Source organism: Aquimarina algicola, assembly GCF_006443095.1.
Taxonomy (GTDB): domain Bacteria; phylum Bacteroidota; class Bacteroidia; order Flavobacteriales; family Flavobacteriaceae; genus Aquimarina; species Aquimarina algicola.
Map to the genome: position 1 here is coordinate 288,358 of NZ_VFWZ01000005.1, position 57,671 is coordinate 346,028.

Annotated in this window: 49 protein-coding genes and 1 other RNA gene (2 of these 50 only partly in view); 26 read left to right on the plus strand and 24 right to left on the minus strand. The window is 31.5% G+C overall.

Annotation, left to right across the window (positions count from 1 at the left end):
• From trpA to FHK87_RS17000, 10 genes are all read right to left on the minus strand, one after another.
• Positions 1 to 558 carry the 5' portion of a tryptophan synthase subunit alpha gene (trpA, locus tag FHK87_RS16955; RefSeq protein WP_140594953.1) on the minus strand. It extends 204 nt beyond the left edge of the window, so the window shows 558 of its 762 coding nt (coding positions 1–558); its start codon is at positions 556 to 558; its stop codon lies beyond the left edge, outside the window.
• Between the two features lie 48 nt (positions 559 to 606).
• Entirely contained in the window at positions 607 to 1,794 is a 1,188-nt protein-coding gene (trpB, locus tag FHK87_RS16960) for a tryptophan synthase subunit beta (protein ID WP_140594954.1), read from the minus strand.
• Positions 1,795 to 1,809: 15 nt separating this feature from the next.
• A complete protein-coding gene (locus FHK87_RS16965) occupies positions 1,810 to 2,481 on the minus strand; it encodes a phosphoribosylanthranilate isomerase (RefSeq protein ID WP_394344931.1) in 672 nt (223 codons plus the stop codon).
• A 4-nt stretch (positions 2,482 to 2,485) separates the two neighbouring features.
• Positions 2,486 to 3,619: an SDR family oxidoreductase gene (locus FHK87_RS16970; RefSeq protein ID WP_140594956.1), complete on the minus strand. Its 1,134-nt coding sequence runs from the start codon at positions 3,617 to 3,619 to the stop codon at positions 2,486 to 2,488.
• A 10-nt stretch (positions 3,620 to 3,629) separates the two neighbouring features.
• Positions 3,630 to 4,412: an indole-3-glycerol phosphate synthase TrpC gene (gene trpC / locus FHK87_RS16975; RefSeq protein ID WP_140594957.1), complete on the minus strand. Its 783-nt coding sequence runs from the start codon at positions 4,410 to 4,412 to the stop codon at positions 3,630 to 3,632.
• A 164-nt stretch (positions 4,413 to 4,576) separates the two neighbouring features.
• A complete protein-coding gene (gene trpD / locus FHK87_RS16980; RefSeq protein ID WP_140594958.1) occupies positions 4,577 to 5,572 on the minus strand; it encodes an anthranilate phosphoribosyltransferase in 996 nt (331 codons plus the stop codon).
• A gap of 4 nt (positions 5,573 to 5,576) precedes the next feature.
• The gene (locus tag FHK87_RS16985; protein ID WP_140594959.1) at positions 5,577 to 6,149 is read right to left on the minus strand and encodes an anthranilate synthase component II; all 573 of its coding nucleotides are present in this window, start codon (positions 6,147 to 6,149) and stop codon (positions 5,577 to 5,579) included.
• An 83-nt stretch (positions 6,150 to 6,232) separates the two neighbouring features.
• On the minus strand, positions 6,233 to 7,630 hold the full coding sequence (locus tag FHK87_RS16990) for an anthranilate synthase component I family protein (RefSeq protein ID WP_140594960.1): 1,398 nt from the start codon (positions 7,628 to 7,630) through the stop codon (positions 6,233 to 6,235).
• 238 nt (positions 7,631 to 7,868) lie between these two features.
• The gene (locus tag FHK87_RS16995) at positions 7,869 to 8,429 is read right to left on the minus strand and encodes a YceI family protein (protein WP_140594961.1); all 561 of its coding nucleotides are present in this window, start codon (positions 8,427 to 8,429) and stop codon (positions 7,869 to 7,871) included.
• 28 nt (positions 8,430 to 8,457) lie between these two features.
• Positions 8,458 to 8,925: a MarR family winged helix-turn-helix transcriptional regulator gene (locus tag FHK87_RS17000; protein WP_140594962.1), complete on the minus strand. Its 468-nt coding sequence runs from the start codon at positions 8,923 to 8,925 to the stop codon at positions 8,458 to 8,460.
• A gap of 235 nt (positions 8,926 to 9,160) precedes the next feature.
• Here FHK87_RS17000 and FHK87_RS17005 point away from each other — a divergent pair, with 235 nt between their 5' ends.
• The 7 genes from FHK87_RS17005 to FHK87_RS17035 all read left to right on the plus strand — a co-directional run bounded on the left by FHK87_RS17005 (position 9,161) and on the right by FHK87_RS17035 (position 15,752).
• Complete coding sequence (locus tag FHK87_RS17005; RefSeq protein WP_140594963.1) at positions 9,161 to 9,682, plus strand: TlpA disulfide reductase family protein; 522 nt, start codon at positions 9,161 to 9,163, stop codon at positions 9,680 to 9,682.
• A 21-nt stretch (positions 9,683 to 9,703) separates the two neighbouring features.
• Entirely contained in the window at positions 9,704 to 10,330 is a 627-nt protein-coding gene (locus FHK87_RS17010) for a thioredoxin family protein (protein WP_140594964.1), read from the plus strand.
• A gap of 122 nt (positions 10,331 to 10,452) precedes the next feature.
• On the plus strand, positions 10,453 to 10,764 hold the full coding sequence (locus FHK87_RS17015; protein ID WP_226294297.1) for a rhodanese-like domain-containing protein: 312 nt from the start codon (positions 10,453 to 10,455) through the stop codon (positions 10,762 to 10,764).
• Positions 10,765 to 10,781: 17 nt separating this feature from the next.
• On the plus strand, positions 10,782 to 11,177 hold the full coding sequence (locus FHK87_RS17020; protein WP_140594966.1) for a rhodanese-like domain-containing protein: 396 nt from the start codon (positions 10,782 to 10,784) through the stop codon (positions 11,175 to 11,177).
• 186 nt (positions 11,178 to 11,363) lie between these two features.
• The gene (locus tag FHK87_RS17025; RefSeq protein ID WP_140594967.1) at positions 11,364 to 12,587 is read left to right on the plus strand and encodes a lanthionine synthetase C family protein; all 1,224 of its coding nucleotides are present in this window, start codon (positions 11,364 to 11,366) and stop codon (positions 12,585 to 12,587) included.
• 8 nt (positions 12,588 to 12,595) lie between these two features.
• Positions 12,596 to 14,839, plus strand: coding sequence for a lantibiotic dehydratase family protein (locus FHK87_RS17030; RefSeq protein WP_140594968.1), 2,244 nt, complete (start codon positions 12,596 to 12,598; stop codon positions 14,837 to 14,839).
• A 10-nt stretch (positions 14,840 to 14,849) separates the two neighbouring features.
• A complete protein-coding gene (locus tag FHK87_RS17035; protein ID WP_140594969.1) occupies positions 14,850 to 15,752 on the plus strand; it encodes a thiopeptide-type bacteriocin biosynthesis protein in 903 nt (300 codons plus the stop codon).
• Between the two features lie 100 nt (positions 15,753 to 15,852).
• On the opposite strand, the gene FHK87_RS17040 is transcribed toward FHK87_RS17035, so the two are convergent.
• Both FHK87_RS17040 and FHK87_RS17045 read right to left on the minus strand, forming a co-directional pair.
• On the minus strand, positions 15,853 to 16,497 hold the full coding sequence (locus FHK87_RS17040; RefSeq protein WP_140594970.1) for an acetyltransferase: 645 nt from the start codon (positions 16,495 to 16,497) through the stop codon (positions 15,853 to 15,855).
• 233 nt (positions 16,498 to 16,730) lie between these two features.
• Entirely contained in the window at positions 16,731 to 18,152 is a 1,422-nt protein-coding gene (locus tag FHK87_RS17045; RefSeq protein ID WP_226294311.1) for a glycosyltransferase, read from the minus strand.
• A 353-nt stretch (positions 18,153 to 18,505) separates the two neighbouring features.
• On the opposite strand from FHK87_RS17045, the gene FHK87_RS17050 reads away from it, so the two are divergent.
• The 7 genes from FHK87_RS17050 to FHK87_RS17080 all read left to right on the plus strand — a co-directional run bounded on the left by FHK87_RS17050 (position 18,506) and on the right by FHK87_RS17080 (position 27,667).
• A complete protein-coding gene (locus FHK87_RS17050) occupies positions 18,506 to 18,889 on the plus strand; it encodes a hypothetical protein (RefSeq protein WP_140594972.1) in 384 nt (127 codons plus the stop codon).
• Positions 18,890 to 19,025: 136 nt separating this feature from the next.
• On the plus strand, positions 19,026 to 20,066 hold the full coding sequence (locus FHK87_RS17055; RefSeq protein WP_140594973.1) for an alpha/beta hydrolase family protein: 1,041 nt from the start codon (positions 19,026 to 19,028) through the stop codon (positions 20,064 to 20,066).
• A 97-nt stretch (positions 20,067 to 20,163) separates the two neighbouring features.
• Positions 20,164 to 21,024, plus strand: a complete 861-nt coding sequence (locus FHK87_RS17060) for a HEAT repeat domain-containing protein (RefSeq protein ID WP_140594974.1) — start codon at positions 20,164 to 20,166, stop codon at positions 21,022 to 21,024.
• Positions 21,017 to 22,147, plus strand: a complete 1,131-nt coding sequence (locus tag FHK87_RS17065) for a YARHG domain-containing protein (RefSeq protein WP_140594975.1) — start codon at positions 21,017 to 21,019, stop codon at positions 22,145 to 22,147. The genes FHK87_RS17060 and FHK87_RS17065 overlap by 8 nt, the downstream gene beginning before the upstream one ends.
• 115 nt (positions 22,148 to 22,262) lie before the next feature.
• Entirely contained in the window at positions 22,263 to 24,158 is a 1,896-nt protein-coding gene (locus tag FHK87_RS17070; protein ID WP_226294298.1) for a carboxypeptidase-like regulatory domain-containing protein, read from the plus strand.
• A 301-nt stretch (positions 24,159 to 24,459) separates the two neighbouring features.
• Complete coding sequence (locus FHK87_RS17075; RefSeq protein ID WP_140594977.1) at positions 24,460 to 26,649, plus strand: tetratricopeptide repeat-containing sensor histidine kinase; 2,190 nt, start codon at positions 24,460 to 24,462, stop codon at positions 26,647 to 26,649.
• A gap of 433 nt (positions 26,650 to 27,082) precedes the next feature.
• A complete protein-coding gene (locus FHK87_RS17080) occupies positions 27,083 to 27,667 on the plus strand; it encodes a hypothetical protein (protein WP_140594978.1) in 585 nt (194 codons plus the stop codon).
• Between the two features lie 231 nt (positions 27,668 to 27,898).
• Here the strand turns inward: FHK87_RS17080 and FHK87_RS17085 are convergent, their stop codons facing one another.
• The 3 genes from FHK87_RS17085 to FHK87_RS17095 all read right to left on the minus strand — a co-directional run bounded on the left by FHK87_RS17085 (position 27,899) and on the right by FHK87_RS17095 (position 32,839).
• Complete coding sequence (locus FHK87_RS17085; protein WP_140594979.1) at positions 27,899 to 30,079, minus strand: T9SS type A sorting domain-containing protein; 2,181 nt, start codon at positions 30,077 to 30,079, stop codon at positions 27,899 to 27,901.
• 164 nt (positions 30,080 to 30,243) lie between these two features.
• The gene (locus FHK87_RS17090; protein ID WP_140594980.1) at positions 30,244 to 30,717 is read right to left on the minus strand and encodes a hypothetical protein; all 474 of its coding nucleotides are present in this window, start codon (positions 30,715 to 30,717) and stop codon (positions 30,244 to 30,246) included.
• A 403-nt stretch (positions 30,718 to 31,120) separates the two neighbouring features.
• Positions 31,121 to 32,839: a DUF4214 domain-containing protein gene (locus FHK87_RS17095; protein WP_140594981.1), complete on the minus strand. Its 1,719-nt coding sequence runs from the start codon at positions 32,837 to 32,839 to the stop codon at positions 31,121 to 31,123.
• A 263-nt stretch (positions 32,840 to 33,102) separates the two neighbouring features.
• Between FHK87_RS17095 and FHK87_RS17100 the strand changes: the two genes are divergently transcribed.
• Together FHK87_RS17100 and FHK87_RS17105 are read left to right on the plus strand one after the other, a co-directional pair.
• Positions 33,103 to 33,831: a LytR/AlgR family response regulator transcription factor gene (locus FHK87_RS17100; protein WP_140594982.1), complete on the plus strand. Its 729-nt coding sequence runs from the start codon at positions 33,103 to 33,105 to the stop codon at positions 33,829 to 33,831.
• A gap of 14 nt (positions 33,832 to 33,845) precedes the next feature.
• Positions 33,846 to 35,261, plus strand: coding sequence for a sensor histidine kinase (locus FHK87_RS17105; RefSeq protein WP_140594983.1), 1,416 nt, complete (start codon positions 33,846 to 33,848; stop codon positions 35,259 to 35,261).
• Between the two features lie 122 nt (positions 35,262 to 35,383).
• Here the strand turns inward: FHK87_RS17105 and FHK87_RS17110 are convergent, their stop codons facing one another.
• Both FHK87_RS17110 and FHK87_RS17115 read right to left on the minus strand, forming a co-directional pair.
• Positions 35,384 to 37,606 (minus strand): sugar-binding protein, encoded by a 2,223-nt coding sequence (locus FHK87_RS17110; protein WP_140594984.1) that lies wholly within the window; start codon positions 37,604 to 37,606, stop codon positions 35,384 to 35,386.
• 1,000 nt (positions 37,607 to 38,606) lie between these two features.
• Positions 38,607 to 39,206 (minus strand): hypothetical protein, encoded by a 600-nt coding sequence (locus tag FHK87_RS17115; RefSeq protein WP_140594985.1) that lies wholly within the window; start codon positions 39,204 to 39,206, stop codon positions 38,607 to 38,609.
• 317 nt (positions 39,207 to 39,523) lie between these two features.
• On the opposite strand from FHK87_RS17115, the gene FHK87_RS26325 reads away from it, so the two are divergent.
• Positions 39,524 to 39,784: a hypothetical protein gene (locus tag FHK87_RS26325; RefSeq protein ID WP_226294299.1), complete on the plus strand. Its 261-nt coding sequence runs from the start codon at positions 39,524 to 39,526 to the stop codon at positions 39,782 to 39,784.
• On the opposite strand, the gene ssrA is transcribed toward FHK87_RS26325, so the two are convergent.
• Positions 39,735 to 40,134, minus strand: a transfer-messenger RNA (tmRNA) gene (gene ssrA / locus FHK87_RS17120). The genes FHK87_RS26325 and ssrA overlap by 50 nt on opposite strands.
• A gap of 146 nt (positions 40,135 to 40,280) precedes the next feature.
• Between ssrA and FHK87_RS17125 the strand changes: the two genes are divergently transcribed.
• The 4 genes from FHK87_RS17125 (at position 40,281) to FHK87_RS17140 (ending at position 44,314) form a co-directional block, all read left to right on the plus strand.
• Positions 40,281 to 41,486 carry an NAD(P)-dependent oxidoreductase gene (locus tag FHK87_RS17125; RefSeq protein WP_140595157.1) on the plus strand — a complete coding sequence of 402 codons (1,206 nt, stop codon included), beginning with the start codon at positions 40,281 to 40,283 and terminating at the stop codon, positions 41,484 to 41,486.
• Between the two features lie 27 nt (positions 41,487 to 41,513).
• Positions 41,514 to 42,335 (plus strand): orotidine-5'-phosphate decarboxylase, encoded by an 822-nt coding sequence (gene pyrF / locus FHK87_RS17130; protein WP_140594986.1) that lies wholly within the window; start codon positions 41,514 to 41,516, stop codon positions 42,333 to 42,335.
• A gap of 310 nt (positions 42,336 to 42,645) precedes the next feature.
• Entirely contained in the window at positions 42,646 to 43,440 is a 795-nt protein-coding gene (locus tag FHK87_RS17135) for an ABC transporter substrate-binding protein (RefSeq protein WP_140594987.1), read from the plus strand.
• A 94-nt stretch (positions 43,441 to 43,534) separates the two neighbouring features.
• Positions 43,535 to 44,314, plus strand: a complete 780-nt coding sequence (locus tag FHK87_RS17140) for an alpha/beta fold hydrolase (RefSeq protein WP_140594988.1) — start codon at positions 43,535 to 43,537, stop codon at positions 44,312 to 44,314.
• Between the two features lie 19 nt (positions 44,315 to 44,333).
• Here FHK87_RS17140 and FHK87_RS26600 read toward each other — a convergent pair whose 3' ends face one another.
• From FHK87_RS26600 to purU, 3 genes are all read right to left on the minus strand, one after another.
• On the minus strand, positions 44,334 to 44,543 hold the full coding sequence (locus FHK87_RS26600) for a Lacal_2735 family protein (RefSeq protein ID WP_140594989.1): 210 nt from the start codon (positions 44,541 to 44,543) through the stop codon (positions 44,334 to 44,336).
• Between the two features lie 155 nt (positions 44,544 to 44,698).
• A complete protein-coding gene (locus tag FHK87_RS17150; protein ID WP_140594990.1) occupies positions 44,699 to 45,412 on the minus strand; it encodes a DUF4197 domain-containing protein in 714 nt (237 codons plus the stop codon).
• 55 nt (positions 45,413 to 45,467) lie between these two features.
• A complete protein-coding gene (gene purU, locus FHK87_RS17155; protein ID WP_140594991.1) occupies positions 45,468 to 46,322 on the minus strand; it encodes a formyltetrahydrofolate deformylase in 855 nt (284 codons plus the stop codon).
• A gap of 408 nt (positions 46,323 to 46,730) precedes the next feature.
• Between purU and FHK87_RS17160 the strand changes: the two genes are divergently transcribed.
• The 3 genes from FHK87_RS17160 to FHK87_RS17170 all read left to right on the plus strand — a co-directional run bounded on the left by FHK87_RS17160 (position 46,731) and on the right by FHK87_RS17170 (position 52,973).
• Positions 46,731 to 50,165 (plus strand): methylmalonyl-CoA mutase family protein, encoded by a 3,435-nt coding sequence (locus FHK87_RS17160; RefSeq protein ID WP_140594992.1) that lies wholly within the window; start codon positions 46,731 to 46,733, stop codon positions 50,163 to 50,165.
• A gap of 97 nt (positions 50,166 to 50,262) precedes the next feature.
• Positions 50,263 to 51,375 carry a sigma factor-like helix-turn-helix DNA-binding protein gene (locus FHK87_RS17165; RefSeq protein WP_140594993.1) on the plus strand — a complete coding sequence of 371 codons (1,113 nt, stop codon included), beginning with the start codon at positions 50,263 to 50,265 and terminating at the stop codon, positions 51,373 to 51,375.
• Positions 51,376 to 51,467: 92 nt separating this feature from the next.
• A complete protein-coding gene (locus tag FHK87_RS17170; protein WP_394344932.1) occupies positions 51,468 to 52,973 on the plus strand; it encodes an alanine/glycine:cation symporter family protein in 1,506 nt (501 codons plus the stop codon).
• A gap of 100 nt (positions 52,974 to 53,073) precedes the next feature.
• Here FHK87_RS17170 and FHK87_RS17175 read toward each other — a convergent pair whose 3' ends face one another.
• On the minus strand, positions 53,074 to 53,457 hold the full coding sequence (locus FHK87_RS17175) for a hypothetical protein (RefSeq protein WP_140594995.1): 384 nt from the start codon (positions 53,455 to 53,457) through the stop codon (positions 53,074 to 53,076).
• 189 nt (positions 53,458 to 53,646) lie between these two features.
• Between FHK87_RS17175 and FHK87_RS17180 the strand changes: the two genes are divergently transcribed.
• Both FHK87_RS17180 and FHK87_RS17185 read left to right on the plus strand, forming a co-directional pair.
• Positions 53,647 to 54,093, plus strand: a complete 447-nt coding sequence (locus FHK87_RS17180) for an Lrp/AsnC family transcriptional regulator (protein WP_140594996.1) — start codon at positions 53,647 to 53,649, stop codon at positions 54,091 to 54,093.
• Between the two features lie 319 nt (positions 54,094 to 54,412).
• Positions 54,413 to 55,756: a hypothetical protein gene (locus tag FHK87_RS17185; RefSeq protein WP_140594997.1), complete on the plus strand. Its 1,344-nt coding sequence runs from the start codon at positions 54,413 to 54,415 to the stop codon at positions 55,754 to 55,756.
• Between the two features lie 353 nt (positions 55,757 to 56,109).
• Here the strand turns inward: FHK87_RS17185 and FHK87_RS17190 are convergent, their stop codons facing one another.
• Positions 56,110 to 56,871 (minus strand): DJ-1/PfpI family protein, encoded by a 762-nt coding sequence (locus FHK87_RS17190; RefSeq protein ID WP_140594998.1) that lies wholly within the window; start codon positions 56,869 to 56,871, stop codon positions 56,110 to 56,112.
• Between the two features lie 19 nt (positions 56,872 to 56,890).
• Positions 56,891 to 57,671 carry the 3' portion of an MDR family MFS transporter gene (locus tag FHK87_RS17195; RefSeq protein WP_140594999.1) on the minus strand. It continues 434 nt past the right edge of the window, so 781 of the gene's 1,215 nt are visible here — the last part of the coding sequence; its start codon lies off the right edge, out of view; the stop codon is at positions 56,891 to 56,893.

Below are 57,671 nucleotides of genomic sequence, written 5' to 3' on the forward strand. Positions count from 1 at the left end.
ACCAAAACCAGAAGTTGCTCCGGTAACACTTGCCGAACTTACCATATAGATAAACCCATTAGATACACTATCAATAAATCGAATCCGTTCTTCTGAGGTTTGTGGAGTGATCAGAAATACATTGATTAAGCCATACTTTTCAAAAGTTTCTTGATAGTGCTCATGATATTCTGCAACGGGCAGATCGGGTATGATGAGTCCGTCGATACCGATTTCCTTACATTTTGCGCAAAAAGCTTCGATACCATATTGCATCATGGGATTAAAGTACCCCATAATGATTAAAGGAATTGTAACAGATTCACGAATATTCTCAAGTTGTTCAAATAATAGTTTTGTAGTCATTCCATTTTTGAGTGCCGCGGTAGAGCTATCTTGTATGGTAGGCCCATCAGCTAGGGGGTCACTAAATGGAAGCCCTATTTCTATCATGTCTACTCCGTTTTTTTCAAGATCTTGAATAACTTTTTCGGTATCATGAAGCGATGGATAACCGGCAGTAAAATATATGGATAATAGTTTTTTATCTTCTTCTAGTTTTTGATGTATTCTGTTCATTTTTCTTTTTGTAACGAATAGTTATTAGAAAATACTTGGTATTATACTTTATAGTTTAAAATAGTCGATATAGGTATTAAGGTCTTTATCTCCACGTCCAGAAAGGCTTATCACGACAACATCGTCTGGGGCAAATTTTTTGTCATTAAAAATAGCTAATGCATGTGAAGTTTCTATGGCAGGAATAATCCCTTCTAACTGTGCTAATTCTAGACCTGCAGTCATGGCATCATCATCGGTTACAGAAAAGAATTCTCCTCTACCGGTTTTATAAAGATGAGAGTGTAGTGGGCCTACTCCCGGATAGTCTAGCCCGGCAGAAATAGAATAGGGTTCTGTAATTTGCCCATCATCAGTTTGCATTAATAATGTTTTGCAACCGTGTATAATTCCTTCTTTACCAAGTTGTGAAGTCGCAGCACTTTCGCCGCTATGTACTCCTTTTCCGGCAGCTTCTACTGCAATAATACCTACATCAGGATTGTCTAAGAAGTGATAATATGTTCCAGCAGCATTGCTACCTCCTCCAATACATGCTACTACATAATCTGGGTTCTCTCTACCTTCCTTTTCTTGAAGTTGCCATTTGATTTCTTCAGAAATAACAGATTGAAAACGTGTTACCATATCTGGGTATGGGTGTGGCCCAATAGCAGAACCAATAATATAATGAGTGTCTACAGGATTATTAATCCAATCACGGATAGCTTCGTTTGTTGCATCTTTCAACGTTTTGCTGCCTGACATAGCAGGGCGCACTTCTGCACCCAACATTTTCATTCGAGCTACATTTGGTGCTTGTCGTTTGATGTCAATCTCGCCCATATAAACGATACATTCTATACCCATTAGCGCACAAACTGTAGCGGTGGCAACACCATGTTGCCCAGCACCAGTCTCTGCAATAATTCTATTTTTACCTAATTTTTTAGCAACCAGAATTTGACCTATCGTATTATTGACCTTATGCGCTCCTGTATGATTAAGATCCTCACGTTTTAAGTATATTTTGGTGTTGTGTTTTTCTGATAAGCGTTTTGCAAAGTATAGTGGTGATGGTCGCCCTACATAGTCTTTTAAGAGTTGTTGGAACTCTTCTTTAAAAGAAGGTTCGTTCATGATCTCCAGATATGTGGTCCTGAGTTCTTCTACATTAGGATATAGCATTTCAGGAATATAGGCTCCGCCGAAATCCCCATAATATCCTTTTTCGTTGGCTTGATACGTATTTTTCATTTTCAATATAGCTTTTTAAAGGTTTTCTATGCCTGATAAAAATTTTTGTAAAGTTTCGGTGTTTTTTAACCCAGGTTGAATCTCAAATTTACTATTAATGTCAATGGCATGTAAATATTTTGATTCAGGGCTATCTAATAAAGATTGGATTGCATTAATTTCGTCTAATCCAATACCTCCACTTAAAATAAATGGAGTAGTAGAAGGGTAATTTTTTAAAACGTTCCAATCAAAAGTATATCCATTGCCTCCTTTTGCAGGGCCTTTGGTATCGAATAAAAAATAATCTACGATATTTTCGTAGGGTTTTACTATCTCAAAGTCAAACTGATCTTTTATTGAAAACACCTTCCAAATATTGACTTGATCTTCTTTTTTGAATATCTTTTGTAGTGTTGATTTAAGTTCTAAGCAATATTCGGCTGTCTCATTGCCATGTAATTGAATGGCTTGTAACTTAAACTGCTCTGCTTTTTTGATAATAAAATCTATAGTGGCATTCACAAAAACCCCGACTTTCTTAATTGCTGTAGGGATGATAGAAGTGTCAATGAACTCTTCTACATTTCTTGGGGAGTTTTCATAAAAAATAAACCCCAAATAATTTGGTTGTAGCATGGCAACCTCCCTGATGTTTTCAGGGGATTTCATTCCACATATTTTTATATTGATTGTTTTATTGCTCAACGTTCTATAACTTTTGTTCTACCTCAATATTTTTGTTGTTGAAATTAATATCATGTGCAAAATCATACACTGCACTAAAGTTGTTAACCATGTCAGGTTCTTCTATATCTTCAAGTAATTCACGTATTAATTTAGATTCAAAATAGTGATTTTTTGAAGTAGAATATTTTACCAATTGACTACCAACAGTTTTATAAAATATTTTTTCTATAGCAGATTTGTCTTTTGGTTCTTCGGAAACAAACTCACTTTTTACTTCACATTTTTTGAGAATACTCTCGACAACTTGCTTTGTAGGTACGTTTTGTGTTAGTGTAATATTGATTTGTTCTTCTTTAATTTTTGACGCTCGCACAATCGCTTTTGCTACATAATCAACAGGAACTATATTAACGCCACCATCAAGATTGATTGCAACGCGAATAGTACCTAAATCCGGGTGTGTTTGTTTAATTTTTTTGAAAAATTCGCCGATAGCATAAAATACGATGTATCGATTACTAACAAACTTGGGAGCATCTAGAAGACGTCCTGAAACCACGCTGGGTCGGGCAATCGTACAGCTAAAGTTATAATCTTTTGCGATTTGCAATACTTGTTTTTCGACTTTCATTTTGTAGGCTTCATAGAAGTTTCTAAAATCAAAATCAGTTTGTGCATGATAATCATCTGTAATCCCACCTTCAATTTCGCCTCTAGAAAATGCAGTACTTACAAAGACTAGCTTTTTTGTTCTTGTTTTTATAATGTCAAAAAAAGCTTTTGTATTCATATAATTGATATGAGTAATTTCTTTTTTTGCTTTTTCTGTGTTTCCTAGATTTACAGAAGCTGCCAGATGATATATTGTAAGTTGATTGCCAGCTTCTTCAGGAATTGTAAAGGAATTGATTTCGCCTTCAATTACTTTTACGTATTTTTCTAAATATGCTTTGTAAAAAGGAGCTATTTTGTCTGGTATGAGTTGTTTTGAGAACACCTCATTTACTAATCGCTGTATTCCTGAAGTAGCATTTTGTTTACGTATGAGTACGTAAATAGTTGCTTCTTCATTTGTTGAATATAAATCAAATAATAGTTCGTATAATACATGCGAACCTATATTTCCTGTTACTCCTGTGATTAGTATTGTATTCATGTATTTGAGCTTACTTTAATTTATTTAAAAATTCTATAGCACTTTGTCCGGGGTTTTCTGTTTTCATAAAATTCTCCCCGATAAGAAACCCTTTGTAACCGTATTGTTGTAAATCTTTGATCGCTTCTACATTGCTGATTCCACTTTCTGAAACCTTTACAAAATCATCTGGGATTTGTGTGCTTAGCGTTTTGCTTATTTCTGTACTTACTTCAAATGTTTTGAGGTTTCTATTGTTTACTCCTAACATATCTAAAGAAGGCATAATTGATTTTTGCAGTTCTTCTTGATTGTGGACTTCTAATAGAACGTCTAGTGATAAACTTTTTGCAAATTGAGATAGTGATTTTATTTCTTCTTTGGTCAAGATAGCAGCAATAAGTAATATAACATCTGCACCATGTGCTTTTGCTTCTAGTAATTGATACTCATCGATAATGAATTCTTTTCTAAGCAAAGGTATGTTTACAGCAGCACGAGCCAATAAGAAATCATCTAATGATCCGCCAAAATATTTACCATCTGTAAGAATAGACATCCCACATGCTCCAGCAGTTTCATACCCTTTTGCTACATCTTGGACACTTACTTTTTGATTGATTACTGCTTTTGAAGGTGATCTTCGTTTGTGTTCTGCAATAATACCGGTGGTACTGTTTTTTAAACTATTTGCCAGAGAAACCGTTTCTTGTTCAAATAAAACAGATTTTTCTAACTGTTGTATAGGGATGAGGTTTTTTTTGAGGGCTACCTCTTTGTGTTTGTCAGCTACTATTTTATCTAAGATATTCATGTTTAGAATTGACCGTAATCGTAATTAGTTAATTGATTATATGTTTTGGCTTCAAAGTTCTGCAATAATTAACAAATCCGTTTAATAATCTTTTACAATTAATATTTTTTTGTTCTGTTTTAATTTATTGTGCTTTATAATTTTGGGGTTAAGCTTATTATACACTAGTTTTTACTTAATTCTTGTACTTTTTTTAATGCTTCTAAACCTTTTCCAGAAAGTAAAGCTTCTTTAGCTCTTTCAAAACCTTGCTTTGGCGTCAAATTATCGACGGTTGCAATTGCCATACCCGCATTTGCACAAACTACATTATTTTGTGCTTCTGTTCCTTTTCCAGTTAGGATATCTACAAAAATAGTTGCAGAAGCTTCGATTGAATCTCCTCCTGCTATTTCGTCTTGTTGTAAAGGCGTAACTCCAAAATCTTGTGGGGTTAGCATGCCTTCTGAGATATTTGAGATTGTTTTTGTATTTCCTGTAAGTGAGATTTCATCATATCCATCAAGAGCATGTACTATAGTGAAATTTTTGTCTGTATTTTGATACAAATATCCGTACATTCTTGCGAGTTCCAGATTAAAAACACCTACCATTTGATTTTTGGGAAAAGCAGGATTAACCATTGGCCCGAGCATGTTGAAGAATGTTTTTACACCAAGTTCTTTGCGTATGGGAGCGACGTTTTTCATTGCCGGGTGAAATAGAGGGGCGTGTAATACACAAATTCCTGCTTCGTCCATACAACGTTTTAAAAAATCTTTATTGTTGCTAAACTTGATCCCCAGATGTTCCATGACATTAGAACTACCACACTTTGAAGATACTCCATAATTACCATGTTTAGTAACTTTTATGCCGGCTCCTGCCGATACAAAAGATGATAATGTTGAGATATTGAATGTGTCTTTACCATCGCCACCAGTACCACAAAGGTCTATTGGGTTGTAATCACTCAGATCAACTGCGATACATAATTCTAATAGCGCATCTCTAAACCCTTCAAGTTCTTCTACGGTTATGCTCCTCATCATATATACGGTAAGAAATGAGGCGATTTGGCTTTGATTATATTCTCCTTTTGAAATATTAACCAAAACGTTTCTGGCTTCTTCTTTGGAGATGGTTTCGTGATTGATTAATCTATTGAGTAAACTTTTCATAGGCTTAATTATTAATCCAGTTTTCTAACATTTTTTTTCCATCTGGTGTGAGCACAGATTCCGGGTGAAATTGTACTCCACGTACATCTAGTTCTTTATGGCGTAGTGACATGATTTGTCCATTTTCATCATATGAAGTCACTTCTAAACACTCGGGTAAATTTTCTTTGGCAACGACCCAGGAATGATACCTGCCTACATTAAAATTTTGCTCTAAGCCATCAAAAATAACTTCATTTTCTACTGATAGTGATACGTTGGTTGCGACACCATGATATACATTATCCAGATTGATGAGGTCACCACCAAATACTTCTCCTATGGCTTGTTGCCCCAGACAAACTCCAAAAATACTTTTGCTATCGGCATAGGTGCTTATAATGTCTTTTAACAAACCTGCTTCTTCTGGAATTCCCGGTCCAGGGGAAAGTAGGATTTTTTGAAATGGTGCTACTTCGTCCAAATGAAGCTGGTCATTACGTTTTACAGTTACTTCACAACCTAAGTCTTCTAGATAGTGCACTAGGTTGTAAACAAATGAATCGTAGTTATCGATTACTAATACTTTTTTACTCATAATATTTTATTTGTGTTAAGGATAGTAGCAAGCTATCGTGTAGCGCAAATAGCCTGACCCTTTTTTTGAAAAAGGGAACACCCTTATATTTCTTCTGCTAGTTTTAATGCTTTGGTTAATGCTCCTAACTTATTATACACTTCCTGAAGTTCACTTTCTTCATTGGACTCATTGACCAATCCGGCTCCTGCTTGCCAATGTAATTCATGGTTTTTACTTAAAAATGTACGGATCATGATGGCGTGATTAAAATTTCCTGAAAAATCCATAAACCCTATCGCACCGCCATAAAAATCTCGGTTTATGGTTTCGTATTTTTCTATCAGTTGCATTGCCATGTGTTTTGGTGCTCCGCTTAGTGTACCGGCGGGAAAAGTATCGGCTACAACCTGCATAGTTGTGGTATTATCATGTTTTTTTCCGGTAACTTTGCTCACCAGATGAATTACATGAGAATAAAACTGAATTTCTCGATAAGTGTCTACTGTTACATCACTGCCATTGCGACTTAAATCATTTCGAGCCAGATCGACCAACATTACATGTTCTGCATTTTCTTTTTCGTCTGCGGCCAGTTTTTTTGCCAATTCTGCATCTTGTTCGTCGTTTCCGGTACGTTTAAAAGTACCTGCAATGGGGTGTATCTCGGCAATATTGTCTTCTACAACCAATTGAGCTTCTGGCGAACTACCAAATATTTTGAAATCTCCATAGTCAAAATAAAATAGGTAAGGAGAGGGGTTGATACTTCTAAGTGCTCTGTAGACATTGAACTCGTCTCCTTTGAATTTTTGTGAGAAACGTTTTGATAATACCAATTGAAATACATCTCCTCGTTGACAATGTTTTTTGGCTAAGGCTACATGTTCTTTGTATTGATCATCATTAAGATTTGAGGTGGTTTCTCCTTGTGTGTTAAAATTATACGAAGCAAAGTTTTTGACTCTAAGCAGTGATTCTATTTGAGGAATATTGTTGTCTGATTCGTAGCAGTGTGCAAAAATGTAAGCTTCGTTGGTAAAGTTACTAATAGCAATAATGTTTTGATATACTGTGTATTGAATATCAGGGATAGCTAGTGCTGCTTCTTTTTTAGAAATTGTAATATCTTCAAAATATCTAACCGCATCATAAGAGATATATCCAAATAGACCATTGTTTATAAATTTGAAGTCACTTTTTGAAGTTTCGAACTGAGCTGCAAATTGTTCGATTACCTGAGGGATGTTTGTGTCTTCTGTAATTGGAGTTTCTAAAGTGGTTTTGTCAGGAAACGATTGATAAATAGTTTCGTTTTCTACTTTGATAGTGGCAATCGGATTGCAACAGATGTAGGAAAAACTATTTTCATTACCTCTATAATCATTATTTTCTAGTAAAAGACTATTAGGAAATCGATCTCGGATTTTTAGATATACACTTACCGGTGTAAAAGTATCTGCCAGAATTTGTTTGAAATGTGTGGTTAATTTATACTTCATAAGTAAACCGTATCTTTTTGATTATTATATTTTTATTTCTGTGAATTCATTCAATAAAAAAAAGGCTTGTCGTGATTTTGACAAGCCTTTTGTATGTTTTTCTTAACACAATGCAGTAGCTATCTCACGACGTTTTCGTTTCGAGAGTTCCACCACCAGTTATTTGTTAAAATAAAATTCATTTTTTTTTATTTACGATTCAAATATATAAATTAATTATAATTTACAATATAAAAATTTACATTTTTAAGTTTACAGCTAATTCGAACTCATCGTTTATTGCTTTGTCTCCTAAATTATCAAAAAAACTTCCTGATCCATATTTGATATCATACTTGGTTCTATCTACCTTCAAAGTGGTAGAAGCTGTATTACCTTTTATATTTAGATCAAATTGAATAGGGTTTGTTTTTCCTTTAATAGTAAGATCTCCTGCTATTTTATAACCATTAGCTGTCTTTTTTGCTTTAGTAACTACTAGTTTTGCAGTTTTATGGTTTGAAGTGCCAAAGAAATCATCAGAATTAAGATGGCCTTCTAGTTTTTCTTTTCCTTTGCCCGCTTCAAGATCTGTAACGACTAGTGTAGTCATATCGACTACAAATTCTCCTGCTGTAATTTTGTCTCCTTCAAAGTTTAAAAATCCTTCAGATAGTTTTAATGTTCCGGTATGTGATCCTGTAACTTTTTTACCAGTCCAGTTGACAATACTCTCTGAGGCTTTAATTTTCTTTTTTTGAGCAAATACTGAGGATGTTGCAACAATGGCAAAAGCTAAAATTAGTGTTTGAAATTTCATGTTCATGATTTTAAAATTAAGTTTGTTTTTATGAATTAAAATTTTGATTTCGTAATTGATCTAAAAATATATTTAACTGATCTAAATCTTCTTCTGTTAGATTAGATGTGATTTTATTTTCAAAATCATCCATTATAGGACTTACTATATTTAAAAATTCTGTTCCTTTTTGAGTAATAGTTATTTCTACTTTTCTTCTATTAGAAGGACAGATAGTTCTTGTTGTATACCCTTTTTGAATAAGCTTATCAACGAGTCTTGTGGTGTTACTCATTTTGGTTACCATTCTTTCTTGAATTGTAGACAGGTTGGCTGGTTTTCCTTTTTGGCCATTAAGAATGCGTAGTACATTAAATTGTTGTATGGATATATCATGATTCTTTAGTTCGAGATTGATTTTATCCATAATCCACCCATGTGTAAATAATAGATTTATGATCGCTTTTTTACGAACGGGTATTTTATTTTCGGTTTTTATGAAACTTTCTATATTCATTTGTATAAACAACATTTGTATATACAAATATATAATTAAGAATGCTTTTTGAATACTAAACCGATATTAATTCTTTGTTAAAGTTGAGATTAGCGTGTAGTTAAATAGTAATATTGCGAAGATAGTAATACTGTTGAGTTAAACATTTGCAAAAAATTCTGAAAATATTTAAGTAAACATCAGAAACCTTGTTAATTTTCTTTTGCTTAGATATGAGTTTTGATACATTAGTAGCATGTTGAAATGGGTTTTAAATATTGTATTGATAGTTTTTTTTTCGGGATGTAAAGGAGAAAAGACTGTAGCATTAGATGCTAACAAAGTTTTTAAGAGTAAAGGGGTAGAAATACCTTTGCATACTTTTGAAAGCTTCGAACCGTTGCTTAATATCGATGATGGAAAAACTAGAGTGATCAATTTTTGGGCAACTTGGTGCAAACCTTGCGTAGCAGAATTGCCTTATTTTGAATTGATTAATAGTAGGTATCCAGAGCATAAGGTAGAAGTGATATTGGTAAGCTTGGATTTGCCCATGCATGTAGAATCCAAATTAATTCCTTTTGTGAAAAAACAAAAGATTCAGAGTAAAGTGATTTTATTAGATGATCCGGATGCAAATAGTTGGATTCCTAAGGTAGATAAAGATTGGACAGGCTCGATACCTGCAACTATAATATATAGAGATAACACATTTCGTTTTTATGAACGATCGTTTACTTACAACGAATTAGAAAAAGAACTCAAAAAATTATTGTAACTATTTATAAAAAGTACAGAAATGAAAACTTTAAAAATTTTAGTGGGAGTTGCTTTTATTATTGCGATTAGTGCTTTTGCCATAGACAAAGTATCAGATACCGAGATAGATAAAGGATATTCTATAGGGGATATCGCAACAGATTTTAGTTTAAAAAATATTGATAATACAAATGTTTCTTTGGCAGATTACAAAGAAGCAAAAGGGTTTATAGTAATTTTTACATGTAATCATTGTCCTTATTCTGTTGCTTATGAGGATCGAATTATAACATTAGACAAAACTTTTAAGTCAAAAGGATATCCTGTTCTAGCTATAAATCCAAATAATCCAAAAGCATATCCCGATGATAGTTTTGATAATATGATTAAAAGGTCCAAAGAAAAGGGTTTTACTTTTCCTTATTTGTTTGATGATGGACAAAAGGTTTATCCTCAATATGGAGCTACAAAAACTCCTCATGTGTATGTGTTAGAAAAAACACCTGAAGGAAATGTAGTTAGATATATAGGAGCAATCGATAATAATTACAAAGATGCTTCTGCCGCAACAGAAAAATATGTTGAAGATGCTATTAATGCATTATTAGAAGGAAAGAAGGTTCCTGTAGAAGTTACAAAAGCTATAGGTTGTAGTATAAAAGCTTAAAATTTCACTTCATTTTTATTATATCTCGATATCCATGTGACACAATTTATAAAAGTACTCGTTATATTTGTAATGAATATAGAATAAGAAAGACTTATAACTTAGTACTAACATAATTTATAATGGCAGATATCACACAAGAAGAATGGCAAGAACTTATTGCTAAAGATGAAAACGCAGTTATTTTGGATGTAAGAACCGAAGAAGAAGTAGAAGACGGTTACATTCCTAATATGCAAAATATAGACATTCGTAAAGGGCAGGGATTTTTGGATGAAATTAGTGCTCTTGATAAATCTAAGAATTATTATGTGTATTGTAGATCAGGTGCCCGCAGTGCTCAAGCCTGTACATTAATGAACCAAATGGGGTTTGATACAACATATAACTTATTAGGCGGATTTATGGAGTGGGAAGGAGAAACCGTAGAGTAACTCTCACTATATCTATTATGAAATATTTACTTACCTCTTTAGTCATCATATCGTTTTTTACAATTTCGAGTTGTAGAGATATTGAAGATGCTACAATTGAACATATTACTGTAGAAGAAATGGATTCTTTAATCAAAATGAGTAAAGTTGAGCTTATTGATGTAAGAACACCAGAAGAATATGCTAGTGGATTTATAGAAGGAGCTGTTAATATCAATTATGAAGATGAGAATTTTGAAGATCTTATCGCTAAGCTTGATAAATCAAAACCGGTAGCTGTATACTGTGGTAGAGGGTATAGAAGTAGTAAATGTTCTCGATATATGAAAAAAGCAGGTTTTACTAAGATCTACGATTTAGATGGGGGGATAACCCAATGGAAGTTTAAAGGTAAAACCACTATTAAAAAATAGTAGTTTTGTATTACGATACTAAAAAGGTTTGAAATTAATATTGTTTCAAGCCTTTTATTGTTTTTATTTAAAAGTAAATTACAGTATTTTATGTTTAAAATTTAATAATTATAATATTCTTAAAAGCTGATGTAATTTAAGGGGTTCTACTTACTTTTATGAATCATCTTTTAAACCCTAATCGTTATGCTTGAAATTAAGGTTACTACACAAGCACTCCTTAATCAACAACTTAAAGAAATACATATAATCCTTAGAGATAACTATAAAGATGTAAAAGACATAGGTGGTTTATCCGGGATTTCAGGAATTTCGCTTTTTCAATTTTACTATTCAAAATATTTAAATTCTGATGTAGGAGCAGAAATTGGAGCAGAAATTCTTAGTGAATGTATTGATAGAATTAATAATGGATACAACTTTCCTACCTATTGTAATGGTATTGCAGGTGCAGGATGGGTGATCCAACATTTGGTAGAAGAAGATTTTGTCGAAATTGATGTTGATGAACTCTTAGTAGATTTAGATGTATACCTTTATTCTGTAATGAAGGTCAATATAGAACAAGGAGACTATGATTTTTTGCATGGAGCTTTGGGGTACGGGTATTACTTTTTGAAACGCCTAAAAAATACACAGTCTGAAACGCTTAAAAATAAATACCTAAGTTATTTATCAGATATCATACAGCAATTAGATGTTCTGTCAGAAAAAGATGATTACGGTTGTAAGTGGAATTCAATTTTAGATCATGAGTCAGGCTTAAAAGGGTATAACTTGAGCCTCTCTCATGGAATGTCAAGTATCATCAACTTTTTATCAAGATTGTATCCCTATACAGAGCTAAGGGATAAAGTAACTCCTCTTCTAAAAGGAGGAATATCTTACATTCTTAGTCATGAAGATGCGACTCAAGATTCTATTTCGCTATTTCCAAGTTGGTCTACACAATCAGAAGAAAGACAAACTAGTCGCCTGGCATGGTGTTACGGGGATTTGGGTATTGGAATTTCCCTTAGAATAGCAGCTTTAGCTTTAAAAGATAGTGATCTCGAAGAGAAAGCATTGAAAATTTTAAAACGTGCAACCGGTCGAAAAACTAAAGAACAATCTTTGGTTAAAGATACATGTATGTGCCACGGTGCATTTGGAAACGCTCAAATTTTCAATAGATTATATAGAGATACAAAAGAAGAAGTTTTCTTAGAAGCAGCAGATTTTTGGATACAAGAAGGCATAAACATGGCTACATTTTCTGATGGATATGTGGGATATAAACAATGGAAAGGTAAAAAAGGATGGGTAAATGAAATTGATTTGTTAATGGGAGTTGCAGGTATAGGAATGGCCATATTATTTCATATATCTGATTTTGAAACCTCTTGGGATGAATGTCTAATGATCTCTTAATGTACTAAATGAAAAAAACTAAAAACCCATATAAAGGATTCGAAAAATTTGTTTTACGAACCCCTTTATTATCACTCTCTGCATATAAAAAACTTACTGAAGAGGATGTGGTTGAGGAAAAATTAATTAGAGAGCTATGTCAAAATGTAACTATTCAAGAAGCTGTTTTTTTGGCTTCACCTTCATTATTTTTTGAACTTAAAAAATGGCTTGAAGGCGAGATAACAGATCAAAAAGAATCTGAAAAACTTATATTTTCGATTTTAAAATACCTAAGCAGAATGTCCTCTCGTTGCACTCCTTTCGGAATTTTTGCAGGATGTAGTGTTGGTAAATTTGATTATAACTCAAGAATAGAATTGTCATCGAGTGATCAGAACAAGAGGCATACTAGATTAGATATGAATTATTTGGTAGCACTTTCTCAAGATTTGGTCAAAAACGAAAGCATAAGAAAACAATTATTATTTTTTCCGAATACTAGTATTTATAAAGCGGGTGATTTCTTGAGATATGTAGAATATCATCACGATAAAAATAGTAGAAGACATCATCATATCGTAGCAGTTAATCATTCAGAATATTTAGAGCAAATTTTACAAAAATCAAAAGAAGGAGCTTTATTAAAAGATCTTTCATTATTATTGGTTGATGATGAAATTACAGAAGAAGAGGCTTCGGCATTTATTGAAGAGTTGATAGATAATCAAGTTTTGATCAGTGAATTAGAACCTTCGGTTTCTGGAGATGAGTTTTTGCCTAAAATACAATTAGTCTTGCAGAAATTAGAAGGAGTAGAAGAACTCTTAGCTATTATTAATCAAATACATCAAGAAATACATGTGATAGATCAAACGTTACAAAATCCTATATCCAGATATACAGATTTGAGCGAATTGATAAAAAAATTAGGTACTGGATATGAACTAAAATATCTATTTCAAACGGATATGATATTAGAGACAAATCATAATGTATTACAAAAAGAAATCTTACAAAAAGCAAAGAAATGTTTAGCGTTTTTGAATAAGATTTCTCCAAAGGTAGACATCGAGACACCTATGCAAAGTTTTAAAAATGCATTTTATGAGCGTTATGAAAATAGAGAAGTCTCGCTTTCTAATGCTCTTGATATAGAGATAGGAGTTGGCTATTTGCAAAATCAAGGTACAGGTGATGTAACCCCATTGGTAGATGATCTTATTTTACCATTAAAAAATGAAAACAGAGAGGTTAAAAATATAAAATGGACTCGAACTCATGCTATTTTGCATGAAAAACTTCAAGAAGTACATCATAATCAAGAATATGTAATGAAGCTTACTGATGAAGATTTCAAAGATTTTGAGGTAACATGGACGGATTTGCCAGATACGATATCTTCTATGATCGAAATTATCACAGAAGATGGAGAGCAAAAAATTGTAATGACAGGAGCAGGAGGATCAAGTGCAGCAAATATTTTAGGTAGATTTTGTCATGGCGATTCTGAATTGAATACACATACAAATTCAATTATCGAGAAAGAAACAATAATAAACAAGGATAAAATTTTAGCAGAGATTGTTCATCTGCCAGAGTCAAGAGTAGGCAATATTCTAATGCGTCCTGCTTTTAGAGCATTTGAAATTCCTTATTTGGCCACATCTTCTGTTGAGCCCAATAAGCAAATTGATATTAGTGACCTGATGGTTTCAATGCCTAATCATAAAAAAATGATCTTAAGATCAAAAAAACATAAAAAAGAAGTTATTCCTCATTTAACAAATGCTCATAATTATTCTGCAAATGCATTGCCGATTTATCATTTTTTATGTGATATGCAGACTCAAGATTTACGCAGTTCAATTGGATTTAATTGGGGAGGATTAGCAGATCAATATAAGTTTTTGCCAAGGGTAATCTACGAAGATATTATCATTTCTAGAGCAGTTTGGAATTTTAAAAAGGTTGATTTAGAACCTTTTTTGAAGTTATTTTATATTGAAAAAAAGCTATTATCTGCGATATCCGATTGGCGAGATGTATATCAAATTCCTCAATATGTATCATTAATTGACGGGGATAATAAACTCTTAATCAATTTGAGAAATATAACATCTATCCAAATGCTATTACATACCATCAAAAATAGAACACAAATCAAGTTTTCAGAGTTTTTGTTTACTGAAAAAGGTATAGTAACCTGTGATAATGATGATTACACAAACCAAATAGTCGTATCTTTTTTTAATGAAGGAAAACTAAAATAAAATTTTCGGTATGATGGATAATAATGTAAAGCGATCATTTATAATAGGAGATCATTGGTTGTATTATAAACTGTATACAGGATATAAAACAGCGGATTTAATACTTACTGATATCATTCAACCTATAACAGAAAAGTTGATTGATAAACAATGTATTGATTCATGGTTTTTTATTCGTTATGCTGATCCAAAGGAGCACTTGAGAGTTCGTTTTTATATAAAGAACTTGGATCAGATAGGTAATGTGATACAATTAATCGCTCAAGAATTAGAGGATTTTATAGAAAAAGATTTGATATGGAAGGTACAAATTGATACTTATCAGAGAGAAATAGAGCGGTATGGTAGTAATACTATAGAAAAAGCAGAACAGTTATTTTATCATGACAGTGTTATGATTACAAAACTGATTGATTTGATAGAAGGAGATGAAGGAGAAGAAATCCGTTGGTTATTTGGATTGAGAGCCATAGATAGTTTACTCGATAGTTTTCAATATACAAATGAAGAAAAGTTGAAATTATTGCATCGTCTTAAAACTGGTTTTAGACAAGAATTCGGTGTTTCAAAATTACTTAATACTCAATTAAAGGATAAATATAGAGTCGCTAGAAAAAAAATAGATGATTTTATGCTCTTTACAGCTTCTGATATCCCAGAATATGAACCAATACTTGATATTCTGGAAGAAAAACAAAAACATTGTAAAGGTATTGCAAAAGAGATAGTAAATCTACGATCCCAAAATCAATTAGAAAAAGATTTAGATGATTTTATGGCGAGTTACATCCATATGCTCATGAATCGGTTGTTTACCTCAAAAAATCGTCTTCATGAAATGGTATGTTATGATTTTTTGTATAAATATTATATATCTATGATTGCACTACAAAAACAGAAAGTTGATGTTTAAATCTTCCTAAAATAAGTTGAAGATTTTAATACTTTAAATGTCTGAATAGCATTAAAAGTATTAAACAGAAGTGTATTCGAAATATAAAACAGCGTTGAGTTTATACTAATACTGATTCAGGATAGTTCATTTTAATAATTTTTCCTGGATTACCTACTACTACAGCATAATTAGGAATGTCTTTTATAATAACAGCTCCTGCACCTATAGTACACCATTTTCCTATTTTTACTTTTGGAATAACAACTGCTCCTGCACCTATATGAGAGCCTTCTCCAATCTCTACAAGACCACATAATGTTACATTAGGAGATATATGTACAAAATCATTGATAATATTATCATGATCTACACTAGCAAGTGTATTGATAATCACATGTTTTCCAATATAGGTATTGGGCTGAATAACCGCACCGGCATAAACCACAGAACCATCGCCTAAAATACTACTAGGATCAACTACGGCAGTAGTATGTATGGCTTTTGCAAACCCAGAAGTTAATACTTTTGCTATTTTATATCTATGCATATTATCACCAATACCTACTATAAAAGGAGCTCCTTCATAGGGAAAAGAAGAATGATGTTTTATTCCTGGAATTATATTTTTGAATTTAGGATGGCTTTTTGATGGATTGTCGTCAAAAATTTCATTTACAGATACTCCATTTTGTTCTAAAAGTAATTTTATGATTTGAGAATGCCCGCCTGCACCATATAATCTGACTGTATCAGTTTTGTTCATCTTATTACTTTTGTTAAGATCAATCATCAAAAATATTTAAGATTACTATTTTGAAATATGATTTTTATCATCAAAAGATAAAAAATAGACATTACAATAAAAAAAGCTTCGTATAATAGAACTTATACGAAGCTACAGAATTTGAACGTCTTGGTGCTTTAATTATCTAAATCTTGTAACACCTACAACAAAATTTTATAAATATGATATTGAAGAATCTCTCTGTATATTAATTAAGACGAAACAGCTACAACTTCAACTTCAACTTGTTGTTGCTGTTGTTGTTTCTTAAGCTCTTTTTTAGTTAGATCACGAGTTAACCAACCACTTCTTCCAGCCGTTGCAATTGCATAAGGAGTAATCCAAAACAAAGTAAAGGCAAAAAAGATACTATATGGATAAGCCCAAAGTGATTCTGCTACATTATGTTTTTTAGCATAAAATAAGGCTCTCATGCTAGAGAAAACTAATGCGCTTACAAAAGTAGAGCTGAAGAATAACACTGGATACGTAACGATAAAAAATAACATGATTAATAATGCAGGATATGCCATTGTCATTTTTAACCATTGGTTTAACAATAAAATTCTAGTACCAGTCTTTTTCCCTTCTCTAAAGTTACTGAAAGCAAACTTACTCATAGCAATGTTTTCACGAACATTACTTCTTTCCCAACGAATAAACATTTTTGATAAATTCTTATAACGCTCAGGAATATTAGTTAATACATAAGCATTACGTTGAAATAGTACTTTGTATCCCTGTTTTAAGATCATATTGGTCATGGCACGATCTTCTCCAATTTTAGAAACTTGCCCCATAAAAGTTTGATTAATCCAAGCCTCACGACAGTTAAAAACAGCTTCTCTGCGATAAGCGGATAGTGCTCCCGGAGTACATAATACAGAACCCAATGTGCTTTGTGCAGAACGAATAAATTCGAAACTAAAAGCAAAACTTACATTCAACATACGAGGGATTAAAGCGTCTTTTCTATTTAAAACTCTTACATTTCCTGCTACCGCACCACACTCTTCATTTACAATAAATGGGCTTGCCATGTTGCGTAATGTATCTTTCTTTACGATAGAATCACTATCAACAGTTATAAAAACTTCTCCCATACCAAGGTTGAATCCACGATATAGTGCATGTCTTTTACCCATGTTCTTAGGCTGTTGATATATAGAAACACTATTACCTAATTCTTGCTTGGCTTTTTTCATCCATTGCCAAGTATCATCTTGACTACCATCATCAATAGAAATTATTTGTAATTTTTCTTTAGGATAATCACTGTCTGTTAAACTAATAAGTGTTTTATATACAAGCTCACCTTCATTATAAGCAGGTACAATAACTGTAAGTAAAGGAAGTTGTTCATCTGATACAGAGTTTACAACCTTATAGCGTAGATATAAAACTAATATGTACACTAAAAAACTAATTTTTAATGTAAGTAGTATAGAACCTACTATCATCAAAGTAAATCCCCAAGTTGTACTAATTCTTTTGAGGTAAATATCTTCGAAATATGGTTGCAAGAAATAAAATAAAGATGCCGCACCAAACATTAATAAGAATGTTCCTATTATGATTAATGTTGATGAAGAATTCATAACTAATTTTTCTATCAGATTAGGATTTTTAGTCATAGGTCCAGATGATGTCAATTGCTTCATGAGAGTTTTCTTATATTTTTACACATATTGGAAAGACAACATCGATGCCATTTTAAATAATGTTGAATTACAAGGGTTTATAAGAGATGTTTATATTCTAAAGTGTGAACATTTTACACACTTGTGTAAATTCAACACAAAATTCCCCAATAATTTTATACTCTTATGGTGATTGCATTTGTTTGAGGTTACATAATAAAAATTCAGAACTCTTCAAGAAGCAAACAGAATTCTTAGTTATTAATTCATTTGATTCTTAAAACACACTTTTTTTTAGAAAAAATATACAGACTTTTGTTTATAACTGTGAATATTATCTTTGTCAAATGAAAAACATAGTATTTTATTTATTCTTTATTCTTTTTAGTACTGGTCAATCTCAGCATGATCTCCTCACAAATTATAAGTGGAAAATTGAAAAAATAAGTAACTCTGAGTTGAAAGGTTTATTTCCTGAGAATTTGGATTATGGAGAACCTTGGATTTTTAAAAAAGATGGTAGGGTTATTATTCATGATAAGTATGTTTTGGGTGGTGGAATAACTGAAGGGGTTTGGAGTTTAAAAGACCAAGAATTAATGATCACCATCCGCGAATTGGATTTAAAATTTAAGATTATCGAATTAAATACATCTAAACTTAAATTGAGATTAAATTTTGATAATAGAGAAGATTTAGATTATGATTTTGTTTCTGTGAAGAAAGAATAAAAGTGATGATTTGTACTAGATTTACTTCGTTAGATATAAATTAAAAGCAACTATTTTGTTGTAGATAAGGTTTTTACAGTATACTGTAACAATTATTTTTTTGGTTTGTCTGTACAGTAAACAAACAAACCAAAAAATGAAAAATCCTGTACTTTTTTTATTAGCAATATATCTATGTTTCTCCTTTGATAGTGATAAAAAGAAAAATGACTTTAGAATAGGTCAAAAATCAATAACTTTTGTAGATGAGTCTAGAAATAGGCCTTTGATAACCGAAATATGGTATCCTACTTTAGAAACTATAAAACAAAAAGAATCTGTAAATACTCAAAAAGAACTTTTTAAAACAATAGAGACAATTCCTAATGCAACTATTGTAGATAAAAAATTACCATTGCTATTGATCTCTCATGGAACAGGAGGTAATAGATTTTCATTAACATGGTTTATAGAAAGAATGGTAAAAGAGGGGTATATTGTGGTTTCGCTCGATCATTATGGAAATTCTACCTTTAATAAAATACCAAGAGAGTTCGTAAAATGGTGGGAAAGAGCAATTGATGTTCAATTTGTACTTACCAATGTCCTCAAAGATGGTCAGATTGGAAAAAAGATTGATACATCAAGAATTGGTGGAGTTGGTTTTTCTCTGGGAGGCTATACTAATATAGCATTAGCTGGGGGGTATGTAGATAGAGCAGTTAGAGAAAATCAAAATCCCGAAGATAGAACAATGCCTGCGGAGTTTCCTAAAACAGGTGAGGTTATAGATTTTGAAAACGATAGCCTTATCGTTTCGTCTTATAACAAATACAGGGATCATGTAAAAGATGATAGGATTAAGTCATTTTTTGTAATGGCTCCGGCAATTGGATTTGGATTTCATTCCAAAGAGCAAACAAATACAATTACAGCACCTGTTTTTATCGTAGCAGGAAAAGGAGATGCCAATACGCCAGTAAAGAATAATGCTGAAAATTATCATGACTTGATTAAAAGTAGTCGAATACATTTATTTGATGATAATGTAGGGCATTATGTGTTTTTAAATGAACCTACAGAATTTGGGAAAAAAGTTGCACCTGCGATAACAATAGATAAACCGACAGTTGACAGAAAAGAAATTCACGAAAAAACCTTGAAACTGGCATTAGATTTTTTTAAAAACACATTGTAATTAATGATACATCATAGTTTGCAGTTGAAAACGCGCTAAAGTTTTCTATTCTGTTTGTATTTGCTACATTTAGCTTTTAAATATGTAGATATAAATAATGAATAATGTCATAGAAATCATAAATGTATTACCCACAATAATTTCGAATGGTCCTAATGAAGAAACGATTACTATATTAAGAAATATAGGACTAAGTAATGATGAAGTCGATGAGGTTTTAGATATTATCAATCAAGGAATAGGAAGGGCGGGATTGTACAAAATGGGGATGAAGCAAGATCAGTTTACGGGATATTTAGATGAGCACCCTGTTTTTCAAAAAACAATAGACCTGATCTTGAATTCAAATATAGAATTTCAAACAGATACTGATGGGTTGCATCCCAAATTAAAAAAAGGAATTGAAAACACTGTAACGAAAGAAGTAGATTTAGAACTATTACTTTCTAATTTTAATAATCCTGATTATGATGAAAGAGCATATGCTTTATATGATCTTATCAAGTATAATCATCCAAATGTAAGGTTGCTAATCGAGCAATCATTGTTTGATAAAGATGAGATGGTTCAGATAACGGCAATTCAAGGGATTAATGAAAATATTCTTGATGATGATCTGATTCAAAAATTAATAGACTTGTTTCAAGGCACCAAAAATCATACTTTAGTTTCAAACTTAACTCATGTTTTTAGTGATTTTAGTCTCAGAGAATCCATTTTATCTCTTGTTCAAAAATTGACATCAGATAATTTGATGATAGTATATGATTGTATTGTTTGTTTAGGTGAAATAGGGGATAAAAATGTAATTGATAACTTAGTTCCTTTTAAAAGAATTGATGAAATTGCAATAGTATATGATGAAAATGGATATGTAAAACAAGAAACCGGCTATACGATAGGAGAGATTGCAACAAGAATGATCAAAAAACTAAATAACACTATCAAATATGGATAAACGAATACTTTTTTTTCTTACTCTGATACATTTATCAGTATTCGGTAATGATGGAGCTTACTTTGCATCAGGAAATCAATTAATCCCTATTTCTGAAACTGAAGTCTCTGTAACAAAAGAAATCTTGACTCTTGTTAGAAGAATAGAAAATGATAAAGACTATATTTATGTAACTGTTGATTATACTTTTTTTAACCCCGGATCAGATAAAATAATTCTAGTTGGGTTTGAAGCTCCTTCACCATCAGGAGATGTAGATGGGTATCCCAAGAATGGAGCACATCCTTATATATCGAATTTTGATGTAAAAATGAATGAGAAATTGTTAGATTTCAAAACTTCAATTGTAAATACAGAGAATTATTATGTCAATCAAAAGATTGATGCAAAAACTGAAGACGAAGTTATCGGAGATGACTTTAACACAAACGAACCTGATTTTTACTATGTGTATCATTTCAATGCTAATTTCAAATCAGGAATAAACAAAATTGTTCATACCTATAGGTTTGATATGTCAGGATCAGTTATGGATCGATATAGTTTTGATTATATCTTAACTGCTGCAAATAGATGGGGAAACAATCAAATTGATGATTTTACATTACATATTGATATGGGACCCAATGAAAATTTTAATATACACAATACATTTTTTAAAAATAAAGATGATTGGTTTATCGAAGATGGAAGGGGACTAAACTATAAAGATGAGTATAGAGAAGGATCTATGTCAAAGTTTATTACAACTACCGGCGGAATCACATTTGAGAAGAAAAATTTTAAGCCTGAAGGCGAGCTTTATATATACTCGACAGCAAATTATATAAAGGAAAATTATGACTCTTTTGACTATAAATATCATGATTTACCAAAAAGGATATACCTCAAAAATGATATTAAAAAAACCTGTACGGATGTTGTAAACGAAGAATCCTTTAAGATTTTAAGAAATTTACCATTTGCTATAAGAGGGTATATTTTTAAAACTAAACTGATACAAGATTATTATTTGTCTCAAAGTTGGTATCAACCAAACCCTGATTATAAAGCGAATCTAGAAACCTTATCAAATGAAGAGTTAGAATGGTTAAAGATTGTGAAATCAAAACAGAAAAATTGACATTATCTCATTATAATTGATAATCTTCAGGCAACCAACAGTATATTTTTTACGTCTTTAATTGTAAAAGATATGAAGCTTTATGTTCAAAAATCAACTAATACTACTTATATTTTTGCTACTATTTAATTCAAGTTTTACTCAAACTTATTATGCTGGCTTCAAAACTTTAAAATTAAAAGATAGTACTAGGATTTATAAACCGCATACAACACCAAATGATGGGTTATATTATCGTCCCGTTGATTTAGATATTTGGTACCCCTCGAATGAAACAAAACACAAACCTTTGCTTTTTGGAGATATATTCAAACTTTTTGAAGAAAGAGCAATTAATTATCAGGATAACGAGGATTTTTCCGGAATAACAAATGAATTAGCACAGTTTTATGTAGCCGAATTAGGTATGGGAATTAATGGAGAACGTCTATTAGATGTCAAAACAAGTAGTTATCCTGATGTATGTCCTATATCAGAGAAACGTCCAATTATTCTATATATGGCAGGTTTTAACGGTATGGGGTTTGAAAACTTTAAACTTCTTGAAACATTGGCACAAAATGGATATGTTATAGTTTCTATTTGGTCTGTAGGTAGATACCCAGGAAATATGACAAACAAAAAAGAAGATTTGATGGAACAAGTTTATGATGCTGAATTTGCGATTCAATACTTTAAAAAAAATAACTTGTTTCATATAGATTTTAGTAATATTGGAGTAATTGGTTATAGTTGGGGAGGTATGGGAACAGCAGCCTTTATTAAAAGAAATCCAATAGTAAAAGCTTTTCTCTCGCTAGATGGAACAGAAACACATTACTTTGGTGAATCAGAAGAAGACGATCGTTTGATTCAAGAAATCCATCATTCAAATCTATTGGAACCACTATCTCAGAAAATAAATTATTTATATCTAGAAAGTGGTAATAAATTAAATGAGTTTGAGCCTACACATGAATACAATTATTATAATAGAATAGATACCAATAAGTTTTACTTACGTTTCAAAAATAGTTCTCATATTGATTTTACCTGTATTCCTTCAATTTTAAAAACATCAGAAGCATCTGTAAATACTTATCGAGAAATAGAAAATATAACATTGTCTTTTTTCAACAAGTTATTTGCTAAAGAAAATAAGTTTAGTGTTTATTTGAAGAGTTTAAAAGCGTTAAAATATACTACAGATATACCATATGATATTTCTTCAAAAACAGAGCTAGGGCTGTCTAAAAGAAAAATAGCTGGTTTTGTAGTTAATAAAAGCAATAATAAGCCATTACCTTATGTCAATATCGGAATACTCAATCAAGAAATAGGAACTGTCACAAATTCTGAAGGTAAGTTTACTTTTGATTTGAAAAAAGAATTTATGAATGACACTATAAAAATATCTTCGATTGGATATAAAACACAAAAAATTACTCTAAAAGATATCAAAGAAAAAAATGAAGCACTTTTGATAGCGCTAGAAGAAGAAATTAATGAATTACATGAGGTTATTATCGAAACAAAAGCGCTCAAGAAAAAGACTCTTGGAAATAAAAGTGAATCCAAGTTTGTAAGTACTGGTTTTAGCTATGATCAACTAGGAGCTGAGATGGGGATTAAAATTAACATTAGAAAAAATCCAACTTTTGTAGACGCTTTTAATTTTAATATACCTTATAATAGACTAAGCAGAAAATCAACATTTAGAGTTAACTTTTATAAAAGAAGTGATAAATACTCATTCGAAAACATATTGAACAAAAATATTTTTATATCTATTGAACCAAAGCAAGTAGGTAAAATTAAAGTGAATTTGAAACCATACAACATCGTGTTAAGAGATGATGTAATTGTAACACTAGAATGGGTTGAAACAGAAGGAGAAAACAATAAAGGAGAAGCGATATTTTTTTCACTTGGATTATTGAATAGCGGAACTTTATATAAAAAAACTAGTCAATCAAAATTTAAGAAACATAGTAGTTTGGGAGTAGGATTTAATATCGATGTTAGATATTAAGTCAAATAAAAGGCTAAAGTGATAATTCGTGATTTTTATTTGTAAACTGGATTTTTTAGGATCAGAAAATGACCTTATTAAAATCATTGATAATAAAGATTCTTTTTAAAAAATGAAAGTTACCCGCTGTTCTGAGTTTGATTAAAATTACTTGACATGATGAGACTACTTAAAAAGTCTATTTTGAAAATTTGTCTTTACTCAAAAACTAAAATGTAAACCTGTAAAACTATCCTATTCTAAAAATTAGTAGATTTAACCCGCACTGTTTTGTACATATTAAAATCAGTAAATGTATTTTATGAATCTTACTAATACAACTATTACCCAATTACTTGTTTTTTTTCTCTTAATAGGAAGCATACAAGCTCAAAATAAAAAAATAGATAGCCTAAAAATTGAACTACAAAATCATACATCAAATGATACAATTCGAGTAAATTTACTGTATGATTTAGCATTTTCTTCCTTTCAAAATGATATGGATGCTACCAAATTATACTTGGAACAAGCAGAAGAACTAAGTAATACTCTAAATTATACAAAAGGAAAAGGAAAGGTATTTTACTTAAAAGGAATACTAGAAAATATAAAATCAAATTATAGAAAAAGCCTTACTTTCTTCAATCGTTCTTTAAAACATTATGAATCTATTAATGACTTAAAAGGAATTGCAAATATTTATACAGCATTCGGGATAACACATTTTGATAAATCTCAATACGATGAATCTTTGGAAGCGTATAAAAAAGCTTCAGAAATCTATGAAGATTTAGGAGATAAACAAGCGCTTGTTACGATTTTAATAAATACCGCAAATGTATATTCTGAAACAGGAAGGTATAATGAAGCTATTTCAAATTATAAAAAAGCATTAAAGAATAGTATAGAGATTAATGATGAAGAAGGGATAGCATCTGTGCAAATGAATATGGGAGTGGTTTATACAGTGCAAGGTAACTATTTGTTAGCAGCAGAAAATTATAATAAAGCTTTAAACTATTACCAAAAAGTTGATAATGTCTCATCAACAATAAAATTACTTGGTAATTTAGGAGGTGTTTACAATTATTTAAGCCAAGAAGATAAGGCTTTCGATTACTATAAACAATCTTTAGATTTATCTTACAAATTTGGATATAAAAATTTAACTGCTAATAATAACAAAGATATTGGTGATATGCTTTTTTCTCAAAAACAGTATTTGAGAGCTTTAGAATATTATAAATTATCTTTAGAACAGAATCAAGAGATTAATAATTTAATTGAGATCGCTACATGTCTTGATAAAATAGGAAGAGCAAATTTATTGTCTCATAAACCTTTAGTGGCCCTTGAAAATTTTACAAAGGCAAAAGATATTAGTCAGAAAATAAATAATCAACGTGTTTTATCTGCCAGTCTTTTAGGTATTTCTGAGACTTATTTTTATCAGAGAAAGTATCAATTGGCAATGTCTTTTGTCTTAGAAAGTAAAAAAATCTCAGAAGAACAAGGATACTTAGAGTTTGAAAAAAGAGCTGCAGGACTTTTGTCTGATATTTATTTAATGACAGAGCAATACAAAAAAGCATATCTAAGTTATGTAGAATTTAAAATGCTAAGTGATGCCCTTTTAAATAGGGAAAATATTGAAAAAATTACTGCGCTTGAGTATGAATATAAGTATAAAAATGAGTTGCAATCTGCCGAAAAAAAAGAGTTAACACTAACAAAAAAAGTAAAAGTAACTACTCAAGATCTAGCAAAATCACAACGTAATTTATTATTAGGGATCATTGCTTTTTTGATTACAACATTGATGTTGGGAGCCATTATTTTCTATTTAAAATTAAGAAATATAAGATCAAAAACTCAAAATATTGTAATAGAACAAAAACTGTTACGCTCACAAATGACACCTCATTTTCTATTTAATTCTCTTTCGGTTTTGCAAGGAATGATATTAAATAAAGAACAAAAAAAATCAGTCTTATATCTATCTAAATTTTCAAAATTACTAAGGATTATTCTAGAAAACTCTAGAGATAAAATGGTTACGCTTTCCCTAGAATTGATAGCAATAGAAAACTATTTGATTCTTCAAAATTTAGCAAATAAGAAATATAAATATACAATCTCAGTAGAAGAAACAATTGATAAATCACTAATCAAAATTCCCCCAATGTTAATTCAACCTTTTATAGAGAATGCTATTGAGCATGCTTTTACCAATCAACAAGAAGAAAGAATTATTGATGTGTATTTATCATATCAGGATCATGATTTAGTTTGTAAGATTTCTGATAATGGTATTGGTATTGATTCTTTGAAAGAGAATATAAATCAAGATAAAAAATCACTATCGACGACTATAACTTCAGAACGACTAGAGATGTTGTCAAAAGATTTTAAAATGAAAGGTTCGATTGTAGTTGAAGATAGAAAAAAATATAACGAAAAAGGAACAATAGTCGCTTTGGTAATTCCGTATATTTTGGAGGAAAACTAATTTCCTGTATGATATTGTCTTAGGGGGTATTTTCTAAATGGAATATAAGCTTATCATTGTTTTAAAACACTGTATTTTTGGATTCTGTGCGATTTTCTAGGTAATGTGTTTAGAATTCTTAGAATTCATGTTTATAGTAAAAACTGGTGTGAGATTCTTGGGTAACTATCAACTGTAATTTTTGAATTATAGTTATTCTATTCATAAAATACGTTAATACATATAAGCAAATCCCTCTTATTAAGATTCTCAACCATCTACATAGAAAAGAATACTATCTACAAATTTGTTATAACATTCAAATAGCTAATCTTTTAAGTTTGATAGAAGTAATAACCGGTATTACACATCGATTAATAAAATTCTAGAGGTAATAATGACTTTTAGAATTATCAATCTATCTAAAATTTAACATTTAAAATTAAAAACGGAAATGAAAAATCTTAAAAAATCGACTATTGAGTTGATATGTATATTAATGTTTTCTGGTATTTTTTTTATCTCATGTAATAAAGATGAGGTAAATCAAGAGTTACCAATAGAACAGACCGAACTTATCACAGATTATGACCAAGCCATAGAAATGCTTAGCAAGCATATTATTGAAACAGACGGTAAGTTCATATTTGATGATCAAAAAAATCAATTCGGGATTGAAGCATCATTGTATGAAGAATTAAAAGGATCTTTAAATGAATTTAATGATTTGATTGCCAATGGAGAATTATCTATGGAAGAGGCTAATGATTCATTTATGGAAAACGAAGTACATACAAAAAGTTGTAATAGAACTGGCGTAGATCGTAGATGGTATGGGATAGACCTCTATCTGTCTAGAAGTAATACTATAGCCGTAGCACAAGGTTCGTGCACGATTCTTCTTAGTAAATTAAAATCTCTCGGAGGAGTTATTTGCAGAGGACTAGGTTATCGTTTACAAAGTCATTTTATCTGTTCTTGCGGTACCAAAACTAGAATTACGTATACAGGTAAAATTCTTTGGACATCATGCCAATAAATATGATTTATTTAATAATTGATTGTTTGTAAAATTAATAGAAAGTAGTTGTTCGCATGAAAAATCCTTGAGTTAGGATTTAATTAGGAACTGCGATTCCAAGGAATCGCAGTTTTTTTGATATATAAAGCTATTAATTTTTAAAATATAGCAAAGGGTAAATTGACGTTTCTTAAAACAAATACTTAACTTAACATGATTTCATGAAATTACAGTTACTTCTTAGATATTTTACTTTTTAATAAAACGTATAGTCCTACTGATTTTTTGATAGGATATTTTGATGAAATAAAGCCCAGGATTTAAATTGCTTACATCCATTGTTAATATGCTTTCAGTGCTTTTTTGTTTAGGAATATTAGGTACCATTTCCCCTAAAGAATTCATCACTTTAATATCATCATATTTGATGTAAAGTTCAATATTTAAAATATGCGTAGCAGGATTTGGGTAAATAGAATATGTATTTTTAATTCTAGTCTCTTTCGACCTTCCTACAGAGAATATATTCCATTTCTGATTTGGATTGTCAATATAATCAAAAGTCCACACCTGTACATTCGCGTCAATAAGACCCTTATTTCTATCAAGTGCCACACTTTGGCAGTTTGAAGGTATCAAGGAATAATATTCTTTGTTTTTAATGATTTTCCATTTCTGATGAGCCTCTTGAAAAGTGTTTCCTGTTACCACATTTACCCATCCATCACAGGAATTATTATTAACTTGAAGGTACTTTCCTGTTAGATGATTTTTGATGGTATATATATTATTTCCTAAATGTTTAAAAAACCATTTTTGATCATTCCAATCCCCCGGGTTATGCATTCTTGCACTATGTTGTTCATTGTTTCTCGCTAATAACCTTTGATTATTGTTTGAGCTTTCAATATAATATAAACCATCAGAGATCAATGCTGAAGATGGGAGAGGAGGACTAGAATTATCATTGCCTTGCCAAACACCTAATCCTTCTATACCGATATATACTTTTCCAAAAACAGTCCGATCTGCTGCCATATATCTAGGGTTTGATAAAAGAAACAAAGAGTCAAAGTTATTTATTTTAACCCAAGACTTACCCCTGTCGGTAGATCTATATACAGCTTCTTCAGGATTAGAATTTAATGTTCCAATCATATACAAGGTTGGATAATCGCCTTCATTTCGTTCTTTTCCAATCGCTATACTTTTAGCTTTTTTTACGTTATTGATTTTGGTCCAGTTGGTCCCGAAATTTTCGCTCCAATATAGACCATTAATGGGGTGGTTAAACCATAGGTGACCAGCTACATTTGGTACAGCTTTTAAAGATGCCTTACTATAGTTTATATTATGAGCTGGAAGAGTTTGGCTTTTCTTACTCCAATTACTACCTCCGTCTGTGCTAGAATATATACTTCCATTCGTTCTATCATATAGATAAAAAGTATTTTTGGAAACATAATCTTGAGTTAAAGGTCTATGAGAAGTAAAGACATTGTTTTCAACCACATTTCCAAGGTTGGGAATGTTGGCTTTTTGAAATGATTTTCCTTTGTCTTTGGTAAAATGAATTTGGTTACCGTGAACAACTATAAAGTTTGAAGGATCATTCGAGGCAATTGCGACGAGAGAACGTCCCCAATTTCTGTTGAAAGCTGTTATTCTATTGTAGCTATCTCCTCCGTTTGAGGTATATAACAATGCTCCGTAGTTTGGCTCACCTCCAGTTGACTGCCACTTATCTGTACTAGACAAAATAAAATTGTTTGGATATTTTTCACAAGCAGTTATATCTACACCTTTTATCACTTTTGAATTATCATCCATTAAGGGCTTGACATCTTTATTATTGTAGCTATTAGGATTCTTACTAATAATTGCTACGTAATCTGCAGAATTAATACCTAGGGTATTGTTTTTGGTGTTTTTAGGGAAAGCGTATAGCCCAGAGGGAACCATTTCTTCATGACCTCTAGCTCGATTATTTTTCCAATGTACTGTAGATTGCTTCCAGTTGTCTGTATGCCATAATCCGAACCAAGAAGTATAATAAAGTTTATTGGAGTCTTTGGGGTCAAAAACTATTTGTGAAGTATGAGTTCCAGCACTTCTAGAAACATCTTTCCATGTAAATATGTTTGTAATGTTTGTTTGGGATTTTGTAGTCCACGTATTTCCTCCATCAAATGAAATTTGTAATCGGGCTAAATTATTACCAGAGCTTGCTGCAACAGAAGCCATTACGACATTATTTGAATGTGGACTAGCAGTAACTGTTTGGTAACCTCTAAAAATGTTTGAAAAAGGAAGATTCAATTTTTTCCAAGTCCTATTGGTTTGTGGATTAGATAATTTGTAAACACCTTTATTTCTTGCAGCTACATACAATTGATCTCCATTTTTCGAAAAACTTATATCAGCAATCAATTTCAGATCAGAGTATCCATTGTTAATTAATTCAAAAGATTGTCCACCATTCGTACTACGATATATTCCTTTGGTTGCATACCCAACTATAATTTGGTTGTTATTGTTGGGATTAAACTTAATTGATCTAATACTTCCTTCTTGATCATTATCAGGAATACTGGTTATTTTTCTCCATCGTTAATTCCGGTACCACCCACGCGACCTCCGTTGGCCCCGAATTTTACTCCTGGAGGAACAGCAATTTCTGTCCAATTATCACCTTTGTTAATTGAATATAATATTTTAGAAGTCTTATTTGTATTTGCTCTGTCAACAGCAAGATAAATTATACTTTGATTTGTCGGATGAAGTGCTATACCTGCTACTCCATAATGATCTTTTTTTTCAAATGGAAAATTTAGAATTTGAACCATTTCTTTTTTAGAATCATCCCAGCGATAAGCCCCACCTACGTCTGTTCTAAAATATTGAATGTTGTTGTCCAAAGGGTGAATCTTCATTCCTGTAATATAACCTCCTCCACCAATTCTTACAAGACTCCAGTTATATGAATCATTGGTTTTTTGTGCAGTTGTAGAGAGAATGGTTAAAACTAGTAATGCAAAAATCCAGGTTTTAAGCTTTAGGTTATCCATATTGTTTTTTTTGATAAATATTAGAATTGAGATATGTGTCAAAAATTTAATCTTCTGAATAAATTGTATTCATTGACAAGAAGAAATTTTTTATCAGTAAAAAGAATAGAGTTGAGCCGAATATTTTATGTAAATAATCACTGATGACTTTTATCAAATATTTCAACCTAACTCATTTCAATTCGGGGAAAAAAGAGATATTTCAACAAAACTGACTATTAAAAATTGTTAGATGAGCGGAGTAAACACTTTTTAGCGAAAACAACTTTGAACTTTTAACTCCACTCTCTAACTAATTAAATTTGAAATAAGTCATAGCTAAGTAGGTCTGTAACTAGGGTTATATCTCATGATAGATTATTTCTTTTGATGAATAGAAGTACTATAGCACGAAGAAAAATTTTTATTGCCCAAATTGTAATCTATATTCGTTAGAATTAAATAAACCATTTAGTAAACCAGTATGTCCCTGCTCATCAAAAATTCTCTGCCAATGAATATGATGTATTCCGATCGGGTCTCGTTGTAGGATAGCTCTATGTGCTCTTATTACTGGATCTGTACCGTATCTGTTTATAGATTCCTGAGAGTTTACAATATCGAACAGAACGTCTCTTACTGATCTTCCTGCATTTAATTGTGATATAAATGGATTATTTGATTCAGCTTCTCGTTTTAGGATATTTTTGAATTGAGCTTTTACAAAAGCGGTAGAAGAGCTAAAAGGACGGTATTTTCCAAAATGATTTCGATATTCTATTGAGTCAAATATTGCAGCACTTATTTTGTTTTTGTCTCTGTTAGTACTGTTCATCCAACCAGGAATACTTTGTTCTCCTATAGATCGTTTTAGCATAAGTTTAAAAATTCTTCTAAGAAAGTTTTCAGGAGATTCACCTGGAATACCAGATACATTTCTAGCTTCTTGACTATTAACTAAAAGGGTAATTAAACCATTTTTGGAGATATTGCCACTTCTTAATTTGTTTACCCAATTTTTTAGATCGGTTTCATTAGGAATACGCTTAAAAATGTCAATATATAGTTGAGTGACGAAATCCTCCCTATTTGGAAATGGACCAACAGGGCTGTTAGTATCTCCGCCTCCAGTAAACCATGGGGTTTGACCTCTGGATCCAGCCCGGCTAAGTTCTATATGCAAGTGATCCACATGTGGGTTAGGCCCACCGTAATTTCTTACTTTGGAACCTCTAGGACGATCTGCTCTCCAAGTAGAACGATCCCATATTATGAATTGAATACCAATTGCACTAGCGTTTTCTATTAACCAGTGAGCAACAGGATCACCAGCCCCATTGTCAGCTTGCCCACCAACGGTTCTTATATGCAAGTCTACTGCTCTTCCATAACTATGTTGAGAAGGAGTTCCAGCAGGAGTAGGTCTCCCCGAAAGACAACCATTGCCACCAATTGCTCTACAGCAATATCCACCTGCAAGAAAAATTTGAGGAAATCGGTCTCTTAAAGCTCTCCTCAAAATGTTAGTACCGTTTAGTAATCCGCCTGAGCACGCACCACTATCCTGCGTAAAAGAGATAGATTGATTATCTCCGATAGCACGAATATGAGCAGGAGGATTCCATCTTCCATTTATTGGGGCTTTACCCCCAGAAACCGATTTACTTTTTACCATATGTTCTCCAGGAATACCTGTAAATAAAAATTTTGCATATTGAACATCTTTCAAGTTTTTGAACTTTAAATTTTTATAATGTTTGTTGTTATCAATATTCAAATGAACAGAATAATAGCCTTCTTGGATTCCTTCATATAGGATAGGTTCCCATTCAGACCAAACACCGTCTATAGATTGTATTTGATATTCTATTGATTGTAGATCTGATGTAGTAGATAAAATTATTTCTGCTCCTTGAAAGGTGTTTGTTGGATCTATTTTGGTAGATTCCCCGACAAAAAATTTTAAGTTTTCAGATTGATCAGAAAATTCTATGATCTCTCCATGAGGGTCATCGCTATGGAGTTCACTGTCTATTCCTTCGTTTGATGGGGGAGTTACTTCATCAAAAACCTCATTGCTACAGCTGGAAATAAATAATGCGAGCAAGATTGAAAAACAGTTGACAATTTTATTAAATTTCATTGTAATATTAAGTTTGAATTAAGTTAGTTCGGTGCAAAAATCAGTTAATAAATTTTATGCACTGATAGTTATTTTGTGAATAGCTGGTTTAAACTTGTATTTTGATTGAAAACAAATATGGATTGTTGATTTTGGGTTGTAAAAGGTTAAAAATCAAGGTATAATTTACAAGGAGAGAAGTAAGTGCTAGATTGTTTTGCAATAATAAATTTATATCAAAATCGTTTTTATTTATATTTTGCGTTAACTCTAAAATCAAAAAGATGATTACTTCAGTGCTTATAGATGATGAAAAAGCTTCATTAGACACTTTAGAATGGAAAATTGAAAACTATTGCCCAAATATTAAGGTGATAGATAAAATAGGCGACTCTAGGTTGGCGATAGACTCTATAGTAAAAAATAGACCAGATTGTATATTTTTAGATGTAAATATGCCAAAGATATCTGGATTTGATCTTATTGAGAATTTGGGAGATATCGAGTCTTATATAGTTTTAGTAACGGCTTATGAGGAATACGCACTACAAGCAATTAAAGCTTCTGTTTTTGATTACCTTCTAAAACCAGTAGATAAATGTGATTTGATATCTTTAACAAAAAAAATGCAAAAGGACCTTGTCTCAAAGAGTCTTTATAGGAGTAATCGCATTCATAACGTTAGTATTGAAAAAAAAATAGGCATTCAAGTTAAAGGCTTAATTAGTTTCTATGAATTAAACGAAGTTATTTTTCTAAAAGCAGAAGGAAGCTATACAAGAATCTTTCTAACTAATAATAGAATGGAAATGATATCAAAAAATTTGAAAGAAACAATTTCTCTTTTACCAGATAATGAAGTTTTTTTTAGAGTGCATAACTCTTACCATATTAATCTCAATCATATTACAAAGTATTATAAACATCAAGGTGGGACATTGATAATGAGTAATAATGAAAGTGTAAGTGTTAGTAGATGTAAAAAAACTGAAATACTAAAAAGAATTCTTTAAGATTTTAAATTCTAATGATTTTAGTATCCTCAGTTCTTTTTTTTATTAAGAATATATTTTTGCAGATAGAACTGAATTCATTAAAGTATCATGAGGTTTTCGGCTTTCAGGCTTGGGTACAAGGGATTTTATTTGTTCTTTTTTTATATCATTTCCTTTTTTTCTTTCAAAACAAGAATCGAATGTTTCTTTATTACAGTGCATTTGTTTTTTGCCTTTTGGTATATTTTGTTCATTATATTCCTGAAATGTTTTATATACCGGATATTTCACATGTCTCTGTAACATTATTTTACGGGATTCAATTTTTGGCCTATTTTTTTTATATCTGTTATGTTAGAGAGGTTTTAAATACAAAAAACTTAATTTCTAAATGGGATGCTATTCTACAATTAGCAAAAAAGATATTGCTTATATTCATCGTAATTATATCAATTTCTAGCTTTTTTCTTAGCACTATTGAAATTTTTACTCTTGTGGTTTTGCTGTTTTATTTAGTCACTTTGTTTGCAACGGTTAATTACTTTATATTTTATCGTTTTAAGGGAATTCCAGTTAAACTGTTGATTATAGGTTCTGTAGTTTATCTTATTCTAGCAAATGTTAGTTTGGTTTTAAGTATCCGTATAGCATTCTATAATGTTATACCAAAATATAATCCTATCATATTTATGCAAATTGGTGCAATAATTGAAGGACTAATTTTTGCATTAATAGTTGGTTATAAATTTAATGAGATTGAGCGTAAGAAAAGATTAGCTCAAATACAGTTGCTTAATAAATCAATAGAAGCCTCCGAGTTAAAAGTAACTGCGTTAAAGGCGCAGATGAATCCTCATTTTATATTTAATGTATTAAACTCTATTAATAATTTTATATTAAAAAATGAAAAGGAATTGGCCTCAGACTACTTAACCAAATTTGCAAAATTAGTTCGTGTAATCTTAAAAAATTCTTCTCAAGCTACAGTAAGTCTTAAAGAAGAACTGGATACAATTAAAACCTATGTTAATCTTGAACGATTGAGAGTAGAGGATGGCTTTGATTTAATAATTACTAATGATCAAAATTTGGATTTAAATCAAATTGAAATACCTCCACTTAGTTTGCAACCATATGTCGAAAATGCGATATGGCATGGTTTATATTCTAAAGAAGGCAAGGAGAAGAAGATAGAGATAAGTATCAGCTCTCGACTTGAAAATGCGCTTATTATAATAGTCAAAGATAATGGGATAGGAAGAGAAGCGTCGTCAAGATTGAATCTTGAAGTAAAAAAATCGCTTGGTACTAAAATTACTAAAGAGAGAATAAAAATGATCTATCCTAATTCTTTGGTAGAAATTAAAGACGTACATTTAAATGATAATCAGGACGTTGTGTCAGGTACGGCAGTGTCAATAATTATTAACGGTTTACCAAATTTGTGAAATCTGAATATATTGATATCATATTTAACTCTTTGCTCATTTAAACAATAATTAAAACCAGAAGATGGTTTAAGTCTTCTGGTTTTTGTTAACTAATTAATAGATGTATAGAGTATTTGTGGTTACTCTTTAAAGAATTTAGCTTTAAAAGAGTGTTTTTTTCCGGTAATAGATATAAAATATAAATTACTGGGGAGTTCGTGAATATCTATGATAAAATTTTTCTCTTTGATCCATTTAGTTTCTATTAATGCTCCGTTAATGTTATGTATTTTGAGCAGGTACTTTTCCTTTAATTCATTTGGGAGTACAATATGAAGATTCTCTTTTGTTGGATTGGGAAAGATGTTGAAAGAGGTTTTAGAAACTACTTTTGAGCTGTTACAATCGTCTAGCTTTAAGGAACCGAAAACAGAAGTATCTTTCCAAGCAATATCATTTTTGGCATTCCATGAAGTTTTTCTATCTCTATCCCCTCCATTATCATCATCGTTAATGTGTATATCTAACCCAAGTTTATTATTTATGCTTGGATCTATCCCAATAAATGACCATGCAATTTTGGTCTCTATCATGTAACCAGAATCTGTTGTAGTTTGAGCAAAAGTAATTCCGGTAGGATTCTGTTGGTTTTTCGGATAGTGATATACAGTTTGATTATTATACTCAAACACTAGTTGATGATCGTTTTGATCATACGAAGAGTTCTTGCTATTATCACCATCAATATAAATTTCTACACTATCATCTTGATGAGGTTTTTCAGAATCATTTTTTAGTATATCATCTGATACATCTACCAAAATGTAAAGATACTCTGAGTCCCATTGTGCTTTGAATTTAGCAGATAAATCATCATCTGATGTTACATTGCCAAGAATTTTATTAGATAAAGAGTATGAGTTTTGTGACCAATCTGAATCGGAACCATCAATTGTAATTCCCATGTTTAGGTTACAAATCTCTTGTTCTGATTGATTAATTGTAGTTCCTTTGCAATTACAATTTCCATTTTCGACATCATTTGTAGTATTAGGATCCTCATCATTACAAGGCGTTCCTGCAGCTGGACAAGACACTTCACAATCATAAGGATCTGATAAATATGGATTCCCCGTATAAACGGAATTTGTAATCATTGGTCTATTATCAATTCCTTCTAATCTCCATTGCGTACCAGTGTGACCATTCGAACAATTTCTGGGGTTACTCGGATTATGGCAATTTTCTTTCCATGATTTTCCTACCATTAAATTCCAAGCAAAGAGAATATCTCCATGTAAGCTCCCTCCAGGATGAGGGACTTTGGCAGCAGTATCAGCCCCCATATCAGAAGATAAACGCCAAGTACTGGTGTCATTATTTTCAGGCCAACGAAAATCTATTAGTAATTCAATTCTTGGGATACGGTATGGATGTGAATCTGGGCAGATTAGATTATCCTGACTGTATCCCTGAGAATCTTCCAACATTAACTGATGATCAAGGTTGTTTGGCGAACTTAGCTTCACTTGTCCATCCGCTTCAATTGCAAAACATTGGGGGAAAGCAATCACAGCACGCAACCACTTATAACCTTTTGGGTTAGATTTAGGAATGGTTGGTTGAGGATCGACTAACAACCCTCTTGAAGGGTCATAAAATCCCCATACAGCACCTTGTCTATAATTACCGCCGCCACTATTTGTAATAGTCATGCCATGAACCATACCTTGGCCTGGTGTATGAGTTAAGTTACCGCCAATAACTTCAAGTCCGTGGGGTATACCTCCTTGTGTTTCGGCTGGACGTCTGGTTTTGTAATAAACAATTATATTATCAGGAAGAATTATTTTTCGTTGATCATCACAGCCACTTAAAGGACCATCTAACAGAGCTGGTATCCAATAAGCCGAAGCATTAGCACCTTTACCACCTTGTACAGAACTTGCTCCTCTTACTAATAGATCATCCTGACTACCGGTTCCAACCTCACTGTAAGCATCTGCTCTAGTATTACCAAAAAACATATGAAGATGTGAAGCACCCGGTTGATCAGGGAAAACAATAGGATCATCTTTAAGATAATGAGATGGTGCAGCACGAAATCTAAATTGACCTTGTTGGGGGCTAGCCCCATTGTCTGGCTTGTTGCTACTTTTGGAAACTCCAGGTAAAGTAAGTGCTCCATAATCGGGGTGACTTCCTGGAGAGTTGTTAAGTTCAGAAACACTTACGTTTTCAAACAGTTCGAATTGTTCTTGTTTCATCTGCCATGGATTTCTGGTCGTGCTTTCTTGTGCGAAAGCATTAAACTCAACCAGTAACGCTATAGCAAAAAGGATAAAATTTAGTTTACTAATCATGATTATTAAATTTGATGTTAAGTCTGATTTGTTTTTAAATTCAGTTATTTTAGAAAAATTAAGATGGATAAAAAGTCAATATTATTACCTTAGATAAAAGTTTTTGTGAGGGTTACGTTTGTGGTAGTAAAGATTTGAACACAGTTTGGATGATGTGTAAAGTTGATTTTCGATTTCAATATCGAATAGAAGAAAACAGGTGGGGTGTTAAGCCTTCTAGTTTGAAACCAATCTAGGTGTTAGCTCTTTTGATTTGTTAGCTAATTAATAATTACATAGAGATTTTGTGTTTATTCTTTAAGGAGTTTAGCTTGATTAGAATATTTTTTTAAGTAATGGGAATAAAATATAAGTTGCTGGGTAGCTTATGTATACCTAAGGTATAGTTATTCTCTTTGATTAATTTAGTTTCTATTATCGTTCCAATTTTATTGTATGGGTTCAGTCCATACCCTTCTATTTTTTTGCGCTTTTATGTGTATTGGATATCATTTACCATGAATCGTTCACACTTTTAGCTTTATAATTCATTGTCAAAAGTTAAGTAAATTAGATTTTTTGTGAGAACAAGCAGAGTTTATATTCAGCACACCTTTGTATTTGCATAAATTTGCTCGATCCAGAAAAATGCTAGCCCCCGTGATTAGTGACTTCCATTCTTTACTATATTTATTCGATTTTGAGATGTTGTTAATTCTAAGTTGGTTAATATTGATGATCCGTTCGGATAGTTAGAAATACTGATTTGCCAATTGGTAGCTCCTAATTTTATCTTTTTCCTTCGATTCTCTCTTGAGTAAAACCATAGTTGACAGAAAAACACGAAAATAATAACCTGAATATGAGGTTTGTGTTTGTATTAATTTGAAAGAAACATTTCATGATACACTGTGTGAATTTTAAGTGTTTTGAGGGTGAGGAGAATGAGAAGTACTAGTAATTTTATAGTTACCAGTACTTCATTGTGAACTCAAACTTTAAAAGCTATTAGTGAATCATATTATTTACAGTGTCTATCATAACATTGAGTCATGCCATATGCGTAAGCAGCAGTACAAGCTAAGAGAGCAACTCCACCTGTTCCAGCACCACAAGCGGTATATGCAGTAGTAGCGGCAGCTACACATAAGGTGTATCTCCAGTTACACTTTTTTCTCTTTGTCATAAAAGAATAATTATCAATTTCTTTAATATTTTTCATTCCAATCGCTATGACTTGATGTTGTTCTGTTTCGGAAATTGAAGGAAGTAAATCTGGATAATTTGTCTTTAGATCATTTGCGATCAAGTTGAGATTTTCTTGAATTTTGATTATTTCAGGTGTTCTGAGCAGTGTACTTATGGTTTCTTCATCTTTATTTTGGTAAAGTTGATATAACTCTCCTCCAGTGATGTTTTCTTTTTCCAAAATATTAGCTATTTCACTTACTAACTCATCTTGTAAGATTTCAAATTCTTGAAACTTAGACTCTGCCTGTAATTCCTTAAACCGAACCTCGGTATTGTTCAAAGATTCATGATCGTTTTCAACGTTATCCTTAGAGCAAGAAGTTATTAGAATTAGAGAAAATAGGATCAAAAAAAGACTTATTTTTTTCATGTTTAATGTTTTAAAAGATTTGTATTTATTTACTTCAAAATTAAGTTTACCCATATGTTCATGGACTTGTTTTTTGATATTTGTATTAAATAAATTTACAAATGGTTTATATTGGGTTACTGTTTACATTGTAGAGGTGTAAAGTTTTGGAATTGCTAGAGAAATTCGGATAATTTTTCTAGGATCTATGCATATTTTTAAGTTTATAAAATTCTATTTCGACTTCGATTGGGGTTTTGTACCCCAACTAAGAATATAATCTTTTTCTGATATGTTTATTAAAACATAAACTGTCCTAAATATCTATCTAAATAAAGATGACAACTCCATTATGGGATTCAGGAGATATTGAAACCAAAAGAGCAGTTCAGTTTATGGTATTTCCAGATGGGATATTATATGATTTCAAAAACAACGAATTTCGAACCCCAAGAGTAAATTTGATTTTTGATTCAATTGGTTTATTGTCAAATGATTATCGTGAAAACAAAAAAGAGAATCAACATTGCTTGAATGAAGATTCTCTTTTGGTGGAGTCGGAGGGATTCGAACCCTCGTCCAAACAAGTAATACAATAGCTTTCTACACGTTTAGTTTTTGTTTAATTTTCGACAATAAGAAAGACCAAAAACCGCCAACTTATCGCTTATTCTTACTTAAGTTTCAAAACTATATCAAGACCCTATAATTTCTAGGTTTACTTTTACGAAGTCTCAAAATCAATCGCCGCAAACCAAGGCTATTGGGAGACTTCCTGCTTGCTCACCTAGTGAGCCGAGGCATTATCCTACTATGATTCAGATTATGCAGCTAGGGCGTAGTTATTCTCGCCGTTTAAAAAAGTTGAAATATGATATTTACGAGCTATATCCCAGCGCTCGACGTGCTTACCACTCTATTAATCTCGCTGTCAAAACCAGTCGACCCCGAATACACTTTGATTGCAGCATTTATTTAATGTCAAATTGACCAAGAAACACTATACTGAAACTCAAAATGGTGCGCAAAGATAATTATAATTGTCATATCTTTGATAGCAATTTTAAATAATCAAAAGATATACCAAACTATATGATTAATTTTGGGATCATCAAAGAGCAAAAAACTCCACCAGATCGTCGGGTAGTTTTTTCACCAGAGGGTTTAAAAAAAGCAATATCTCAATTTCCGAAAGCTTCATTTACAGTAGAAAAATCAAACATAAGAGTTTTTAAAGACGAAGAATATTCTAATGCAGGCTTTAATATCACAGATGATATGACAGCATGCGATGTTTTGCTTGGTGTAAAAGAGGTGCCGATAGAGGCTTTAATCCCAGAAAAGAAATACTTTTTCTTTTCGCATACGATCAAAAAACAACCTTATAATCGAGCATTATTAAATGCTATTCTTGATAAAAACATAGAATTGTATGATCACGAGGTGATTTTAAATGATAAAGGATATAGATTAATTGGATTTGGTCGTTACGCTGGTATAGTCGGTTCATATAATGCCTTTAGAACCTGGGGGCTCAAATCGGATACTTTTACGCTCCCAAAAGCAGAAACACTCAGCAGTCAGAAATCATTAGAGCTAGAATTATCAAAAGTACAATTACCTAATATAAAAATTGTTCTTACCGGTAACGGTAAAGTAGGTAAAGGTGCCAAAGAAATTCTAGATGCGATGCAGATTAAAGAAGTCTCTGTAAAAGAATATTTGCATCAAGTTTTTGATGAACCGGTATATGTACAATTAGATGTACTTGATTATAATAAACGCAAAGATGATCAGGTAAAAGACATATATGATTTTTTTTCTAACTCAAAAGAATATGAAAGTAACTTTATGAGGTTTGCAAAAGTCAGTGATCTATATATTGCAGGACATTTTTTTGGCGATGGAGCACCTTATATTTTTACTCGAGAAGATGCAAAATCAAAGGATTTTAATATCAAAGTAGTAGCAGATATTTCTTGTGATATCGACGGGCCTGTGGCAAGTACGATTAGGTCTTCGACTATAGCAGATCCTATATATGGTTATCACCCCGAAACAGAACAAGAATCAAACTATAAAAATGCTGATACAATTGCTGTTATGGCAGTAGATAATTTACCTTGTGAACTTCCTAAAGATGCCAGTGAAGGGTTTGGAGAAATGTTTTTAACCCATGTGATACCGGCATTTTTTAATAATGACCATGATGGGATTTTAGAAAGAGCGAGAATGACCAAAAATGGTAAGTTAACAGAAAGATATGCATATCTTCAAGACTATGTAGATGGTAAAGAATAGAAGGTAAAAAACGTTTTCAAAATTATTATGAATACTAAAGAATTAGTAGAACAAATTTATAAAAAGAAGTCCTTTTTGTGTATTGGTCTGGATGTAGATTTAAATAAAGTTCCCAAACATCTATTAAAATTAGATGATCCTATTTTTGAATTTAATAAGGCTATTATAGATGCTACTCAACATCTTGCAGTTGCTTATAAACCCAACATTGCTTTTTATGAGGCATATGGTATTAAAGGATGGAAATCTCTGGAAAAAACAATTACTTATCTCAATACAAATTATCCCGAAGTCTTTACCATAGCAGATGCCAAAAGAGGAGATATTGGTAATACGAGTACTATGTATGCCAAAGCTTTTTTTGAAGATTTACAATTTGATTCGATAACTGTTGCACCATATATGGGTAAAGATTCGGTAGAACCGTTTTTATCTTTTGAAGATAAACATACCATTCTGTTGGCGCTTACATCAAATCAAGGAGCATTTGATTTTCAAACGAAAAAGATTGAAGGTAAAGAGTTGTATAAAAATGTGATAGAAATCTCAAAATCATATCATAATGCTCAAAATCTAATGTATGTAGTTGGAGCAACAAAAGCAGAGTATCTATCAGAGATTAGAGGTATTATTCCTGATAGTTTTCTATTAGTGCCGGGAGTAGGAGCACAAGGAGGTAATTTGCAAGAAGTGTGTAAATATGGGATCAATGATCAGGTAGGTTTATTGATTAATTCTTCTAGAGGAATAATTTATGCTTCAGATGCTGAGGATTATGCTCAGGCAGCAGCCAATAAAGCACTGGAGCTTCAAAAACAAATGGAAGAAATCTTACTTTTCAAAAAATAAAAAAACAAACAATATTTAATATTAAATATTGTTTGTTTTTCTGATTTAAAAATAGAATTATCGTCTATTTGCGTTAAACACATGCTTAGCATAACCATACAAGCCATATGCAATAAAAACAATGAAAAATGGCATAATGCCGTAAACGATAATATTTGGTAGTATTGAATTCATAGCCCCGTTAAGATTTTAAGTTAATATAACTAAATGTAGGGAAATTTTAGTTTAAAACCTAGGTTAAGTATTTAATTATTAAATATTTATGATTTTTTTTGTTTTGTTGGACTAAAGTGTTAAAAATAAAAGATAGATGATATATACTGATCAAATTGGTAGAGAGATTGAAATTTTGGATACTCCAAAGCGTATAATATCACTAGTGCCATCGCAAACTGAATTACTTGTAGACCTAGGTTTAGAAGATAGTATTGTAGGGGTAACCAAATTTTGTATTCATCCTAAATCTTTAAAAGAGAAGACAGCAATTGTAGGTGGAACAAAGAAAGTTAAATATGAAAAGATAAGAACATTAAACCCCGATATAATTCTTTGTAATAAAGAAGAAAACACAAAAGAAATTGTAGAAAACTTAGAAAAAGAGTATAAAGTTCATGTTACAGATATTAGTATATTAAAAGATGCCCTAGAAATGATTTCTCAATACGGAAATATCTTTAATGTTGAGAAAACAGCTACTGATCTTGTGAATACTATTATATCTCAAAAAGAAGGTTTTGATAATTTTATAAAAGATATACCCAAAAAAAGGGTAGCTTACTTTATTTGGAGAGATCCTTGGATGGTTACAGGTTCTGGTACTTTTATTGATCATATGTTAAGTGTAAATGGTTTTGATAATGCTTTTGGTAACAAAGAGCGGTATCCTGAGATACCAATTGATGGCTTAAAATCTTTTAAAAATATTGACCTTATTCTTTTGTCTTCAGAACCTTATCCATTCGCTGAAAAACATGTGGAAGAAATTAAACACATGATTCCTAATATCCCTGTTATTTTGGTGGATGGAGAGTATTTTTCTTGGTATGGTTCAAGGCTTGTAAACGCATTTTCTTACTTCAAAACCTTACAGTTATCAATAACATAGGTAAGTCTTATGAAAATGAGAACATTATTATTTTCTAATATAGTAGTGTGATTTACAAAATAAGTTTATATTTTTAACGCTTTAAAAAAATCAATTGCTAAATTATTCTATATATCGACATTCAGAAAGTACAGAATGGGTAACTTTTGTTCATGGAGCAGGAGGTAGTTCTTCTATTTGGTTTAGACAAGTTCGAGAATTCAGAAAACATTTCAATATTCTTTTATTAGACTTAAGAGGTCATGGTAATTCAAAACCTGTGCTTAAAGATGCTTTTAATTCTAAATATACTTTTGATTCTATAACAGACGATATTGTAGAAGTGATTGAAAAAGAGAAAATAGAGAATTCTCATTTTGTAGGGATTTCTCTTGGTACGATTCTGATTAGAAATCTTGCAGAACGGTATCCGGAAAAAGTACGCAGCATGGTTATGGGCGGTGCTATTATGAAGTTAAATTTACGCTCACAGGTATTAATGAAATTAGGGATAGTATTCAAATCTGTAATTCCATATATGTTGCTGTATAAATTTTTTGCTTTTATCATTATGCCTAAGAAAAATCATAGGCATTCTAGACTTCTTTTTGTTAATGAAGCCAAAAAACTGTATCAAAAAGAATTTGTAAGATGGTTTAGATTGACTTCTGAAATTAATCCATTACTTCGTTTCTTCAGAGCAAAAGATATCAAAATACCTACTTTATATGTTATGGGAGAAGAAGATTATCTATTTCTACCATCGATTAGACAAGTTGTTGATGCTCACAAATTTTCTGAATTATATGTAGTAAACAATTCTGGTCATGTTGTTAATGTTGAGCAACCAGAGGTCTTCAATAGAGAATCTATTGCTTTTATTGCACAATCATAAGATCAAAGAGGATATTATACTAATTTATATGTAGAGAAGATTTGTCTTCTATTTTTGTTTTATCTTCTAATTCTCGAATTCTTAATAGAATCTTATCTGCTTCTTTACGAATTTGTTCGCTTTTTTCCCTGTCCTTAAGCGCTATTTCATAGGAACATTTGATAAGCTTACAATAGCTATGCTGTAATTTTTGAAGTTCAGTTTTATGTTTAAACCAATTAAGCATCATATAATATTAATAATATAATACAAAGGTAGTGGTTCATAAAACTAAGACCTCTTAATGAAGGGTTAACATACCCTAAAATTCTGGTAAATGTTGATCGATATTTTAAGCGTACCTAAAAATTAAAAATATTATAAAACCTTAATTAAGATTATGTTTTAATCTTGTAAAGCAAATACTTTACGTAATAAGTCAGAAGTTCTTGAACTAAGTTTTGTTCTTATATCTTTTTCTTCTACTGCGATCATCGTGTATACCCCTTTTAATGCTTCTTCTGTAACATAATCAGTAAGATCAGGATTTACATTATTAGTCAAAGGAATAGCATTATACTTATTAATAATATTAGACCATATTTTATCTGCCCCAACTTTAGAAAAAGATCTATTGATTACAGGATTAAACTTTTGATATAATTGACCTCGAGTCTTACTTTTTAGGTATGAAGTTGCAGCATCATCATTACCCAAAAGAATTTGGCGTGCATCATTAAAAGTAATTTGCTTTACTGCATTTACAAATATTGGTGTAGACTCTTTTACAGCATCTTCAGCAGCACGATTAAGTACTTTTAATCCTTCATCAGCAAGCTTATTTAATCCGATATCTCTCAGTGTTTTATCAACTTTTTGTAATTCTTTAGGAAGTAATATCTTGACCAATTGATTCCTATAAAAACCATCTTTTTGTGTGAGTTTTGTAACCTGCTTGTCAATACCATTATCTAAAGCCTGTCTTAAACCATTTGCGATATCAATATTACTTACTCCAAAACCACCACCTGTTGTTTGTGGTAAATTATTAACAACTTGTTGTAATTCTGCACAACTTCCTAAAAATAGAATACATAAAAGGATGATAGATTTTTTCATTGAAATAGAGTTTTGGGATTCAAAAATGAAATTATAAAACTAAAGTAAGCAATACCTATGAGAAAATTACTGTTTTATTATTATAAACCAACACTTTTCTTTCTATGTGATGCTTGATTGCTCTTGACAACACAATTTTTTCAAGGTCTCTACCCTTCAAAATAAAATCCTGAACATTATGAATATGAGATACGCGTACAATTTCTTGCTCAATGATAGGGCCTTCATCTAGGTCAGAGGTAACATAATGACTTGTAGCACCTATAATTTTTACTCCTCTTTTGTATGCAGAATGATAAGGCTTTGCACCTGGAAAAGCCGGTAAAAAAGAATGATGAATATTAATGATTTTATGCGGAAAATAATTAACAAATTCTGAAGATAAAATTTGCATATACCGTGCTAAAACTACAAAATCTATTTTATGTTCTTTTAGCAGAGCTATCTGTGTTGCCTCGGCTTCAACCTTTGTTTCTTTGGAAACAGGAATATGTTTAAAAGGAATATGAAAAGCTTCTGCAACCGGTTTTAAGTCATTATGATTACTTATAATTAAGGGAATCTTTACTTTCAATTCTCCAGAAGCATGCCTGCTTAAAATATCATAAAGGCAATGGTCATATTTAGACACAAAAATAGCCATTTTAGGTTTTTTTTCAGTGTCATACATTTCCCAATGCATATTATAATTTTCAGCAACATTATTATTAAAAGCCTCTTTAAAGCGAGCTAACTTTTCTTCATCTTGATCAAATTCGCATTCTAATCGCATAAAAAATTCTTTCAATTCTCTATCGACATGTTGCTCGATGTAAACAGTATTTCCTTTTTTGGATAAAATAAAATTGGTTACGGTTGCAATGATCCCTTTTTTATCTGGGCAGTTGATTAATAAAGTGGTTTTTTTCATCAATATGGCTGTTTTATGTTTTAAAAATAGAATTATTTTCAAAAAATTACTTGTACCCTTTTAAAGTATTTTCATTAGAAACAGAAGAAATATTTTATTCTTAAAATAATGAATCTTTTATTCCATTTTTTGTTGAAACTATATGAAAAAGACTGGACTTTTTTATAAAAAATCAAACATTACAAACTTATATTTAGATCTTTTTTCGAAGGAAAACATCATAAATATTATAAAAGGAACATACTTTATAGATGATTCGATTAGATAACTACTTCTTGTGTATTGAGAACAATTCATTAAGGCTGCATATCTTTAGAAAAGAATTAGATGTTAGATGATTCTAAAAAAATCATCCTTTTTGCTGCATATTTCGTAAATTAGCATCATTAAAATCACGATTTATTATAAATGGAACAAATTGCACCATATACCCCAAAGAATAAAGTTAGAATTGTAACAGCAGCATCATTATTTGATGGTCATGATGCGGCAATCAATATCATGCGTCGTATTATTCAATCTACAGGAGTAGAAGTTATTCATCTCGGACATGATCGAAGCGTAGAAGAAGTGGTTAATTGTGCAATTCAAGAAGATGCTAATGCCATCGCAATGACTTCTTATCAAGGTGGGCATAACGAATATTTTAAATATATGTACGATTTGCTTAAAGAAAAAGGAGCAGGTCATATCAAAATATTTGGCGGTGGCGGCGGAGTAATCCTACCCGAAGAGATCAAAGATCTCATGGATTATGGAATCACTAGGATTTATTCTCCCGATGATGGTCGTGAATTAGGATTACAAGGAATGATCAATGATTTGGTACAGAAATCTGATTATCCTATTGGAAATACATTAAATGGAGAAGCAGGACATTTAGCAGAAAAGGAAGTTGGAGCCATAGCAAGAGTAATTTCTGCTGCAGAAAACTTTCCTGATATAGCAAAAAATGCGCTAGAACAAATCCATCAAAAAAATAAAACATCAAGAACTCCTGTTTTAGGAATTACGGGTACAGGAGGAGCAGGAAAATCTTCTTTGGTAGATGAGCTAGTTCGTCGTTTTTTAATTGATTTTCCAGAAAAAACACTAGGAATTATCTCTGTAGATCCTTCAAAAAGAAAAACCGGAGGAGCATTACTAGGAGACAGAATAAGAATGAATGCTATTAATTCTTCTAGGGTATATATGCGTTCTTTGGCTACACGCCAATCTAATCTTGCATTGTCAAAATATGTAGCAGAAGCTATAGAAGTACTAAAAGCAGCAGAATTTGATTTGATTATTTTAGAAACTTCTGGTATTGGGCAATCGGATACAGAAATTCTAGAACATAGTGATACTTCTTTATATGTAATGACGCCGGAGTTTGGTGCTGCAACACAGTTAGAAAAAATAGATATGCTTGATTTCGCAGATTTGGTTGCGATAAATAAATTTGATAAAAGGGGATCTCTAGATGCTTTACGTGATGTAAAAAAGCAATATATGCGTAACCATAATCTTTGGGATACCCATCAGGATGATCTTCCTGTATATGGTACTATTGCTTCTCAATTTAATGATCCTGGTATGAATACGCTGTATAAAGCGATCATGGATAAATTAGTAGAAAAAACTCAAGCTGCTCTCGAATCAGATTTTCATATCTCTAAAGAAATGTCTGAAAAGATATTTGTAATTCCGCCTAGTAGAACACGATATTTGTCAGAAATAGCAGAAAACAATAGGGCATATGATAAAACTGTAGAGACACAAACTGAAGTTGCACAAAAATTATATGGGATATACAAAACTATTTGTAGTGTAGCAGATGTAAAAGATATTAGCCTTTCCAAAAATGGAATTGATGATGAGCCCTTGCAGAATATAGATAATGATGAAGCAAAAACGTTAGTAAAATTATTATTAGCAGAGTTTGATCGTGTAAAATTAAACTTAGATCCTTATAACTGGGAAATCATTATAGGTTGGCAATCAAAAATTAAAAAATATAAAGACCCTGTTTATACTTTTAAAGTAAGAGACAAAGAGATTAAGATAGAAACTCATACTAAATCTTTATCTCATACTCAAATTCCAAAAGTAGCATTACCAAAGTATCAAGCTTGGGGAGATGTTTTACAATGGTCTTTACAAGAAAATGTTCCGGGAGAATTTCCTTATACATCAGGTTTATATCCTTTTAAGAGAACAGGTGAAGACCCTACTCGAATGTTTGCAGGAGAAGGAGGTCCAGAGCGTACCAACCGACGTTTTCACTATGTGAGTTTAGGAATGCCTGCCAAGCGATTATCAACTGCTTTTGATTCTGTGACCTTATATGGTAATGATCCTGATCATAGGCCGGATATTTATGGTAAAATTGGTAATGCAGGGGTGTCAATATGTTGTTTGGATGATGCCAAAAAGTTGTACTCAGGTTTTGATCTTACTCATGCCATGACTTCAGTAAGTATGACAATCAATGGTCCAGCACCAATGCTTTTAGGATTCTTTATGAATGCTGCAATAGATCAAAATTGTGAAAAGTACATCAAAGAAAATGAACTAGAGCAAGAGGTTGAAGCTAAAATCAAAGCAATTTATAAAAATAAAGGTGTAGACCGACCGCAGTATCAGGGAGAACTACCAGAAGGTAATGACGGTTTAGGTCTAATGCTTTTGGGAGTGACAGGAGATCAGGTGTTGCCAATAGATGTATACAACAAAATCAAAGCAGAAACATTAAGCACCGTTCGTGGAACAGTACAAGCTGATATTTTGAAAGAAGATCAAGCACAAAATACATGTATTTTCTCTACAGAATTTGCATTGCGATTGATGGGAGATGTACAAGAATATTTTATAGAGAAGCAAGTACGTAATTTCTACTCTGTATCTATTTCTGGATATCATATTGCAGAAGCGGGCGCAAACCCGATTACACAATTAGCACTTACACTAGCAAATGGATTTACGTATGTAGAGTACTATTTAAGTAGAGGTATGGATATCAATAAATTTGGGCCGAACTTATCGTTCTTCTTCTCAAATGGTATTGACCCGGAGTATGCAGTGATAGGTAGAGTTGCTCGTAAAATCTGGTCAAAAGCACTTAAGCATAAATACGGGGCAAATCCAAGAGCACAGATGCTAAAATATCATATTCAAACTTCAGGGCGATCATTACACGCTCAGGAAATTGATTTTAATGATATTCGTACGACATTACAAGCGTTATACGCTATTTATGATAACTGTAATTCGTTGCATACTAATGCCTATGATGAAGCTATTACCACACCTACAGAAGAGTCTGTTCGTAGAGCGATGGCAATTCAGTTAATCATCAATAAAGAACTAGGTCTGGCTAAAAATGAAAATCCAATTCAAGGATCTTTCATCATTGAAGAATTAACAGATTTGGTAGAAGAAGCTGTTCTTAATGAGTTTGATAGAATAACAGAACGAGGAGGAGTACTCGGAGCTATGGAAACGATGTATCAACGAAGCAAAATACAAGAAGAAAGTTTGTATTATGAAACGTTAAAACATACTGGAGAGTTTCCTATTATTGGTGTAAACACATTTTTAAGTTCTAAAGGTTCACCAACAGTAACTCCGGGAGAAGTAATAAGAGCGACAGAAGAAGAAAAACAATATCAGATCACTATATTGAACGATCTGCATAAGGCTAAAAAAGATAAAGCAGCCGAAGCTTTGGCTAAAGTACAAGAAGCCGCTATTCAAAATCAGAATATTTTTGAAGTCTTAATGGAAGCCACAAAAGTTTGCTCTTTAGGTCAGATCACTGCTGCGCTGTTTGAAGTAGGAGGGCAGTATCGTAGGAATATGTAGAATTTTATTATAGATATAGTACCAAAATAAAACCTCACATTAAAGTGGGGTTTTTCATTTATAGTAGTTTCTTTATCTTTAAACAAAAAGGATACCTGTGCTTACAACTATAGAATATACAGTTACTGCAATTGTTTGTCTTATTTCTGCAATTGTGATCCAACGTATTTTTAGTAAAGAAAAACGAAGAGGAGCAGATCAAAATGCAATTGAAGGCATCAAATGGTTTGGATTGGCAATATTTGTTTGGGGATTAGGAGCTCTGGTAAATCTCATTCTGATCACATGGCTTGAGTGGTCTTTTACGAATAAAACCTTGATTTATTTTGGGGTATTGGTTTCGTTGGCAAATTCGTTATTTATTATTTTATCCTTACCCTCAATAGAGCATCAGCAAAACCCGGGTATTTTGGTTAGAATGGTTCAACGTTTTACTATCAAAGAGTTTGTAGGACTGTATAGTGGTATTTTGAGTATGATCACTTTTGTTTTTATAGCTACTTCTTATGGTAACGCTGAGATCAGCAATAATTTTATATGGTTAATAGATATTCCTATTTCAATAGTAGTTGCTATTTCCTTATTATTCGAATTAAATAAGGCATTTGTAAGTAGACAAATGAAGTTTATGTATCTACCAACTTTTGCATTGTTTATACTAATTGTTATTGCAGTCTCTCATAGGATTATCCCACAAGATAAGGTATTGCAATACATTGATCAACAGTTTTGGAGCATGCTAGGTAGTATTACGGCGATCTCTTTCAAGTTTCTCTTTATTCTTTTGTTTTCTATTTTGTTGTATAGTTGGAAATTTCTTTCAGAAAAAGAACAACAACAAAGTATTACTCAAAAACTAGAAGTTCAAAATAGTAAGCTTCGCAATACAATTGAAAAGCTTGAACTTGCAAACGAAAGTCATTTAGATACTATTAAATCGCTAAAAAAAAGTATAAAAGAATTACGACAAACTACCAAAATTGAACTTTCAGATCGGCAAAAAGAAGTTTTAGGATATTTGGCATATTATGGAGATGATAAGTCTTATACAGAAATTGCAGAAGAAATGAATATCAGTGTAGATGGATTTCAAACACATATTTATCAAATTAAAAAGATGCTCAATGTTAGTGGGGCAGGAGGCAAAGGGCAACTCATAACTTTTGCTAAAACAAATGATTTTCTACAATTTACACCCTTTAGAAAATAATACTTAACCCTATGGTTAATCATTTAAGATTTAAAATTTGAATAATGCTTAACCTTTTATGATTATCCTTTTTCTGGCAATTTGCGAAGAAAATGTATAGGATGATATTTTCTTTTCTTATTTCACAACAAAACCTCGATCAGCAGATTAATGAAGCTTTTGGTAATGCAACACATTGGTTTGTAGATGCAATTCTAGCCGAAATACCGTTGACAGAAACTACAGGAATTCCCTGGGTCTTATTAGTATTACTTGGCGGAGCAACATATTTTACAATCTATTTTAGGTTTATCAATATTAGAAGTTTTTATACGGCTATTCAGGTGGTTCGAGGAAAATATGATACTCTGGAACATACTTTAGAAAGTAAACAAGAAACAAAAGGAGAGGTAAGTCATTTTCAAGCTTTGACTACAGCGGTGTCTGCAACAGTAGGACTTGGAAACATAGCAGGTGTTGCTATCGCGTTATCCATTGGTGGGGCCGGTGCAACATTTTGGATGATTTTGATTGGATTATTGGGGATGTCATCAAAATTTATTGAGTGTACTCTAGGCGTTACTTATCGAGAAATAGATAGAGATGGAAAAGTATATGGAGGACCGATGTATTATCTAAGTAAAGGATTACGAGAAAAAGGGTTTCCAAAATTAGGTAAGGTACTCGCTATTTTATTTTCTATTATGTGTATAGGAGGTTCTTTTGGAGGAGGAAATATGTTTCAGGCAAATCAAGCGTTCAAACTCTTTGAACATGTTGTTCTTTCTCAAAACTCTTTGCTCTATGGACAAGGATGGGTTTTTGGAGTTATTATGGCTGTATTTGTTGGGATAGTCATTATCGGAGGAATACAAAAAATTGCTAGTGTTACAGATAAAGTTGTTCCTTTGATGGTTATCATTTACTTGATGGCAGTAACCTGTATCTTAATCATTAATTGGCAAAAAATTCCTGAAGCGTTATATACTATTTGGGAAGGAGTTCTTAATCCCAGAGGAGTGATTGGCGGAATCATAGGTGTATTAATTCAAGGGTTTAGACGAGGAGCATTTAGTAATGAAGCAGGAATAGGAAGTTCTTCTATTGCTCACAGTGCGGTAAAAACAAGATTTCCGGCAAGTGAAGGTTTAGTAGCATTATTAGAACCATTTATAGATACTGTAGTTGTATGTACAATGACAGCTTTGGTATTGATTATTACAGGTCAGGTTGAGGTAGGAGTAGAAATTAATTCAGATCAAGGAGTTTTATTAACATCATCTGCATTACAAAGCGGGATCTCATGGTTTCCTTATGTGCTTACAATAGCAGTCATTTTATTCGCATTTTCTTCTATGATTTCGTGGTCTTATTATGGATATCAATCGTGGAGTTATGTGTTTGGAAGAAGTAAACAAACAGAATATTTATATAAATTTATCTTTTGTTGTTTTACAGTTATTGGAGCGGCTGCTACCTTAGATGCAGTAACAGATTTTAGTGATGCTATGGTCTTTGCTATGATGGTTCCAAACATGATAGGATTGTTTATATTGAGTCCAAGAGTCATGAAAGAATTAAAAAGATATAAACAGCGTATTGCTACAATAATGAAATGATTGTATTGATGTTCTTAATCCCGATCTAGATATTAATGAAATATATTTTTAACCAGAAGTAGAAGGGTTCAGCAACTTTTTCAAAGAAGTAGAAAGTATACTATAAAGTAGCCATCCAGTTGTATTGTAAATGTCTAAATTTTTTAAGTTCTTTTCTTAGTAAAACCAAAAATTCTTTACCATTACTTTCTGATCTTTCTAGACGCTCACAATTTTTGTACAATCTATTAGTAATATTCATCAAAGAATGGGCATGTTTAAGACGATCATCTTGAAAGGTTTGATTTTCTGCATAAATGATTTTTGTGGCTAAAGCATCAGATTGTCTTACAATATCACCAGTAAAATAAATATGTGGATTTTCTCCACCATTATTTTGTAATTCGGCCAAATCATGAACCAAATAATTAGAAATATTACGCGATAGTGTAAATATCTCTAATGCCTTTCTATATAATTTTTTATTTCTTGGATATGGTTTCATAATTATTAATTCAAAATTAATGCTATTTCGTCGAATCATAATTTTGATATTAAGGCAAAAAAGTTAATTTGCTTTAGTTTTTAAATTAAATTAGGTTTTTGCCTTAAAAAAGTAAAGGGTGTATATTTGAACTTAAGTAATACATTTAGATAAGAAGTAGGTAAAACACTAAAATAATTACATTTTTAAATGAAATTAGACATAATCAATTGGGAAATTTTAAAGTGCTTACAAGAAAATGCCAGACTTTCTAATGCAGAGATTGGAAGGAAAATAGGGTTAAGTTCGCCCGCAGTAGCAGAAAGAATAAAAAAAATGGAAGATTATGGAGTACTAAAAGGATATACTGCCAATGTATCTTATACGGATACGGGATATCAGTTAAAAGCTATGATTACACTCAAAGCTTTTATGGGAAGATTAAAACCTTTTATGGTAGAAGTAGCTACTTTTAAAGAAGTAATCAACTGTTATAGGGTGACCGGTAATGAAAATATTATTATGGAAGTAGTCTTAAAAGATCAAATGCATCTGCAAGAGTTGATTGATAAACTTATTGCATATGGAGAAGTAAAAACACATATTATTCTTTCTAATTTGATCGAACACAATCCAATTACTTACCCAAAAAAATAAAAGAACTAATAAAATATGAATATTTGGCATAAGATTTGTTTTATATTTGTAAAGCCATCTTTATCTTGTGTGAGGACATTAGTTAGGGAAGAACTAAAGAGAGTACAAGTAAAGAATATAAAGACGCCTAATTTTATTGGGCGTTTTTTTATAAAAGGTTATATTTTGATAATAAAATCCTGTTAAAGTATACCTTTCAGAAGCTTTTTTTCTTTTATTTAGAATAAAATTATTTTTAACAGTGATGCTTTCTTGTCTTAAAAAGTTCTTCTTTTTTATATGTATTATTTTATTTTGCTTTGGCTATTCACAAGACCAATTGATTCTTAAAAAAGGTACTGTAATAGATTCTCTAAGTATTCCTGATTTTGATAATAAATATAGTATATACCTGCCAAAAGACTTTGATAAACAAAAAACATGGCCCATTCTAATGGGGTTTAATTCACAAAAAAATACAGTCGAAACAACTAAATTATTTCAAGAAGCTGCAGAAGAACATGGTTATATTTTGGCAGTGACTGATTTTGAGAACAATAAAAATATCAAAGATCAAGTCAAATATGTTTCGTCTTTTATGAAACATATGATTTCTCTTTTTCCAGTTCAGCAAGGGAGAATATGTATTTTTGGCAATGATATTGATTCTCGGTTAGTAAGTTTAATCCCCGCATTGTATTCTGATCAAATATTTGGAGTGATTGCTATTGGTGATAGTTATTTTTATAATCAATCTATAAAAATCAAAAGAAACTTTTCTTACATCGGTGTTGTGTCAACAGATAACTATAGATACAAAGATTTTTTTAAGAATAAACAATACCTTAAGAGTAAAGCAGTCCCTGCAGATATTTTTGTACAAGAAGGAGAAACTCAATTTCCAAATAAAAGATTACTTAATAAAGCATTATCACAATTCACGATGCAATCTATGTTGAAAGGCAGAATCCCAAAAGATTCTATCTGGGTTAGAAGTATGTTCGACAGAGATTTGAAACAAGTAGATGAGTATCTAAAGAATGGACAATATCTATTCGCTTATAATGAGGTAAAACGTATAAGGATTTCTTATAGTATGTTTTTTGACACTAAGTTTTTAAAAGACAAACAAAAAGAGATTAGAAAAATGCCTTCTTACAAAAGAGAAAAAAGAATATGGTTAAAATATAGTAACCAAGAAAGTGCATTGAGGAATACATATTTATTCTCTTTAGAAGAAGATATTAATACAGTTAGTTTTGAAAATTTAGGATGGTGGCAATATCAAGTATCAGAGTTAGATACTTTGTTGAAGAATAATCAAAAAAGCGCCAGACATGCTGCAAAAAGAGTAAAAGATTATTTGAGATATATTGTAGATGAATATAAAAATGTACTCTTAGATAACCCCAAGGCGCTAGAAGTAAATATGTTGCTAAATATCCTTTCTACTATCATAGATAAAGATGACTTTGACTCATATAAGAGAATTATTAGTCTGAGTGCTCAAGATAGAGATTTTAAAACAGCTTTATTTTATCTAGAAGAACTTCTTAAAAAGGGGTATAAAGATTTGGATGCTTTATATGCAATAGACGGAACATTAACTTTGAGAATCTCAAAAGAGTATAATAAAGTGATACAGGATTACCTGGGAACTTCTAAATTTTTCTCTAAAAAATAATTTGAAAATAGTTAAAAATGTGTATTTCATCGATTTTTTGTGTTTTTTAACGTTGTTTTTTTGGGTTTAACAAAACTTTTACATTATCTTTATACTGTAATAAAAAACTGATGTATGGTCTAGAATTAACATTTTAATTTATATGACGATATGAATTTAAAATATTAATTTGGAATGCATCAGGGCTAAATTATGTGTGAGGACATTAGAAGAAAGACCCCAAATCAGGAAGCTAAAGAGAGTATGTAATTTGCCCTAAAAAATAAAAAGCATATATGGATCCATATGTGCTTTTTATTTTTAGCTAAAGAATAAGGATTCACATAATTTATTCTCAGATTATCCAAGAAACATTAGTCTTCGTCTTTTATAACTAAATGGGGCACATTATCTAGTTTCCAATCAATGACCAAGCCTTTTGCCAAAGATTCTGCAATTTCTTTCCCATACAAATGTTCGCATAAATACAGAGCAGCCTCAAAACTTTTGGCTCCGCCCGCAGAAGTAATATATTTATCATCATGAACAAACAAAACCTCTTTCCTAATATCTAGTTTAGGAAACATCGTTCTCATTTTATCAATATCGCTAGGAAAAGTAGTGCTTACCACATTGTTTAATAGTCCTGCTTTTGCCAATACAAATGCTCCGTCACAATGTGAGGTCATAAAAATAGCTTCTTGATCGATTTTTTTTACAAAATCCAACATCATTGTATTTTCTAGATCAGAGTCTAAATGATGTTCTGCACTAGGAATAACTAAAATATCTATTTTAGGAATACTATCTTTTGTGTAATTAAAATCAGGTATTATTTTTACTCCTTCAAAAGTGGTGATAGCTGAATCAGTATCCGCTACAGTAAATACATTCATTTGTTTTATCTGTTCTCGATATTGAGTATGTTGAAAAATATCATATGGAGCAGTAAATTCTGTGTTATAAGTGCCATCCATAATTAAAAAAGCAACATTATATCGGTTAGGCTTTAATTCTGGAAATTCTTTTTGCCCAACAACATCTTGTTTTTCTATTTTAGGAGACTCCTTGTCTTGTTGAACTTTTGTACAACTACAAATTAGAAAAAACAGTAAGATATGAGATATAATTTTCATGAATTGTATAATTTTTTGGTTAAGTGATCGGTTTTTCTCTCTTTATTTTTTTTACAACAAAAAACAATAAAATTACTCCTATTGCAGAAACAGCAGTCATAAATATCCAAGAATTATGATAACCTATTCTATCAATAAGTTGCATACCAGAATTATGACCAAAAATATGAGCAGCAGAAAATGACATACTGTATAAGCCCATATAGGCACCTTGTCTTCCTCTTTTTGATCTTTCGAGAGCAAAAGCATTACCAAATGGAAAAGCAATCATTTCGCCAAATGTGGCAATGATCATTCCGATGACCAAAATACCAGCCCATGGAGTAAGTAATAATAATGCAAAACTTAAACCAGTAAGAATGAATCCTGAAATTACATTACCGATTTTTGAAAGATTTGTCTTTTCGAGATATGTGATCAAAGGCATTTCTAAAAAGAAAATGAGAGCACCATTCATTGCTAATAATAAACCTATTTTTTCTTCTGAGAGGAGATGAACTTCTTTATAATACAATGGTATTGTAGAAAAATATTGTACAAATATAAAACCAAATAAGGCCAAGGCTATTAAAAACACAATATATATACCATCTCGATATGCTGGTATAGGGTTTTCTATTACTACCTCTTTATCTAGTTCTTTAGTTTTTTTGGGATTAAGCGTTTGGATCATTACTAGTCCCGCTATAATACAGGTGATACCATCGACCCAGAACAATCCGTTGTAGCCAATACTAGTAATAATGATTCCACCCAATGCAGGACCTGCAGAAAATCCTAAATTGATTGCAAGTCTTATA

Coding starts and splice junctions, on each gene's coding strand:
- trpB (WP_140594954.1), bottom strand. CDS start 1,794: ATGAAAAATACGTATCAAGCCAACGAAAAAGGATATTATGGGGATTTC.
- FHK87_RS16970 (WP_140594956.1), bottom strand. CDS start 3,619: ATGAATACAATACTAATCACAGGAGTAACAGGAAATATAGGTTCGCAT.
- trpC (WP_140594957.1), bottom strand. CDS start 4,412: ATGAATATCTTAGATAAAATAGTAGCTGACAAACACAAAGAGGTAGCC.
- trpD (WP_140594958.1), bottom strand. CDS start 5,572: ATGAAAAGTTTACTCAATAGATTAATCAATCACGAAACCATCTCCAAA.
- FHK87_RS16985 (WP_140594959.1), bottom strand. CDS start 6,149: ATGAGTAAAAAAGTATTAGTAATCGATAACTACGATTCATTTGTTTAC.
- FHK87_RS16990 (WP_140594960.1), bottom strand. CDS start 7,630: ATGAAGTATAAATTAACCACACATTTCAAACAAATTCTGGCAGATACT.
- FHK87_RS16995 (WP_140594961.1), bottom strand. CDS start 8,429: ATGAAATTTCAAACACTAATTTTAGCTTTTGCCATTGTTGCAACATCC.
- FHK87_RS17000 (WP_140594962.1), bottom strand. CDS start 8,925: ATGAATATAGAAAGTTTCATAAAAACCGAAAATAAAATACCCGTTCGT.
- FHK87_RS17005 (WP_140594963.1), top strand. CDS start 9,161: ATGTTGAAATGGGTTTTAAATATTGTATTGATAGTTTTTTTTTCGGGA.
- FHK87_RS17010 (WP_140594964.1), top strand. CDS start 9,704: ATGAAAACTTTAAAAATTTTAGTGGGAGTTGCTTTTATTATTGCGATT.
- FHK87_RS17015 (WP_226294297.1), top strand. CDS start 10,453: ATGGCAGATATCACACAAGAAGAATGGCAAGAACTTATTGCTAAAGAT.
- FHK87_RS17020 (WP_140594966.1), top strand. CDS start 10,782: ATGAAATATTTACTTACCTCTTTAGTCATCATATCGTTTTTTACAATT.
- FHK87_RS17025 (WP_140594967.1), top strand. CDS start 11,364: ATGCTTGAAATTAAGGTTACTACACAAGCACTCCTTAATCAACAACTT.
- FHK87_RS17030 (WP_140594968.1), top strand. CDS start 12,596: ATGAAAAAAACTAAAAACCCATATAAAGGATTCGAAAAATTTGTTTTA.
- FHK87_RS17035 (WP_140594969.1), top strand. CDS start 14,850: ATGATGGATAATAATGTAAAGCGATCATTTATAATAGGAGATCATTGG.
- FHK87_RS17040 (WP_140594970.1), bottom strand. CDS start 16,497: ATGAACAAAACTGATACAGTCAGATTATATGGTGCAGGCGGGCATTCT.
- FHK87_RS17045 (WP_226294311.1), bottom strand. CDS start 18,152: ATGACTAAAAATCCTAATCTGATAGAAAAATTAGTTATGAATTCTTCA.
- FHK87_RS17050 (WP_140594972.1), top strand. CDS start 18,506: ATGAAAAACATAGTATTTTATTTATTCTTTATTCTTTTTAGTACTGGT.
- FHK87_RS17055 (WP_140594973.1), top strand. CDS start 19,026: ATGAAAAATCCTGTACTTTTTTTATTAGCAATATATCTATGTTTCTCC.
- FHK87_RS17060 (WP_140594974.1), top strand. CDS start 20,164: ATGAATAATGTCATAGAAATCATAAATGTATTACCCACAATAATTTCG.
- FHK87_RS17065 (WP_140594975.1), top strand. CDS start 21,017: ATGGATAAACGAATACTTTTTTTTCTTACTCTGATACATTTATCAGTA.
- FHK87_RS17075 (WP_140594977.1), top strand. CDS start 24,460: ATGAATCTTACTAATACAACTATTACCCAATTACTTGTTTTTTTTCTC.
- FHK87_RS17080 (WP_140594978.1), top strand. CDS start 27,083: ATGAAAAATCTTAAAAAATCGACTATTGAGTTGATATGTATATTAATG.
- FHK87_RS17090 (WP_140594980.1), bottom strand. CDS start 30,717: ATGGATAACCTAAAGCTTAAAACCTGGATTTTTGCATTACTAGTTTTA.
- FHK87_RS17095 (WP_140594981.1), bottom strand. CDS start 32,839: ATGAAATTTAATAAAATTGTCAACTGTTTTTCAATCTTGCTCGCATTA.
- FHK87_RS17100 (WP_140594982.1), top strand. CDS start 33,103: ATGATTACTTCAGTGCTTATAGATGATGAAAAAGCTTCATTAGACACT.
- FHK87_RS17105 (WP_140594983.1), top strand. CDS start 33,846: ATGATTTTAGTATCCTCAGTTCTTTTTTTTATTAAGAATATATTTTTG.
- FHK87_RS17110 (WP_140594984.1), bottom strand. CDS start 37,606: ATGATTAGTAAACTAAATTTTATCCTTTTTGCTATAGCGTTACTGGTT.
- FHK87_RS17115 (WP_140594985.1), bottom strand. CDS start 39,206: ATGAAAAAAATAAGTCTTTTTTTGATCCTATTTTCTCTAATTCTAATA.
- FHK87_RS26325 (WP_226294299.1), top strand. CDS start 39,524: ATGACAACTCCATTATGGGATTCAGGAGATATTGAAACCAAAAGAGCA.
- pyrF (WP_140594986.1), top strand. CDS start 41,514: ATGAATACTAAAGAATTAGTAGAACAAATTTATAAAAAGAAGTCCTTT.
- FHK87_RS17135 (WP_140594987.1), top strand. CDS start 42,646: ATGATATATACTGATCAAATTGGTAGAGAGATTGAAATTTTGGATACT.
- FHK87_RS26600 (WP_140594989.1), bottom strand. CDS start 44,543: ATGATGCTTAATTGGTTTAAACATAAAACTGAACTTCAAAAATTACAG.
- FHK87_RS17150 (WP_140594990.1), bottom strand. CDS start 45,412: ATGAAAAAATCTATCATCCTTTTATGTATTCTATTTTTAGGAAGTTGT.
- purU (WP_140594991.1), bottom strand. CDS start 46,322: ATGAAAAAAACCACTTTATTAATCAACTGCCCAGATAAAAAAGGGATC.
- FHK87_RS17160 (WP_140594992.1), top strand. CDS start 46,731: ATGGAACAAATTGCACCATATACCCCAAAGAATAAAGTTAGAATTGTA.
- FHK87_RS17170 (WP_394344932.1), top strand. CDS start 51,468: ATGTATAGGATGATATTTTCTTTTCTTATTTCACAACAAAACCTCGAT.
- FHK87_RS17175 (WP_140594995.1), bottom strand. CDS start 53,457: ATGAAACCATATCCAAGAAATAAAAAATTATATAGAAAGGCATTAGAG.
- FHK87_RS17180 (WP_140594996.1), top strand. CDS start 53,647: ATGAAATTAGACATAATCAATTGGGAAATTTTAAAGTGCTTACAAGAA.
- FHK87_RS17190 (WP_140594998.1), bottom strand. CDS start 56,871: ATGAAAATTATATCTCATATCTTACTGTTTTTTCTAATTTGTAGTTGT.